The organism is Neobacillus niacini NBRC 15566 (genome assembly GCF_001591505.1).
Classification (GTDB): Bacteria; Bacillota; Bacilli; order Bacillales; family Cytobacillaceae; genus Neobacillus; species Neobacillus niacini.
In genome coordinates this window covers 57,672-115,342 of record NZ_BCVA01000005.1, presented here as the reverse complement: position 1 = coordinate 115,342, position 57,671 = coordinate 57,672, and the positions used below count along the sequence as shown (strand labels likewise).

Here is a 57,671-nt window from a genome sequence, read left to right as displayed (position 1 = left end):
AGAGAAATCAACGTTTAGTTTAACAGAGCCTAAAAAATAAAAAAACCCGTCCCTGGAAAAGGGACGAGTTTAATAAACACGTGGTTCCACCCAATTTTTCATTTTTATAAGAAACATAAAAACGACTTTAGGACAGGGTAACGGGCTGTTTCCCGTCAGACGATTACTCACTTCAAAGAAGCGTTCACCGCTGAAGTTTAAAGGTGGTAAGCATTCAATCCGTGCTAGGAGGCTTTCAGCCTGCGTCCTCCCTCTCTGGTAACCGTGAATAAATACTGTTGTCCTTATCATTACTTTTGCTTGATATATTGATGTCTAGCTTCAGCGCCTAGCCCCTCGAGTCATAAGCCAATCGCTTCGGAAGGCAAAAGACGCCTTCTGTCAGCGCTCGTCTTATGCTTGTCGGGGCTGGACAAGGCGCTTCTGCATTTCGGACTATGTAGGTTATTATAATGATTCTATTTTGAAAAATCAATACACCAAGCATACAATTTCCCAATATATTTCAAGCACCATTTCCATTTGCGGAGTTTTTCTGACGAAGCCATTCCTTTGTATGCCGCAAACCTTTGTATGACTTTATTAATACTCTTTCTTCAAAGATGTTCTTAATGGTTCTCACAAGGGGTTCATCCGTATTCTTTGTATAGAGGAAAATGTTCTTTGGCGCAATTGATAGTAATGGTGCAATGGAAGCCGAATCTACATAAACCGGATGATTAAACAAAAGCTTCCGGTCAATCATTTTCATCAATTCTGCCCTTTTTATCTCTTCAAATTGCTCATCAAAAAAAGTAATTTCCTCATCAAATAAAAGGTGCAGTGTGACCATTTTTGGCTCACGGCTCGCTAAAAAATCCCTTAATGTTTGAATAAACATTTGATATTCTTGCTCCATTTTATATTCATCAATGGATATCTCGACGTAACTCTCTAACATTTTCAAATAAGGACGCAATCGAAATTTTAAAAAGGAGTCAAACGAGAACGAGATATGATCCTGAAAGATTTCCTCCACAACTTCTCTAATTTGAGATTCTTCACCATTTTCCTTAATGAAAACAGCTAAATCCTCCCGCTGACCCTCAAGGACAGAATAAATGATGTCCATAATATGCTCCTGCTCTTCTTGGTCCTCAAAATAATATTGCTCTTGTAAAATAGCCCTAAACCAGTCATCACGTTTTATTTTTATGATAAATTCATAGAATGCCTCTTTGACCTCTCCAAACCTAACAATACTTTCCGAAATTTTCACTATATGTCGATCTTCTATAAGAAGAATATCTTCATTATTTGGATGATACCGTAAGCACTTCAGCAAGTGATCATAACATCTCTTCGCATCCATCTTGCTTCGGAAGATGATTTCTGCCAACCAAATCCCCCCTTTATCCCATACTCTGTTTTACATTTATATGGGGGACTTGGCCAAAATAGAAGTTTATACGTTATGAATACACCAATATTGTGAAAAAAAAATAAAGATTACCGAAAATGCTTCGGTAATCCACTTACATTTATATGTTAATCACGGCGATTTGGTCCATCAACAAGAACAGGATCACTTAAACTACGAATTCTTTCCATAATTCTCCGTGCTTTCATCTTTTCCTCTTCACCACGCTGGCTGTAGGTTAAATGGTGCTCAAGCCCCTGGAAGTCAAAATTTGAGGTAAAGAAGGTTGGAAGCTTTTCAAGCATCCTGAACTGCAAGATTGGTCCGAGTACTTCATCTCTTGTCCAGCTGGATACTGCTTCGGCGCCGATATCATCAAGCATTAAAATCGGTTCTTTTTTCAATGCTTCGATTTTTTCGTTTAAAGTAGAATCGCCAATCGCACTTTTCATTTCTCGCAGCAGTTCTGGAACATAAACAATCATGGTTGGGATTTGCTTTTTAGCAAGTTCGTTGGCTATAGCCCCTAACAAAAAGGATTTTCCTACTCCAAATTTTCCATATAGATACAATCCCTTAGGCTTTAATCCCGCCTCATAATTCATTAAAAAAGTCGCTGCCCGGTCCCCTGCGTCCAAGCGGCCCAAGTCACCCTCAAAATCCTCAAAAGTAGCTTCCAATATATCTCTAGGTACATATAAACTCTTAATAAGCTTTTGATTTTTCTTTTTCTCATCCGCCATCACTTTTCTAGGACAGCGTTTATAAACAACATCAATTGAGTTTCGTACCAGTACTAAATCAGGGTGGTATCCCTTCATGAAATTTATACAGCCATCAAGACTTTCACAGCGATTACATTCTTTACTCTGCTGAGTGTATTCATAAAGTTTACTCATGCTTTTTTCAATCGTAAGCTGATTCAGCTCATTTTCATGTTCTGTTAGAAATGCATGAATATCAGGATGATTTAATACTTGCTTTCGCTGCTCTTCATAACGCTTTTGAAAATTTTCATTCGAGGCTAATCGCTTAATAGTTCGATTTATCCTTTCCAATTACATTCACCACCTATTTACGAAATGCTTTGAGCTTTTCTTCAATCGCACGCTTTTTCGCTTCAAGCTCTGTGTTTTGGTCTTTTGTATCTGCTTTATCACTTGCTTTTGTATTTGATTTATCACTTACTTTTCCACTATCATCAAACCAATCAGGTAAAACTTCCGTCCGAATTGGTTTTTTTGTAGATTTACCGGTCTTTTTGCTTTCTTGAAAGCTCCGCTCTTCTTTCCTCGCTGCTTCCATTGCTTCTTTAACACTCTTTATTTTAAGCCGAGCCCAATGGCTTGCAATTGATTCAACAAAACCCTTAGTAAATTTCATATCCGTTTTTCTAAGAACAACCTCAATTAACACGTTTACTACACCAGGAGGAAGTTTATATTTTATCATGATTTCCTCTAATATTTTCAAATTGGCAGCAGAAGGCTCCACTCCGCCTGAGAGTTCTTTAAAAATAACGATGGGAGGTGTGGTTTCATAATAACGAATTAACTTTTCTTCCTGTGTTTTTGGTTCCGTTAACTGGACCTGATGAACAGCAGGCTGTGTTCTATTGATAAGACTTGGAAGCTGGTCATAATTTTCAAATTGATACCAATCACGCGCACCTTTTCTAAGGTCCTCGATATCAATTTCATCCTTTTCATTGATGGCCCCTAATACAAAGTTTTTCATTTCGATTGGACTAATACCATAAAGAAAGGCAAGGTTACTGATAACCTCTTTTACTTTTTTGGTCAGTGCTTTTTGTGGGACAAGTGATTCATTAAGACCTGCCATTAACAAATCAAAATCAAAGGTCCTGGTATCAATTTGAATTGGTTTTTGGTCTATCCGGCCAATAAATTCTTGATCGGATTCGGCTTCCAAGTCTTCTGAATGCTCTTGCATATACTGGAGACTGCCTGGAGTAGCCGATGCAAACACTTCCTGAAACTCTCTGGTTACTTCTAAATAATCTTCATCCAGCGGCTTTTTAGGGGTGCTAAAAAAACGTTTTAAACGCGAAAAGTGATTTTTGCCGATTTTACGATATAAATAAATATTTAACATTCCATCTAAAAAGAATTGCTCTGGATTCAATGGCGGAGTCAGTTCATAAATAAATGAACGTCCACTTTCATCACTTTTTACGTATGTTTTTAACAAGCCAATACCCTCTAATTTTAACCTAGCTTCGTAGATATCCTTTAAGTTCATACTTAACAAATTCATTAGCAAATGATGCGTCGAAGATTCAGACCATAGTTTATTTTCTTCAAGCTCTGCCCAAAGAGTCATATATACACTTAAACAAGTGGATCCGATTAAGGGCTGATACAAAAAAGTCAGCACTTTGCGGTCGTATTCATGCAGCAATCCATTTGACGTAACAAGATAACGGTCAATCGGAATTAATTCCTGCCAATGCTGCGCCATATCATTCACCCTTTAAAAAGTAATAAAGAGCCAAAGACTTTCTTTAGCTCCTAGGATTTCTCCTTATTTATCAGTTCTTTTAATTCTTGAATAAAAACATTTATATCCTTAAATTGACGGTAAACAGAAGCAAAGCGCACATAAGCTACTTCGTCAACATAGGCAAGCCTGTCCATTACCATTTCACCAATTAATTCACTTTTGATTTCTGATATTCCTTGACTGCGCAGTTCCTTTTCTACCCCTTGAGTAATATCCTCTAATTCTTTTAAAGCAACTGGGCGCTTTTCACAAGCCTTAATTAAGCCTCGTAAAATTTTATCGCGACTGAATTCTTCCCTCGTACCTTCCTTTTTGACGACGATCAGTGGAATTTCTTCAATCTTCTCGAATGTGGTAAAACGATATCCACACTCTTCACACTCACGCCTTCTTCGGGTTGCACGACCCTCATCAACCGGCCGGGAATCAAGCACACGTGTACCATAATTTTGACATGAAGGGCACTTCATTTGATCAACTCCCAAATCAATCCATTCATAAATATAAGTATCTATTCTTTATCTTATTAAAAAGAAAACGGTAACACAAGAAGTATTATGAGCTTTTGCCGACTCTGACAAGAGTATGTAATTTATTCATTTTATCGTAATAGGAAATTATCCTTTTTCTTAAAATTGGATACAAACCAATAGGTGAAAATTTTTCAGAAGAAATACTAAAGTCTACTGCTGTTTCCATTCCTCTCACAGAAACTATCGTAACGATTAGAAAACAAGGAATCGGTTTATTGATTTCTACAGCAATCTCACCATGGTCTTTGGAAACCGTAACAATACGGCAATCTGCATCCTGACGAAATAATTCCTCAACGGATTGAAAAAGCTGGTTGAAAGATGCTTTATAATAATGGGTAGCTAAGGAATTATCTTTCTGATGATCCGAAGTTTCGATCTGTTTTCTAAAACGAATAAATAAATTACCAAATATAGCCATAGAAGCCTCCAAATATAGTCTTTTATCTAATTTTACAATACTTTACGAAAAAAATAAAAAGAGGTGTACTATAAAATACACCCCTCGTCGCTTTTTTATTTATAATTATAGAGCTTTTGCCTGTTTTACTTGAACAGGACCCATACCGCGTGGAATTTCAATATTCTCGCGTGTTTGTGCATTTAAGCATTTAGCAATATAATCAGCTGCTACATTTGGATTTAAATCACCACAAGTATATACATCAATGCTGGCATATCCGTGTTCAGGGAAGCTGTGAATTGTTAAGTGAGATTCGGAAATAATGACCACACCGCTTACGCCTTGTGGTGCAAACTTATGAAATGCTACTTCGCGGATTTCCGCACCTGATCTGAGAGCTGCTTCGACAAAAGTTTGTTCAATGAAATTCATATCATTCAATTTTTCAAAGTCGCATCCCCATAATTCAGAGATTACGTGACGTCCCATTGTTTCCATATTCAATTCCCCCTCTAACATTTTTGCTTCATTCTTGAAATCTTTTTTGATGGTATCCAAGTAATTACCACGGGGGAAAGTTAGTCCAGAGAGGTCCTAACCCTTTAAGTAATCAATCGTCACCTAATTTCAAGAAGTTCACGATGACTAGTATACTAAGTTTATATTTGTTTTGCAACCTATGAATCTAACATTTTTAGAGTCGGCCTTGCCGAGGCTTATCCCTCAAAAGAATTTCAAACTATATTATGCACAAATGCTTTAAATAGCTACAAAAAAAATACTGCCAGTCGACAGTATTTTTTGGATTACCCAACTTTCACCTGATTTGAATTGGCCATTAGATGGGCGACATATAAGGTAAGATCGACAACCCGGGAAGAATATCCCCATTCGTTATCATACCAAGCAAGCACTTTTACTTTTCTGTTCCCCATTACCATGGTTGATAATCCATCAATGATGGCGGAGTACGGATTTGTATTGAAATCAACGGATACAAGCGGTTCCATTGTAAAGTCGATGATACCCTTTAATGGACCATTTTTTGCTTCCGAAAAAGCCTGATTGATATCATCAATCGTAACATCTTGTTTCAAATCGACTACTAAATCCACTAGTGATACATTTGGTGTAGGTACACGAAGTGACATTCCATGCAGCTTACCCTTTAACTGAGGTAATACCAGCGATAACGCTTTAGCTGCCCCCGTTGTGGTTGGGATGATAGATTGTCCACATGCTCTAGCTCTTCGCAAATCTTTATGTGGGTTGTCAATGTTTCGTTGATCATTGGTATACGAATGAATGGTTGTCATTAAACCATTTTCAATCCCAAACTTTTCATCCAACACCTTCGCCACAGGTGCTAAACAGTTTGTGGTACAAGACGCATTAGAAATAACATCATGTTGAGTGATGTCTAGTTTGTCTTCGTTTACTCCCATAACAATGGTGATATCCTCATTCTTCCCCGGTGCAGTAATAATTACCTTTTTTGCTCCTGCGTCTAAGTGCAGTCCCGCCTTGTCTCGTGAGTTAAATTTACCTGTTGCTTCAATAACCACATCTATATTTAACTCTTTCCATGGAAGCTGCTCAGGATTCCGATTATTTAATAATTTTACTCTTTTACCGTTTACAATCAGCTCTTCATCAAGCGCAATGATATCCCCTTGAAATGGTCCATGAACTGTATCATATTTTATCAAATGTGCTAATGTTTCCGCAGGATAACTAGCATTGATAGCAATAATATCAAGCGTATTTTCAAGGATCGCTTTTCTAAAAACCATCCTTCCAATTCTCCCAAAACCGTTTATTGCAATTCTTGCCTTCATTTCACGGCCCCTTCCGTAATATGTTATACTTATTAACTTGTTTTGATGTAATTAGTATAACATATTTGGATAAAAATGCGATATATAATGTGCGGATTTTTTAAAAATGTTTTTAATATGGATAACTTGGTTAATAAATGAGCTACAATAAAGATTATTAATGATATTCGCAATGAAGAATTAACAAAACATTCATTTTTTGTTTTAGGATGTTCGGCTAGAATAATAGATAAGAAAGGATGTGGGTTATGTTTAAAAAGGAAAGGTCTGTTCCTGCAGAATTGGTTATCTTAAGAATTTTGGCTCATAGAATGAAATTATCGGAAAAAGAAAAGCAGCAACTCTTTAACAAGGAGAAGGGGTATGAAGGGGAATTAAAGTTTGATAACCTAATACGTGAACTAGGAAGTCTAGTTCTAAATGATTTGTTACTAGAAGTAGGAGATACACTATTTCAAATTGACACTTTAATTATCTTTCATGGACGGATTTACCTTATTGATGTGAAGACTTACGAAGGAGAATATTGTTATGAAGATGGTATTTTTAAAACAGTAACTGGCAGTGAAAAAAAGGATCCTATGCTTCAATTAAAACGATGTCATTCCGAGCTCCGGCAATTACTCCAAAAATATAATTATAAATTCCCCATCGAAGCTTACCTAGTTTTTATAAACCCCAATTTCACCTTATTTCTGCCATCTCAAAATCCACAGATTATCTTACCTACACAAGTTAAATCCTTTGTAAAAAAACTATATAGCTTACCTGCTAAGCTAAGTGATTGGCATCATAAACTTGCAGACTTGTTAATTTCTTTACATAAGACAGAAAATCCTTATGTTCGATTACCAAAATATGAGTATGACACATTGAAAAAAGGGATGACCTGTGCAGCTTGCCACTCGTTTAATTTTTCTGTATCTAGAACCAAATTAACTTGTAAGAATTGTGGTTTTGAGGAACGGGTGGAAGTGGCGGTAATGCGACATGTAGAGGAATTGAAGATACTATTTCCAGATATAAAGATTACCACTAATCTCATCTTTAATTGGTGCAAGATTATTAGGAGTAAAAAGAGGATTAGAAAGATATTATTGAAAAAATTCATACTAAAAGGGCACGGTAAATATTCTTATTTTGTAGATAATGCATTAGGTGGCACTAATCATCAGGAGTAGGTTAGTTTATATACTTTAGACCTCATGGACACTTTCATGAGGTCCTTTTTGTTACTATTTTTTGTTTTTGGCTCTCATAGGGTTTTTATGAGGTCCTTTTTTAACTTTCCTTCTCATTATGTGCTTCATAAACCATTCATGAGGACCTGTCCGCTATTCCTTTTTGACTTTAGACCTCATGAATCCTCCATGTAGTCTTTGTATCTTTTGTTTTGGGATCCATGAATCATGAGTACTTCTACGCTGCCCTTTTTTCTCATGATATATTCATAAAGACCTTTTCTGTTCTTCTATCGGTATTATCGGCTTCATAAACAATTCATGAAGCCTTTTCTGTTCTACTTTTCGATATTTTCGGCTTCATGACCCATTCATGAAGACCTTTTTTGTCTTCCAACTTGATTTTGGGCTTCATAAACCATTCACGAAGACCTTTTCTGTTCTTCTGTCGATATTTTGGGCTCCATGAATTCATTGCTTTAACAACAAAAAAAAAGAAGGGTCCCCCCTTCTCAATTTCGTCTAATCCCGCGTAGTTATCCCCCAGCTTTTCAAAACCTCAATTACCTGTTCTTTTGTTTCAGCGATGGATCCATTATTATTAATCACTGCATCGGCTAATGCTACTTTTTCTGAAAGAGGCATTTGTGATTTTATTCTTGCCTCTGCGTCTTCCATGGATAAGTTATTACGTTCCATCAGTCTTTTTAGCTGGATATCCCGATCAACATAAACGAGAACGGTTTTTTCAACCATATGCGTTAGTTTACTTTCAAACAGCAATGGAATGTCGAGGACAATGACTTGTTCCCCGCGTCCCCTGGCTGCTTCAACTTGATTATTCATCCTTTTTCTCACCTCGGGATGAACAATGCTGTTTAAGAGCTGTCGTTTTTCAACGTTATGAAAAATGATCGAACCGAGTTTCACCCTATCAATTTCTCCGTTAGACTGCAGGACATCGTCACCAAATTCAGCAACGATTTTTTGATAGGCGGGTTCTCCTTTTTCAACTGCGAGGCGGGCTTCTACGTCTGCGTCAATAACAGTGAGGTTCATTTCTTTTAACATGTTGGAAACTGTACTTTTTCCACTGGCTATTCCGCCTGTTAGTCCTATTACAAGTGACATACTCTATTCCTTTCCACTTGAACGTTTATAATTTGAATATTCCAATGATAATTAATAAAATCCCCGGTAAAAAGGTAAACTTTTGGACCCAGTTAAATTTATGAAAAAAGGCACCGCTTTTTATTCCTAAAACAAGAAACAAAGAACTCATAACAGCAACACTGGCGGCTAGGTAAAAAGGAGAGAATCCAAGCATAGCCGCACCAATTCCAGCACCAAACGCATCGATGGATAAGGCAAAACCCAGCATGAACGCTTCGATTCCGGTGATTGTACCCGAACGGTCAAAGTCAGCTGACATGGGTTTCCTTAAGATATTGATCGCAATCCCTAAGGAGCGGATTTCAAAATTAATGATCAGCTTTTCATGTTCAAGCAGGTCTGAGTCCTTTTCTTTTTCTGGCCTGAAAAATTGATATAATACCCAGGCGCCGAGAGCAATTAGAATAATTCCCCCAAGGCTAGCCGTGATATCCGGAGACAAGATTTTTTCTAGGCCATGGCCGATTGACACCGCAATCATTAAAGAAATCGCTGAACAGGTTGCAATGATGAGCACTGATTTAAGCGGCAGTACCATTTTTCTAAGTCCATACGTAAACCCTACGCTAAAGCTATCAAGACTGAGAGCAAAAGCCAGCAGGAGAAGTGAGAACATTTGAAACATGATGTCTAGGGCTCCTTCCGTCAATCACTACGATAGTATATGGGAGGAGCCTATCCTTTGTTATTAAATTGTCATCTCACTTCTAACACTTAAATTTTTTGACATGTGGGACAAAAATGCGTACCACGTCCCCCTACCGTTGTTTTTTCTAATGGGGTTCCACATCTTTTGCATTCTTCCCCTTTACGGCCGTAGGCATATAATTCAAGCTGAAACATTCCAATCTCCCCTTGTGAGTTTACGTAGGAGCGAATGGTACTTCCTCCTTTTTTAACCGCTTCATCCAGGGTCTTAACAATTTCTTTGTGCAGCAAGGTTAATTCCTCATCACTCAGGGAGTTTGCAATTCGTTCAGGATGAATTCCAGAACGAAAAAGGGCTTCATCCACATAAATATTTCCCAGTCCAACAAACACTTTTTGATCAAGCAGTGCAGGCTTTATCTTTCTGTTTGTCTTTTTCAGCTTGTCCGATAGGTATTCCTTCGTGAAGTCTTCTGAAAAAGGTTCTGGTCCAAGGTCAATTAATGGAGGTTTTTGAAATTCCTCGCCCTTTATATATAGGTGCATGGTTCCAAATTTACGAACATCTCGATACCTCAAATCACTTCCATCGGTAAAATGAAAGATAACATGAGTATGTTTATCATACGGTTCTTCTTTTGGATAAAGCCCATATTTGCCTTCCATCCTTAAATGGGAAACAAGGGCAAACGTAGTCGTATAGAGGATTAAAAACTTACCTCTTCTTCCAACATCCTCAATGGTTTCCCCTCTAAGAGCGTCAATAAATTGTTCCACCTCAACTGGATTTTTAATGATTTTCGGCCAGTGGACGGTGATATCTTGAATTTGTTTATGCAGTACTAGATTCTTTAATGTTTTTCTAACTGTTTCTACTTCTGGAAGCTCCGGCATTCAATAAGCTCCTCTCTATGCTGTCCAGCTGCAGCGCCTAGGGGCGCTTCCGCTTTTCTATTTCGCGTCAAACCATGTTGGGCCATAGGAAAAATCAACTTTTAATGGCACTTTTAATTCGAGAGCATTTTCCATAACACTTGGAACGAGTTTCTTGAGTGTCTCAATTTCTTCTTCTGGGGCTTCAAAAATCAGTTCATCGTGCACTTGAAGCAGCAGTCTCGTTTTTAACCCATAATCCTTTAAAGCTTCTGCCATATCAATCATGGCCTTTTTAATGATATCAGCAGCACTTCCCTGAATTGGGGTGTTCATTGCTGTTCTTTCAGCAAAGCTTCGGATGTTAAAATTACGATGTGTAATCTCTGGAATATATCTTCTTCTTTGCAAAAGGGTCGCTACATACCCTTTTTGTTTAGCGGAATGGATGATTTCGTCCATATAATCCTTTACCCCAGGATAGCTGGCAAGATAACGGTCAATAAACAGACCAGCTTCTTTCCGGGTAATTCCTAAACTTTGCGATAGCCCATAGTCACTTATCCCATAGACAATACCAAAGTTTACCGCCTTCGCCTGCCGTCTCATATTGGAGGTTACCTCGTCAGCGTTCACATGGAATACATCCATCGCTGTTTTTGTGTGAATATCGAGATCATCCTTAAAGGCTTGTATTAGTTTTTCATCACCAGCAATGTCAGCCAGAACTCTAAGCTCGATTTGAGAATAATCGGCGGCAAAAATGAGCCAGCCTGGTTCTGATGGTACAAAAGCTTGGCGAATCTTCCGCCCCTCTTCTAAACGAATTGGAATGTTCTGCAGATTCGGGTCAATGGAGCTTAATCGTCCTGTTGCTGTTAATGTCTGTTGATATCGTGTATGAACTTTACCTGTTTTAGGATTAATCACCTTGAGCAATCCTTCAATATAAGTTGACTGGAGTTTGCCTAACTGTCTGTAATTAAGAATATGCTCAATGATTTCATGATCATTTGCTAATTTCTCTAAAATATCTGCTGACGTGGAATAGCCCGTTTTCGTTTTCTTTAAGGTTGGCAGGTTTAGTTTTTCAAATAAAATTACACCTAATTGCTTAGTAGAATTAATATTAAACTTTTCACCGGCTAACTCATAAATGATTCCTTCAATTTCGACCAGTCTATCATGAATTTCACTGCCCATTCTTTGAAGACGATCGCTATCCACCTTAATACCACAAGATTCCATATCTGCTAAAATGAGCGATAGCGGCATTTCAAGGTCTGTAAACAATTCATATTGTTCATTTGTTTTTAACTCGTCTTCTAATGTTTGTCTCAGATCAACCATTGCAAGACTTTTTCGAACAAGGTGCTCAGCTGTAAGTGCTGCTTCAGGTATTTTCCGTTTAGCTCCTTTTCCATAAAACGACTCATCTGATTGGATATTTAACCCGTATTTTTTGGCAATCGTTGAAATATCATCAATCGTTTCAGAAGGATTAATAATATAAGAGGCCATTAACGTATCGAAATTTACCCCTTTTAAATGTATATCATACCTTCTTAGCGATACCTCTGAACGCTTTGCGTCGTAGACTGTTTTCTTTTTTGTATCATCTTCAGCCCACTTCTTAAAATGGTCGGATTTAATCACTAATTCAGTTGGTAAATAATAATTTCCTGTTTCATTTACAAGAGAAAAACCAATGATATCAGCGTAATGATAATTATCATCAAGCATTTCAACATACAAATAATTATCATCTGTAAATAATTCATCTGTTATTTCATCTGGAGTTTGAAACTCGATGTCTTCAAGTTCAAGCTGCTCAGTACCTGATGTGTCTCCACCTAATTTTTCTAATAAAGAATGAAATCCAAGCTCTTTATAAAGTGCCACAAGTTTTTCTCTTTCAAATCCTTCATAAGCGACATTTTCTATGGATACTTCGACTGGTGCATGTCTTTCAATGGTGGCAAGCTGCTTACTCATCACTGCTTGATCCTTAAATTCTTCCAGCTTTTCTTTTAACTTATTTCCAGTGACCTGATCAACGGACTCTAGTAAATTTTCTAATGTTGAAAATTCCTTCAGCAATTTAATCGCTGTTTTTTCACCGACTCCGGGTACACCTGGAATGTTATCTGAAGGGTCGCCCATTAGTCCCTTCATATCAATAATTTGCTCAGGCGTTAAACCATACTTCTCCATTACATGTGCTGGGGTATATTCCTCGATATCGGTAATCCCTTTACGAGTAATCGATACCGTTGTATGTTCAGAGGAAAGTTGAGTTAAATCTTTATCTCCCGATATTACCTTTATTTCATAACCTTCTTTTTCAGCTGTTAAGGCAAGCGTTCCAATAATGTCATCGGCCTCATAGTTCTCAAGCTCATATCGCTCAATCCCATATGCATCAAGAAGATCACGAATAAAAGGGAATTGTTCCGATAATTCAGGAGGTGTTTTCTGCCTGCCGCCCTTATATTCACCAAAAGTAGCATGACGAAAGGTTGTCTTTCCCGCGTCAAATGCCACTAGAATATGCGTTGGCTTTTCATCTTCCATAATTTTATTTAACATCATGGTAAAACCGTAAACTGCATTTGTGTGTGCGCCTTTATCGTTATTAAGCAGGGGCAGTGCAAAGAACGCACGGTAAGCAATACTATTTCCGTCAATTAATACTAACTTCTTCTTTTCCATCTATTTACCCCTTTCGGTTATTTCATATATTTATAAAGTTCGATGATAAACTCACTGCCCTCACCCAAGGTACTTTTCACCGAAATGTTTCCGTGATGTGCTTCAACTAAATGTTTTACGATTGCTAATCCAAGACCAGTCCCGCCAGAATCCCGGCTTCTTGCACGATCAACACGATAAAATCGTTCGAAAATACGTGGAATTTCTTCCTGTTTAATTCCAACACCCGAGTCTTTCACATGGATTTTCACTGTTCTCTCATGATCAAACAAGGAAACTTTTATATATCCGCCTGGCGGTGTATACAAAATTGCATTACTAATTAGATTTATGAATACTTGCTTTAGGCGGTCATGGTCTCCTTGTATATATAAATCTTCCTTCTGACACTCGAGTTCAAGATGAATTTCTTTTGATTCTGCTTTTTTTGTAAGCATTGTGATTACTTCGTTAATTAATTCACAGAGGTCAACGTCCTGGATGTTCAACTTAAACTCCTGCTGCTCAATTCTAGAAAAATCGAGTAAATCTTGAATAAGTGATTGCATGCGCTCACTTTCTTTATTAATAATCGATAAAAATGCCTCAAGTGTATCTTGGTTGTTCATAGCACCATCTAACAGCGTTTCAGAAAAACCTTTGATAGAGGTAACGGGCGTCTTCAATTCATGTGACACATTGGCCACAAAATCTTTTCTCATTACTTCTAATTTTTTAATCTCAGTAATATCATGGAAAACGAGCAAAACCCCTTTCCATACATTATTTATACCAATAATCGGTATACCATAAACATCAAAGTATCTTCTCTCGATTCCCAATGGAAGAAGGAGATGTTTTCTGATTTTTTGCTCAGTCCTAAAAACATCCGCTATGATATTGCATATTTCCTCTTGCTCAATCACTTCATAATATAGTTTGTTTAAATAATTAGTAGAGTTCACATGAAAGATATCGATGAAACCTCTATTAATTAAATTAACGAACCCACGGCTGTCCATTAGAAGTAGTCCTGCACCCATATTTTCAATTAGAGCACTTAAGCGATCTTGCTGTATTTCTTGTGCTTTACTCATTTCTTGGAGGTTTTGGGCTAGTACATTGATGGAGGTGCTTAACATACTCGTTTCAGTTAATTGATCATTTTCTATTCTAGCTCTGTAATTACCCTTCGCGAGCTCAATGGCCACATTTGTTGCCGCTTCTATTGGTTTCGTATATCTTGCCGTAATTCTGTATCCTAGATAAATAAAAATAATAAACACCATCAGAAGACAAGTGGACAGAATCCACCAAATTTGCCCGTATGCTTGTTTCAACTCACTAGTTTTAGTAAAGATGAACAAATAACCTTCATTTTCATTTCCTTGTAGTATTGGTTTCCAGGCATAGTGTAAGTCGTATTCCTCACGTTCAACAAGCTTCGTCTTATTTTGTTGTTTTTCCTTCAAGACCTCGTTAATAATTTCTCTTATCCCGTTAATATTAGAAGGACTCGTTTCACCGCTGTCAAAAAGTATCTTCCCCTTAGTATCTGTGATGGCAAGTCTTACATTTAGGATATTGCTTAGGTCGATTATATTTTGTTGATTAAATGAATTGACGCCGCCGTTATTTTCAATGTGCAAGCTAAGAAGATTACTCTCTTTATCTAGACGTTCATTATATGTATCAAGATAGTAGCCTTTAAAAAGTTGTCCGAGTAGGATTTCCAGCCCGATCAAACCGATAATAAGTAAGGAAATTAATGCAAAAAGAAGCTTTGTGCGATATTTGGTCATTCACCTTTCGGCTCCTCAAGCTTATACCCTAGACCACGGACGGTTTTGATATAAGCAGGTTTCTTCGTATCCTCTTCTATCTTTTCCCTTAAATGTGAAATGTGAACATCTACTATACGAGTATCGCCAGCAAATTCATAATTCCAAACTGCACTTAATAATTGGTCGCGAGTTAAAACTCGATTTTTATTCTGAGCCAAGTAATGAAGTAATTCGTATTCCTTTAGGGTCAATTCCAATTGTTGATTTTTAAAATAGGCTTCATATTTTTCAGGGATGATTTGGAGGTTTCCAATAATAATATCAGTACCAACCTGTTGGTCATCCTCATTACTAGTGGATTGTATCTGAATTCTTCTTAAAATGGCTTTTACTCGTGCAACCACTTCTCTTGGACTAAATGGTTTAATCATATAATCATCCGCACCTAGCTCTAGCCCCAATATTTTATCAAACTCATCATCTTTTGCTGTTAACATTAAAATGGGTATCATAATTTTCTGCTGCCGAAGCTGCTTACATACTTCGATTCCATCCATTTTCGGAAGCATAAGATCTAAAACAATAATATCAGGTGCAATACTTTCCGCTAATTGTTTACCAGCTAGACCATCCATTGCTGTTACTACGTCAAAGCCGGCTTGTTCCAAATTATATTGAAGCAACGTTACAATTGATTGTTCATCGTCAACAACGAGTACCTTGTTTTTCATAAAAACCTCCGAATGTGTTATCTATTTCACTACCCTTCTACATTATAATATAGAAATAAAAAGAATACCCACTATCGAACTTAAGACAAAAAAAGGAATGTGAAATACATTCCTTTAAGTGATTAAAAATTATCTAATACATTGGCATCCATTCTTCCTAGCCGATGAGGAGGACAGACTTTCATTTTCCCATTTATCACTACTTCGTCTTTTTCGTTAGTTCCAACAACTGTCATCATCACTGAGTGATTATCATGATCTACTTCCACAACCTCTAACAACAGCTGGACCGTTGCATAATGGTATACAGGTTTCGGAAATTCGATATCTTGACTTAATATATGGCTGCCTGGCCCAGGTAAATACTTTGAGATAGCCGAGGTAATCATGCCTGTCAGCATGATACTTGGAACAATCGGTTTTTTATAAGGAGTTTGGGATGCGTAATCATGCTGAATAAAGAGTGGATTCGCATCATCAGTTAACCCTAGATACAGAAGAATGTCCTTATCCTCCACTTTCTCGGTTAATGACAGTTTTTCTCCGACTGACATTTCTTTTATTTCTCTGCCTAACTTTCTCTTTTTTCCTAAAAGCATTTCGTCACCCCTTTTGCAAACGGTTACATTTTAGTAGGAAAAATTCGGGGAACTTTTTCCCCGAATTTTTAATCATTTACACTAAAACTTTCATTACATTTTGAACGGATTCAGCTGATTTGTCTAAAGCCGTTTTTTCTTCAGGAGTTAGGTCAAGCTCAATAACCTTCTCAATTCCGTTTGCACCGAGGATTGTTGGGACTCCAAGATATATACCCTCGTATCCAAATTCTCCCTCAAGGTAAGCAATGGAAGGGAGAACACGGCGCTGATCTTTTAAAATTGCTTCACACATTTCTACAAGTGATGCTGCTGGAGCATAATAAGCACTGCCGTTACCTAGAAGGTTAACAATTTCTCCGCCGCCTTTTCTAGTACGCTCAACAATCGCTTCTAAACGCTCTTTAGGAATCAATGTTTCTAATGGAATACCACCGGCATATGAATAACGAACAAGTGGAACCATATCATCACCATGCCCGCCTAAAACAAAGCCGGTAATATCTTTAACAGAAAGATTTAATTCCTGAGCAACGAATGTCCGGAAACGAGCCGTATCAAGTACACCTGATTGGCCAATAACACGGTTTTTAGGGAATCCTGATTCTTTAAACACTGTATATGTCATGGCATCAACTGGATTAGTTAATACAAGGATTGTACAGTTTGGAGAATACTTTACGATTTCCTGTGTAACACTTTTCATTACCTTTTGATTTGTCTGAACTAAATCATCACGGCTCATTCCAGGCTTACGCGCAATACCAGCAGTAATTACAACGATGTCAGAATCACGAGTATCTTCGTAATTGGATGTACCAGTTATGTTTGAATCAAATCCTTGAACTGGACTTGCTTCAAGCATATCTAATGCCTTTCCTTTTGTAGGGTTTTCCATTTGAGGGATATCAACGAGAACGACATCACCTAATTCCTTTTGTGCAAGTAAGAATGCAGTTGTTGCCCCAGTGAATCCTCCGCCGATTACAGAAACCTTTTTACGTTTCAATGACATATGAACTCTCCCCTTTGAAAGTATTAAATTCCTTATTCGAAGCAGCTGTTCGAAAACAGCCCTACTCGCGCTTATACAGCTTCAGCGCAAAGCACTGAAGCTGTATAAATTATTCCATGTTCTTAATTAATTCATCACCAAATTCAGATGTTTTAACTTCTGTTGCTCCATCCATTAAACGAGCGAAGTCATAAGTTACAACTTTAGAAGCAATTGTTTTTTCTACTGATTTAATGACCATATTAGCTGCTTCATTCCAGCCTAAATGTTCAAGAAGTAATACACCTGATAGGATAACAGATGATGGATTTACCTTATCTAGGCCTGCGTATTTAGGTGCAGTACCATGTGTAGCTTCGAAAATCGCATGTCCTGTTTCATAGTTGATGTTTGCTCCAGGAGCAATTCCAATTCCACCAACTTGCGCTGCAAGAGCATCAGAAATAAAGTCTCCGTTTAAGTTCATTGTAGCTACCACATCAAACTCACGTGGACGTGTAAGAATTTGCTGTAAGAAGATATCAGCAATCGCATCTTTCACGATGATCTTACCTGCTGCCTCTGCTTCAGCCTGAGCTTTGTTTGCAGCGTCAGTGCCTTGATCAGCTTTAATGGCGTCATATTGAGCCCATGTAAAGACTTTATCACCAAATTCTTTCTCAGCAAGTTCATAACCCCAGTTTTTGAACGCGCCTTCTGTGAACTTCATGATATTACCTTTGTGTACAAGTGTTACTGATTTACGACCTTCTTTAATCGCATAATTAATAGCTGCACGCACTAGACGATTTGTTCCTTCCTCAGAAACTGGCTTAATACCGATACCAGAAGTTTCAGGGAATCTAATTTTGTTAACTCCCATTTCATTTTGAAGGAAGTCGATTACTTTCTTAACTGCTTCTGAACCTTTTTCATATTCAATACCTGCATAGATATCTTCAGTATTTTCACGGAAGATTACCATATCAGTATCTTGTGGACGCTTAACTGGTGAAGGCACACCCTCAAACCATCTTACTGGTCGTAAGCATACAAACAAATCTAATTCTTGACGAAGTGCTACGTTCAATGAACGAATTCCACCGCCAACAGGAGTAGTAAGCGGGCCTTTGATCGCAATCAAATATTCATTGATTACATCAAGAGTTTCTTTTGGAAGCCATTCACCTGTTTGGTTAAACGCCTTTTCTCCAGCAAGAACTTCTTTCCATACTACTTTGCGTTCGCCTTTATATGCTTTTTCTACCGCTGCATTTAATACTCTCTCTGAAGCTGCCCAGATATCTGGTCCGATACCGTCACCTTCAATAAATGGGATAATTGGATTGTTTGGTACATTTAATACTCCGTTTGTTACTGTGATTTTTTCGCCTTGCATAGTTGTGTCTCCCTCCTAGGTATGTATCAGTGGTCATACTCATTTGTCCCTTGTGTATTAAAGAGATTGCGTCCAAGGTTAAAGATTTGACTCTTTAACCTTTTCCTACAATCCTATTAGACCAATTTTTTTGAAAAAAGTAAATATTTATTAACCTCTTTGATTAATTGGTACATATGTCTGCATGCCTGGACCTGTATATTCCGCACGCGGACGAATTAATCGATTGTTATCATATTGTTCTAGAATGTGTGCAAGCCAGCCTGAAACCCTGCTTACTGCAAAGATTGGTGTAAATAAATCATGGTCAATACCTAAGCTGTGGTACATGGATGCTGAATAAAAGTCAACGTTTGGCGGTAAATTCTTTTCGCCAGTAACAATGCTTTCAATTTTTTCAGACATTTCATACCAGTGCGGCTCGCCTGTAAGTTCGGTTAATTTTTTGGACATCGCTCTCAAATGCTTAGCTCGAGGATCGCCAGCGCGATAAACGCGGTGTCCAAATCCCATGATTTTTTCTTTCTTTTCAAGTTTTCCACGAACATATGGCTCAACATTTTCAATTGTACCAATTTCTTTAAGCATTTTCATAACGGCTTCATTTGCACCGCCATGCAATGGTCCTTTAAGCGCGCCGATTGCTGCAGTTACACCAGAATAAACATCTGATAAAGTTGCTACACAAACTCTTGCTGTAAAAGTTGAAGCATTAAGTTCATGGTCAGCATGTAATACAAGAGCTTTATCCATAGCGTTAACTGCGATTTCATCAGGCTCATTGCCAGTCAACATGTAAAGGAAGTTAGCTGCAAAGCTTAAATCTGTTCTAGGTGCAATTGGTTCAAGACCTTTTCTGACGCGAGCAAAAGTTGTCACAATCGCAGGCATTTTTGCTTGAAGACGAATCGCCTTTTGATAGTTTGACTCTGGATCCATGGAGTCAGCTTCTTCATCATAAAGACCTAGTAAGGAAACAGCGGAACGAAGTGCAGCCATAGGATGAACCTTTTCAATCGGATACATCTTAAAATGCTCAATTACTTCTTTTGGAAGTGCTGCATTTTCAGAAAGTTGTTTCTTTAGTTCTGCTAATTCAGGCTCAGTTGGTAATCTGCGGTGCCACAATAAATAAATTACTTCTTCAAAGCTTGCATTCTCAGCTAAGTCATCGATATCATACCCAACATACGTTAAAGTATCATCAATAATTGAGCTGATAGAAGAAGTTGTTGCCACTACCCCTTCAAGACCTCGAGTTACTGTCATAGAAAATCTCTCCTTCTCATTCTAATTTCCCCATTACCCGCCATTTGTTAAAAGAAGTATTTTTATCAGCTGCAAACTGTTATTGGTCACAGCTATGTTGAAAGAAAATCTTCATTTCAAATATGAATGACTAGCGCCCTTTTTAACAAATATCTAGAATGAGCGCTTGCTCGGGAAAAAACCGACAAGCGGAATAACTTTTTTTAAATAAAAAAGTTATTTTACAAGTAATCTAGCATATTTATGTGAATTATGTAAAAAAGGATGCGCTTTCAAGTCCTATTATAAACAATTATCAGATTTTTGTGAATGAAAAGGGGCTGAAAAGTTCAAAAAAAATATTATTTTACAAAATAGCTAACTAAAAAAATCAATCATTTTCATGGCTGCATATGCTATTCCCGCTCCAATGAGAGGACCAACAGCAACCCCTTTGAAAATGGATACGGAAAGAATAGTGCCTAAAACAAGTGCGGTAGTAATATGCGGATCATCTTGTAATAGAGATACTCCACCCTTTGCTAGTAATGCAACAGCCATACCTGAAATAAGAGCTACCCAAGCAAGCGGTGATTTAAAAGCACTAGTCAAATCTTTGAAACCAATTTCACCCGATGCAATTGGAGCTAATACAGCTATGGTGATTACCGTAACTCCCCAATTAATCCCTTTACTCTGTATAAAGGTAAAAGATTTTGTTTCAAGTCCGCTTAATTTTAAAATTAATAAAACGACAATGGCAATCAATAATGAGTTATTTTTTGCGATAATTCCTATGATTAAAAGCAGCAATAGGAACAATAATGGCTGATTAAACATTGATTTCATCCTTCCGTTTCTTGCAATTGGAAAATCATGCAGTTTTGTACAAGAAATGTTAAACTAGAATTACTTAAATGACGCTAAGGAGGCAAGTTATTGGAAAAAAAGTACTTATATCGAACCTTAAGGTTCTTTCTAGTCATTGGCATTGTAGTTCTTGCACTTCTATCATTTTATTATTTGTCAAAAGTGACCTATCCATTTCTAATCGCCTTAGTAATTGCCTTTTTTATCAACCCAATTGTTAACATTTTTGAAAAAAAACTTCGAATGCCCCGCGGCTTAGCCGTTTTTGTAGCTATAATCATTATTTTTGCCTTTGTTGCAGGCTTAGTTACACTTTTAGTAGCTGAATTGGTTTCCGGTGCGAATTACCTTGCCCGTGTTGTTCCAGAGCATTTGGATACTTTAATAGGCTATATTGAAGAGTATATAACTGGTCAAATTATCCCGTTTTATAATCAATTAACAAGTATGTTTAATCAATTAGAAGATGGGCAGCAAAACACCATCATATCAAACATAAAAAATGTTGGCACTACTATTGGAACAAATGTTGGTAACTTCATCCAAAATTTATTCGGTAACATTCCGGTTATCTTATCTTGGTTCCCAAATGCGGCAACCGTATTAATTTTTTCCTTCTTAGCAACCTTTTTCATTAGTAAGGATTGGTACAGACTTTCACGGATTAGCAGCAGCATTTTACCTGAGAAGGCTAAATCAAGTGGAAAAACGGTATTCGTTGATTTACAGAAAGCTTTATTTGGATTTCTAAAGGCCCAATTAACCCTTATTTCCATTACAACTGTTATTATTTTAATTGGACTTCTTGTACTTCGCGTTGATTACGCGATTACCATCGCTTTGATAACAGGGATTGTGGATATTATTCCATACCTTGGTACCGGAGCCGTTTTTGTACCATGGATTATTTATGAGGTCATTGCAGGGGATATCAGTCTTGCAGTAGGTTTAGGAGTCCTGTATTTACTTGTGATTGTGCAAAGACAAGTTATGGAACCAAAAATACTCTCATCTAATATTGGTCTGGATCCATTAGCTACGCTGGTCGCCTTGTTTGTCGGATTTAAATTAGTTGGGTTTCTTGGATTAATATTAGGGCCAGTTACTCTCGTCATTATTAACACACTCTACCGCGCAAATGTTTTTCACGATATTTGGACTTTTATAAAAGGAAAAGAAGTCTAAAAGAAAACGTCAGCCTCCCTTTAGAGGTTGACGTTATTTTATAATTTTTATATTTCCATTTTGGATCTTTCTTCGTAAAGCGTTAATCATCAGAAATTTAAAAGGCTTTCTAGACGGGGGGAATAACAATAAAAATCCAAATAAATCGGTAACAAATCCAGGTGTTAACAGCAGAATAGCTCCAGCGAGAATACATATGCCATCCAAGACAGATTCACCAGGAATTTGACCAAAAGCAAGCTGTTCCTGAGCCTTTTTTATGGTCTGTAAACCTTCTCTCTTAGCCAAATAGGCACCCAACACTCCTGTTAGGATTATAAAAGCAATGGTAGGCAGCACGCCTATTGTTTTTCCTGATAACAGCAAGAATCCGATATCGATTGCGGGTATTACAATAATTAATAGAGCTAAATAGCGCATTGTTGTATCTCCTTCAAACAGGCTTAAATCTATTATATACTGAATAACAAAAAAAAGAAGGGATAATCCCTTCTTCATGATTTAAAGCACACTAGCATGACCGTTATAAATGACACCTCTTGTCGCGTCAACGGTAATTTCTTGGCCATCTCTAAATAACTCTAATGCATTTTCTACACCAACAATGACTGGAATGCTGAGGTTAAGGCCAACTACCGCTGCATGGCTGGTTAACCCGCCTTCTTGCGTAATGAGAGCAGCACATTTTTCAATCGCTGGTACCATATCACGGTCTGAACCAAGCGTTACTAAAATGGAACCAGGCTTAACCTTCTCGATTGCTTCCGCTGCATTTTGGGCAATAACTACTTTACCGAAAGCAGACTTTCGGCCAATCCCTTGAGCTCTAGCAATAACATCGCCGACAACATGAATTTTCATTAAGTTTGTTGTACCTGTTTCTCCAACTGGAACGCCAGCAGTGATGACAACTAAATCACCATGTTTTACAATACCGCTGTTTACACTTTCTTCCACAGCACTGTCTAGCATTTCGTCAGTTGAACTGCATATTCTTCCAAGTTGAGGATATACTCCCCATACAAGCGCTAATCGGCGGCAAATTTGCTCATTTGCTGTAACTGCCACAATTGGTGCCTTCGTACGGTATTTAGAGATCATCCTAGCAGTATGACCACTTTCGGTTGGTGTTACAATTGCATTTACATCAAGATTTAAAGCCGTATGTGCAACAGACTGACCAATAGCGTCAGTAAGATTATGTTCTGAATCTTTACTGCGTGCTGATAAAATTTCTTTGTGATCTAATGCTTGTTCCGCTCTAGAAGCAATATTATGCATAGTTTGTACCGCTTCTACAGGATAAATTCCGGCTGCTGTTTCACCAGATAACATGATTGCATCTGTACCATCAAAAATGGCATTAGCAACGTCACTAGCCTCAGCACGTGTTGGACGCGGATTACGCTGCATTGAATCAAGCATTTGTGTAGCAGTAATAACAGGTTTACCATGCGCATTACACTTCTTGATTAACATCTTTTGGACAAGTGGTACTTCTTCAGCCGGTATTTCTACACCTAAGTCACCGCGTGCCACCATTAGACCGTCAGAGATTTCAAGAATTTCATCAATGTTATCGACACCTTCTTGGTTTTCAATCTTAGGAATAATGTGAATGTGTGTAGCCTGCTTTTCCTCTAATAGCTGACGAATTTCCATTACATCGCTTGCACGGCGAACGAAAGAAGCTGCAATAAAGTCAACACCTTGCTCAATTCCAAAAATGATATCATTTGTGTCTTTTTCTGTGATTCCCGGAAGTTTTACCGATACGCCAGGAACGTTGACACCTTTTTTGTTCTTCAATGTTCCACTGTTAAGGATTTTTGTCTGAATTTCATTTTGTTCCTTATCGATGTTAAGGACCTCTAATCCAATTAGTCCATCATCTAATAAAATTTTAGAGCCCACATGAACATCATCAATTAATCCTGGGTATGTAATTGAAAACTTTTCTGTGGTACCTTCCACTTCAGTCATGGAAACAGTAATGTTATCACCTGATTTTAGTTCAATTGCTCCATTAACCATATTGTTTGTACGGATTTCCGGACCTTTTGTATCAAGAAGAATAGCAACAGTCTTACCTGTTAGTTTTGAGGCTTCACGAATATTTTGGATTCGCTGACCATGTTCTTCATAATCACCGTGCGAAAAATTTAATCGGCAAACATTCATTCCTGATTCCATTAATTGAGTTAATTTTTCTACACTTTCACTTGCAGGGCCAATCGTACAAACGATTTTTGTTTTACGCAACATCTTTTGTTTCCTCCTAAATTTCAACTAGTACTGGTTAGATAGATAATTCTTTTGAAAGTTTAACAAGGTCTAGGTCTAGCTTATGCTTTCTTTCTAATGCTTCAACGATATCATAATCTACAACACGATTACTTTCCATCCCTACAGCACGTCCGCCTTTACCTTCAATTAATAATTCTACTGCTCTCGCACCTAAACGGCTTGCTAGGACCCTGTCGGCTGCAGTTGGCGAACCACCGCGTTGAATATGGCCAAGTACGGATACTCTAGTGTCAAAGTTAGTAGCTTCACTTAACTGTTTCGCAAATTCATTTCCGCCGCAAACTCCTTCAGCAACGATAATGATACTATGCTTCTTACCGCGTTCCTGACCTTTTCTCAGCCTCTCAGCAATTTCAGCCATATCGAAGTTTTCTTCAGGAATAAGTATGGTTTCTGCACCACCTGCAAGACCTGCATACAAAGCAATATCCCCAGCATCCCTGCCCATTACTTCAATCACAAAGGTTCTTTCATGTGAAGTAGCCGTATCACGAATTTTGTCCAGGGCATCTATAACTGTATTTAATGCTGTATCAAATCCAATTGTTAGTTCCGTTCCCGGAATATCATTATCGATTGTACCAGGTACACCAACACATGGATAACCTTGCTGAGTCAAGGCTCTTGCTCCACGATAAGAACCGTCGCCTCCTATGACCACAAGCCCTTCAATACCATGTGCCTTTAACTGCTCAATTCCTTTTTGCTGTCCCTCAGGTGTTTTAAATTCTGGGCATCGTGCCGTATGAAGCATAGTGCCTCCTCGATGGATAATATCACCCACAGATCCAAGCTCGAGTTTTTTTATATTTCCAGAAATTAAGCCAGTATACCCGCCATAAATCCCATAAACCTCTACATCGTGATAAATCGCTTTTCGAACTACAGCCCGAATAGCCGGATTCATACCTGGTGAATCTCCACCACTTGTTAGAACGCCAATTTTTTTCATTACTACCACCTCATGTGATTTACTAAGTTATTTATGTATATCTAGATAGGAGTTTTCATTTTATAAGTACTTCATTTATTATCTACAGAAAATCCGGTAATATTTATAAAATACCATTAAATAGACCCCTATAACAACTCAATCATATTAGTAAATTTAATAGACGGAATTGTCGGTTAACTGTAAACGCTTAACGTATATTTGGAAGCGAAATCATTTACATAAAATGGACAATTGTTGACATAATTGTGAAATGAAAAATATTTACCAAAAAATAAAACGTGCCTGAGAGCACGTTTTAAATACTTATATAATCCTTTAAAAATGAGTATTCACCTATCGTTCTAAATCGGTTATAGCGATCCGCAACCAGTTCATCTTCGGAGAGTTCCAAAAGTTCCTTTAAGGATTTCTTTAAGAAATTGTCAATCGCTTCTGATTGACCCTTAACGTCTTTATGTGCACCACCCTTAATTTCCGGAATAATATCGTCGATAATCCCAAGCTCCTTTAAGTCTGGCGCTGTTATTTTCATCGACTCTGCTGCTTTCTTTGCAAGGGCAGAATCCTTCCACAATATTGCCGCTGCACCTTCTGGTGATATTACAGAGTAAGTGGAATTCTCGAGCATGTACATGCGGTTACCTACGCCTAGAGCAAGGGCACCTCCACTTCCTCCCTCACCAATAACGATGCAAATAACTGGCACCTTAAGTCCAGCCATTTCAAATAGGTTTCGAGCAATGGCTTCGCTTTGTCCCCGTTCTTCTGCAGCTTTTCCCGGATAGGCTCCTTTTGTATCAATAAAACAAATAATAGGACGTTGAAATTTATCTGCCTGTTTCATAAGACGAAGTGCTTTTCTATAGCCTTCCGGGTGCGGCATACCAAAGTTCCTGCGAATATTTTCTTTGGTATCCTTACCTCTTTGATGGCCGATGACGGTAACAGGCAGCCCGCGAAACTTTGCAATACCTCCGACAATAGCTTCATCGTCACCAAATGCTCTGTCTCCATGACATTCAAAGAAACCATCAAATAGATTAGAGATATAATCTAATGTAGTTGGTCTATTTGGATGTCTGGCAATTTGAACGCGGTCCCATGGCTTAATGTTGTTATAAATGTCTTTTTCTAGTTTTTCAAGTCGTAATTCTAATTTTTCAATTTCGGATGATAAATCCACATCTGCAGTTTTTGTGAACTCTTTGAGTTCGGCAATTTTATTTCTTAATTGCACAATCGGGCGTTCGAATTCTAATTCCCCTACCATTCGAGCTCACCTCCTGGTTGATGAATTTCAAGTAAGTTCGTGATTTTATCAATTAGCTCAGGACGAGAAATGATCGCGTCCAGCTGGCCATGCTTTAATAGAAACTCCGCTGTTTGAAAATCTTCAGGCAGTTCCTCACGAATGGATTGTTCGATAACTCTACGCCCTGCAAAACCGATTAATGCCCCTGGTTCTGCAAAGTTATAGTCACCCAATGATGCGAAGCTTGCAGAAACACCGCCAGTTGTTGGATGGGTCATTATTGAAAGAATAAGTCCGCCATTATCACTAAATCTCTTTAATGCCACGCTCGTTTTCGCCATTTGCATTAAGCTAAGGACTCCTTCTTGCATCCTAGCACCACCGGAGGCGGTAAAAATAATAAATGGCACTGACATTTCATCTGCTTTTTCAATCGCACGGGTTATTTTTTCCCCTACGACAGAACCCATACTTCCCATTCTAAAGGTAGAATCCATAATGGCCAGGACGATCTTATTGCCATTTACGGTTCCACTGCCCGTAACTACCGCTTCATTAATCTTCGTTTTTTGACGGTCTTTTTCTACTTTTTCCAAGTAATCTGGGAAATTTAACGGGTTCTCAGAAACCATATTTTCATCGATTTCATTGAAACTGTCTTCATCTAAAAAGCTTACGATACGCTCTTTGGCGTTCATTGAAAAGTGATACCCACAATGCACGCAAACCTTCAAATTTTTATTTAGTTCTTTCGTATACATAATCGTTTTACAGGAAGGACATTTAGTCATAATTCCTTCAGGTACATCACTTTTCGCAGCCTCGGTAGGAATCGTTGCATATTTTTTCTTTTTATTTGTATTTTTTGTAAAAAGCTCTTTAAGCAATTTGTCCAAACCTCCTTTGTTCGAAAAAATCTGCCAATCGGCAAAGTTTTTATCATCTTATAATGAAGTCTATCCTTAAATAATGACAATTCAAACCTAACCCTTAAAATTGGTCAGACCACCCAAACATTAAAAATGCCCCACATTCAATCGGGCTGATTGCTTGTCTATCACTATAAAGGAAAATTTCTTCAAAATCTGTTAGTATTTGTCGGTTAAAATAGACAAATTTCTTAATTGGCGATAAGCAGATAATGTTTTTTCCTCATCTTTTTCAACCAATGCTTCGATTAACATTAAATAGCTATCACGTTTATACTCCACTTTCTTAAAACTCAATGAATGGTGATAGTCCTTTAATATTAACCATATTCTCGAAAACAAATAATTGTCTGTCAGTTCAATAAGCTGATAAAAAAATTGATCATCCGTTAATTGATCGGATTCAACCAAGCTTTTAAGCTTCAATAACTGCTTTGCATCAGCTCGTTTTAGAACTAACCAAAGAATATCCATCTCTATTAGGTTCTTTGTTTCAATTACATCTAACTTTGCTTTCTCATCTTGAAGAATAAAGGTTCCAAGCAGCTGTACAAGTTGATTTCCTCGAAAATCTCGGATAAAGGTGCCTTCTCCACGTCTCGTTTCAATTAAACCTAACAGTTCTAATGCTCTTAAAGCTTCCCGAACGGAAGAGCGCCCGACATTCAGGCGCTCTGATAATTCCCGTTCAGATGGGATTTTATCCCCAGATTTCAAATTATCTGCAGATATCATCTCTCTTAGCTGTTTGACAATCTCAAGATATACTTTAGTATTCGTCACTAACTAATCACTCACTTTTACCAATAATAGCGAGCCTCTTTGTTTTTTCTTTAACATCTTCAGGGTCAACCTTTAAACGTGCAACACCTGTTTCCATTGCTGCTTTTGCTACTGCGGCAGCAACGGCCGGGGCAACACGCGGATCAAATGGTGCAGGGATGACATAATCCTCGTTTAGCTCAGATTCATTTATTAAGCTGGCTATTGCTTCAACAGCTGCCACTTTCATTTCCTCGTTTATGTGTGTAGCCCTTACATCGAGTGCACCACGGAAAATACCAGGAAAGGCTAGTACGTTATTTACCTGGTTTGGAAAATCTGACCTGCCCGTTCCTACCACTCGTGCTCCCGCTTCTTTTGCATCATGCGGCATAATTTCTGGAGAAGGGTTTGCCATAGCAAATATGATTGCGTCTTTATTCATGGAAGCAACCATTTCTTTTGTAAGAGCACCTTCAACCGATACGCCAATAAATACATCAGCACCTTTTATGACATCTTCAAGGCTTCCAGTAAGATTATCACGATTTGTGAATTTTGCTACTTCTGCCTTAACGTCATTCATTCCTTGCGGGCGTCCTTCGTAAATAGCACCCTTTGTATCACACATAATAATATCTCTTACTCCATAACTGTGTAATAATTTTATAATAGCAATTCCAGCTGCTCCAGCTCCATTCGCAACCACTTTGATCTCAGTAATTTTCTTGTTAATCAGCTTTAGTGCATTCACAAGACCGGCTGCCGTGACAATAGCCGTACCATGTTGATCATCATGGAAAACAGGAATATTCGCTTCTTTTTTCAATCGTTCCTCAATGACAAAGCAATTTGGTGCTGCGATATCTTCGAGATTCACACCGCCAAATGTTGGCTCGAGCAACTTAACGGTTTCAATTATTTTTTCGACATCGGTTGTGTTTAAGCAAATTGGGAAGGCATCGACGCCGGCAAAGCTTTTGAATAAAACTGCTTTACCTTCCATTACTGGAAGTGCAGCTTCCGGTCCAATATTTCCAAGACCTAAGACTGCTGTACCATCTGTCACTACAGCAACCATATTGCCTTTCATCGTGTAATCGTAAACCGTTTCTGGCTTTTCATAAATATCTTTACACGGTTCGGCAACGCCCGGAGAATACGCTAAACTTAAATCCTTGGCATTTCTTACTGGTACTTTTGATTTTGACTCAAGCTTTCCCTTGTTAATTCGATGCATGTGTAGTGCTTCTTCCCGTAATGTCAAGATTTGTCACCCCTTAAATTAGTACAAAAAGATATCATTAAATACAATAATCCTAGTCCGTTTTTTAGTGGTCAGACCACACCCATCTTCATTTACCACTATAACACATCTGAAAGAGTTGTAAAGAATTAATCTTTTAAAACGACATTGTCTTCTCCAAGAAAATCACGTAATACTTTCATAAAATAACTGCTGGGGTCAACCATAAATTCACTGCCCAGTCTGATAGTTTTCTTGCTGCTTTCATAATGTAAAACAACGTTAGTTGTTCCTATATTATCCTTAAATAATCGTTTTAATTGAAATAATGATTGCTCGTCTTGATTTCCATTGCCTATTTTTAGATATAAAATTGATTCCTGCTTAGATTTTGAACTGAGCCATGTTTCCATTTCAACTACCTGTTGGATAATAAATTGAAGCTTACCATCCCGTTCTTCCACTTTTCCTTCTATCACAGCAAATTTCCCATGTTCCAGCAAGTGAGAATACTTTCTGTACACGTCTGGAAAAGCGACAGCTTCCATTTCACCACTTGCATCACTAAGATTCAAGAAGGCCATCGAATCCCCTTTTTTTGTTCTGATTTTCCGTAAAGAGGTAATATAAACACCAACAGCCACACGTTTTTTATCTGCCGATAATTCTAGCAAACCATTTGCTCCAGCATGTTTAAGTCTTTTTTCAAAAATAGAGACTGGGTGATCGGAAAGATAAAAGCCAAGAGCCTCTTTTTCGAAAGAAAGCTTATCCTCTAACCTAATAGGATCAACTTGGACATATTTCGGTTTAAGCTGAAATTCCTCAAGAAATAATTCTACTTGGCTTGTTTCATCCACTTTAAATAATTGCGCATGTTCAAGCGCCACATCCAAACTTGCAAGCAGGACAGCACGGTCTTCTTTAAATTCATCAAAACTTCCTGAATGGACGAGAACCTCCAAAGTCTTCCGATTGATGGCTTTTGAAGAAACCCTTGTACAAAAATCGAATAAATCCTCAAACTTTTTACTTTTTCTTGCTTGGAATATTTCTCTTAATGCTGCTGCACCTACACTTTTTATTGCTGCAAGGCTGTATCTAATACCATTCTTCTCTACTTGAAAGGAAAACCCGCTGTAATTAATGGAGGGAGGAAGGATTTCAATATCCTTTTGTTTTGTTTCCAATATATATTGGGCGATTTTGGTTTCGTTCCCAATTGAGGATGTTAACAGCCCCGCCATAAAGTAAAGGGGGTAATTAGCCTTTAAATAGGCAAGCTGGTACGTAATCATACTGTATGCCACTGCATGGCTGCGATTAAAGCCATAATTGGCAAATCGTACAATTAAATCATAAATATCATTTGCCAGTGCAATATTATACCCTTTCTTTAGAGCACCTTGGACAAAATGATTTCGTTCCCTATCCAATACATCCTTTTGTTTCTTACCTACCGCCCTGCGCAGCAAATCCGCTTCTCCGAGGGAAAAACCGGCCATTGTAGATGCTATTTGCATGATTTGCTCCTGGTATACGATAACTCCATAAGTATTTTCCAGTATAGGCTGCAAATCCTCATGTGGATAATCAACTACTTGCGTTCCATGTTTTCGGTCAATAAATAGAGGAATATTCTCCATTGGTCCTGGACGATATAAGGCATTAACTGCAACAATATCTTCAAAGCGTGAAGGCTTCAAACGCAATAATACCTTCCTCATTCCTTCAGATTCTAACTGGAATATACCGGTTGTCTCTCCTCTTGCTAACAGTTCAAATGTTTTTTCATCATTTAACGGTATGGTCTTAATGTCTACTTTTTTTCCGGTTTTCTTTTGCATGGAAGATAATATTGATTCAATTAATGATAAGTTTCTTAACCCCAGAAAATCCATTTTTAGTAAGCCTATTTCCTCAAGATGTTCCATTGAATACTGGGTTAAATAAACATGATTATGTCCCTGTTGAATGGGAATTAACTCAACGAGCTGCTTCTCACTAATAACAACACCTGCAGCATGTGTGGAGGTATGACGAGGCAATCCCTCTAGTTTTAATGCTGTTTCATAGAGCTTTCGATTCATAGGGCTTTCATCAATAAAAGCTCTAAGAGACTGTGATTCTTTATATGCATCTTTAAGGTTTATTCCCAACCGTGATGGAATACGTCTCGACAGCTGTTCTAATTCTTTTGTATTCAAGCCAAAAGCTCTGCCAACATCTCTAATTGCTGCCTTAGCGGCCATGGTTCCAAACGTTACGATTTGTGCAACATGTAATTCTCCATACTTTTTTGCAACATATTCTATTACTTCGTCGCGGCGATGATCCGGGAAATCGATATCTATATCCGGCATCGATATCCGCTCTGGATTTAAGAAACGTTCGAATAATAACTGATGTGCTAGCGGGTCGACATCGGTAATGTACAAAACATAGGCCACTAATGACCCTGCTGCTGAACCCCTTCCCGGACCAGTCAAAATACCACGTTCACGGGCATATCTCATAAAATCCCAAACAATTAAAAAGTAATTACTAAATTTCATGGAGTTTATGACCGATAATTCATAAGACAACCGTTCATAGTGTTCTTGTGTAGGTGACCCGTAGCGCTCCATTAACCCTTTTTCACACAATATTTCCAAGTAATCTTCTGCAGACTGCTTTTTCTCTGTCGGATATTCAGGTAAATAGGTTTTGTTCAATTCGATATTTACCATGCACCTTTTAGCGATTGTAATACTGCTCTCTAACGCTTCGGGTAATTCAGGAAATGCTTCTATCATTTCTTTTGCCGTTTTTAAATAATATTGATCACTTTCTAGCGTTTCTCGGTGCTCATCCTGAAGTTTATCTCCATTTTTTATGGCTAACAGGCATTCATGGGCAAACATATCCTCTTGTTCTATGTAATGAACTCTATTTGTTGCCACCAATGGAATACTTAGTTCTTTAGCAATACGCTGGATTCTCTGTGTCAAAATTTTTTCTTCTTCTACTTGATGGTTTTGCACAGCTAGAAAAAATGACTCTACGCCAAAGATAAGCTGAAACTTTTCTATGATTGCTATCGCTTCTTCTTGTTGATTGCTTAATAGATTTTGTTCAATCTCTCCTTCTATTCCTGGAGAAATAGCAATAAGTCCTTCTGCATAATGTTTTAACCATTTAAAAGGAATACCTTTTGACGCTTTAGTTTGAACTGCACTAGAAATTTTTAAAAGGTTTTTAAATCCTTTTTCATTTTCAGCTAATAAGACTAATGGAAATGATTCTTCCTTCCTGTGTTCACTTTCTACATCTACGGTTAACCCCATAATTGGTTGTATATTGTTTTTTAGACATAATTTATAAAATTCAATCGTTCCATACATAACATTTCGATCGGTTAATGCAATCGCCTTAAATCCTTTTTCCTTTGCATTTTGAACTAATTCATGAACCGAAACTGTGCTTGTTAACAAGCTGTATGCACTATAAACATGAAGGTGAATAAAAGACATTTTTGTCACCCCTTCCATTAAAAACTCTTACCTACATTATAGAGCTAAACTCTAAAAAAGGAAAATATGTTCTTATTTTCTAGCTATGTAATTTGTCTGTTGATTTGCGCTCCTGGCACTTCGCTTTCCGCGGGCGGTCCGGGGAGCCTCCTCAGCGCTTAAGCGCCTGCGGGGTCTCCCCTGCCCCGTCCTCCCGCAGGAGTCTCCGTGCCTTCCGCACAAATCAACAGAGTGCCACTATCAATTCAACGTTTCACATTTAATTATAAAAATCATAATCAGGGCGGTTTGTCCATATAAATGTATAAAGGTATTGATATTCCGTGAGGGCGGTTGAGGTTATGAAAGAAATTGGTTTTTTTCCTACATTTATTGAGAGCTATTTTATTGCATTGGGCGTTATCCTAGGCGGTGCCTTAATTGGCGGAATCGCAGCCTTTCTAACTGGACAACCACCGCTTACAGCTGTGTACAGGCTGTCCACAGACTTAAGAATCTGGGCAATTGTTGCTGCTATTGGCGGGACATTTGATGCCGTTTACACCTTTGAGAGAGGGATATTTAATGCGGAAACGAGGGACATTTTTAAACAGCTTCTTATTATTCTATCTGCCTTAGGCGGTGCCCAGACAGGTGCCCTGATTATTAATTGGTTAACACAGGAGTATATATCGTGAGAATTCCTCCTTATTATCGCAGACCTGCATGGCAGCGTTTTTTTGCAGGAATGGTCATTGGCGGCGCTATTAGTTGGTGTATTTTCATTTATATTTATGGAGTATGGCAGGAGGAGCACACTTCACTCATTGAAAAGCAAAGTGAAAAAATTGTTGACCTAGAAAACGAAAAAAAAATCTGGCAGGAAGAATATAAGGAAATAAATAAACGGACCATTGAGCAGTTGACGATTCAAAAAATCAACATCAAAATAATCAATGGGGAAAAATACAAACTGGATATGTTAAGTGTTTCAGAAATCGAAGACTCCGTAAAAGATGACATTAGTATGATGATTGCAAAGGACATTGACACTGTCTATAAAAGCAAAGAATTAATAAAAAAAATCATTCAAAATAAACCTGTTAAACTAAACGACAAAAGATATAAATTGCAGGTGAAGGAAATGGTTATCTTCACCACCCTTTCCATTCAACTGGAAATTAGTTTTGAAGAATAGAAAAATCGGTCCAGAAATTGGACCGATTTTTTTAGTAGTTGTCACACACTTCGCTAAGTTCTTTTAGGACATGATCCACTTCATCCCATGAATAAATGGAAGCACCTGAGGCAAGTGGATGTCCGCCGCCTTTAAACTTCCTTGCAACCCCATTAATGACTGGACCCTTTGAACGCAGACGCACCCTAATTTGATCTTCCTCTTCAATAAAAAACACCCACGCTTTAATCCCTTTTACATCTCCTAATGTTCCTACAAGTAACGAAGCCTCTGACGGCACTGCATTATATTCTTCTAATAGCTGCTTTGTAAGACGGACTGAAGCTACACCGTTACTTTGCATTTCAAAATTTTGCAAAATATAGCCGTTTAATTTAATGATATTGAGATCACGCTCGTACATTTTGTCAAAGAGTTCTGTACGAGAAAAATTGTAATGAATCAGTTCCCCTGCATAGGCAAATGTTTTGTCCGTCGTACTTGGAAATAGAAATCTTCCAGTGTCTCCGACAATACCACCAAATAAAAGCCTTGCAGCTGCATCATTTAGTTTTAACCCTCTGTCCCTACCGAATAAGTAAAATTCATAAATCATCTCACTGCATGAACTTGCCGTTGTATCCACCCACAATAAATCGCCATAAGGATCTTCATTTGGATGATGATCTATTTTAATTAGTTTATCACCTAGAGTATACCTTCTGTCACAAATCCGTTCCTGATTTGCGGTATCACAAACAATAACCAAAGCTCCTTTATAAACTTCATCCTCAATGGAATCCAAACGGCGCATAAAATGAAGCGATCTTTCTTCTTTTCCAACTGCAAACACATTTTTGTTTGGATATGAGGCCTTTAGTATTTCCACCAATCCGCATTGTGAACCGTATGCATCCGGATCTGGACGAACATGGCGATGTACGATTATCGTCTCATATTGTTCAATCATTTCTAAAATTTTTTCATTCAATGTAATCACCTCTCTATTGTTTTGAAGCAAGGGTAGTATTTTGTTAAAATAATATGTACAATTAACAAGAGAATTTTCGGCTTGGAGGAAATATAATGTCAATTCTAGTTTTTTTCATCGTCATACTTTTTGCCTTTTATTTATTTTATAAAACAAAATACTTCCGAAGCAGCCGGCCAGTGGAAAAGAAATGGCTAGGTGCCAAATCAAATATAGCCCTTGGTTTATTTGTCTTCTTATTTGGTATTAATCATTTATTCTTTATTTCACAAACGACGGTTACACTGATTGTATCAGTCATCTTTATTGCATATGGCGGTGTGTTTACTTGGGTTGGATACAAAAAGTATAAACACTATCTTCCATTTGCCGCAGAAGAAGCAGAGAATTACAGTATTAAATAAATGATAGCCGCTTATTTTCAAGCGGCTTTTTTCATTTGCTTAATTTCGATCGATAAGCTGACACATCATCATTGCCTTACCAACTAAAATTCCATCATTAAAGACCTCTACATCGACCTTTCCAAACTTTCGGCCCACTTCAAGGACTCTTGGATAAATTTCTAAAATACTCTCCATCTGAACAGGCTTTAAAAAGTAAATAGTCATATTCTCAACAACCAAATCCCCTTTTTTATAGCTCCGTAAAATCCTGTTCGCAGCATCCGATACAACCGTAGTAAATACACCGTAGGATATAGTACCAAGATGGTTTGTCATTTGCGGGGTAACTTCACAGGTATACACTTCTTCCCCTTTAGCTCTTCCCCTCATTAGCACCATTTGGTTGGTGACGATATCATCAAGTGTCTCTCCTACCTGTGGCTGACGCTGATTCATTTGCAATGCTTTTAAAACATCCTGCCTGCTAATAATCCCTTCAAGACGATTCGTATCATCGACAACCGGAAGAACTTCAATTCCTTCCCAAACCATCATATGCGCTGTCGAGGCTACACTTGTTTTACCTGAAACAGTCATCGGTTGTTTTGTCATAATCTTTTCGATGGTTGTATCTGACTCCTGTCCCATGATATCTTTAGCTGTTACCATTCCCTGAATCTTCATGTTCTGATCCACAACCGGATAACGGCTATGGGTGGTTTCTAGATTGAGAGTATGCCACCTTGAAACCTTTTCAGAAGTTTTAAGATAATACGTCTCGGTAAGAGGTGTTAGGATATCCTCAACCAGAATAATTTCTTTTTTTATCAACTGGTCATAGATGGCCCGGTTTATCATGGTTGCTACTGTAAACGTATCATAACTTGTTGATATGATTGGCATTTCTAAACTATCAGCAAGCTTTTTGATATGGTCCTCTGTATCAAAACCACCGGTTATTAAGACAGCTGCACCTGCTTTCAGTGCTAGTTCCTGCGCCTGAGTTCGGTTTCCGACGATTAACAAGTTGTCAGGACCGGTATAGCGCATCATTGCCTCAAGTTTCATTGCACCGATAACAAATTTATTTAGCGTTTTATGCAAGCCAGTCTTTCCGCCTAAAACCTGACCCTCCACAATATTAACGACTTCTGCAAAGGTAAGCTTTTCAATATTCTCTTTTTTCTTCCGTTCAATCCTAATCGTGCCTACACGTTCGATTGTACTTACGTAGCCTTTATTTTCAGCTTCCTTGATTGCTCGATAAGCTGTACCTTCGCTAACAGTCATCGCCTTGGCGATTTGCCGTACTGATATTTTTTCCCCAACAGGAAGTTCATCAATATATTGCAGAATCTGTTCATGTTTTGTAGCCAAGACCTTCACCCATTTCTATAACCCATTAATTAATAATAATAATTGATATATTATTTATACCATTAATTTGAATAATAAACCAACACAAAGGGAGCCTTTTTACAGGCCCCCCTTACAGTATCGCTATTAATAATAAGAACGTGATTTTTTGTTCAATCTGAGCTGCTGTCGTTTTTTCACTGCTCTTTTTGGGCTATACAATATCGCAGTGAGATTTCCTGCAATGACAATTAATGCTAATGCCAGCCAGGTTAGAGCAAATGTCCCTTCTAGTCCTTCTGCAAAAACCGATAATCTTGGTACAGCGAAATAAAGCATGAAACCACATAGCAACAGGCATAGTAAATATCTGTTTTTTTTCAATTGACTTATCTCCCTTCAAACAACTGCTTGTTTCACTTTATGCACAGAAGGGGTAAAAAAGTATTATAATTCGATAAAATCTCCAGGTTCTAGGACTTTTCCATTTTTATTTTCAAGCAATTTAATAAATTGGGTTGGATCCTGCTTAATTGGCGGGAATGTATTGTAATGAATCGGAACAATGGTTTTTGCTGCCAGTAATTTAGCTGCATATGCTGCGTCTTCAGGACCCATTGTGAAATTATCGCCGATTGGCAAGAAAGCTAAATCAATAGGATGTCTTTCACCAATAAGCTTCATATCTGAGAACAAACCTGTATCTCCTGCATGATAAATCGTTTTTCCTTCTGCCATAAAGAGAATTCCTGCTGGCATGCCGCAATATACAAGTTCTTTATTTTCTGTCTCATAGCTAGAACCATGAAAGGCTTGTGTCAATTTAACTTTGCCAAAATCAAATTGATAGGCTCCGCCGATATGCATTGCATGGGTGTTTACCCCCTGCCAGCCTAAGAATGTAGAAAGCTCGGCATTCGCTATTACAAGTGCATTGTTTCTTTTGGCTAACTCGACCGTATCTCCAACATGGTCTCCATGACCATGAGTTAAAATAATTACATCTGGATTTACATCCCGCAATTTTAAGTCCGTTAATTGGTTTCCAGTAATAAAAGGATCAATGATAATATTTTTGCCATTGACCTGAATTTGAACAACTGAATGCCCATGATAAGATACTTTCATTTTCCCATCTCCTCCTTTTGTGTAATACTATGTACTTCCATAAAAATTTCTAAATTCCTTCCTCATTTATATCCATAAATAGATTGATTTAGCACAACCTATATGCAGATTGTTTACACACAGGAGTAAAATTGATACGCTCAAATAGAAATGTTTAGTTTAGGAGGAAAAGAAATGAACCAACGTTTACAAAAACTTCAAGCTTGGATGAAGGAAAATGGTATTGAAGTCAGCTTCATCACCTCTTCTGAAAATGTATTTTATTTAAGTGGATTTTTCTCAAATCCACATGAACGTTTACTTGCATTAGCAGTATTCCAAGAGGAAGAGCCTTTCCTTGTTTGTCCGGGAATGGAGGTTCATGATGTCAAGGCATCTGGCTGGAACCAAGAAATCATCGGCTATAGTGATATCGAAAATCCATGGAAATTAGTACATACCTCAATCAATAAAAGAATCAGCCATGTACGAAATGTCGCCATCGAAAAAGAACATATGAATGTAGAACGCTATGAGCAGTTGACAGCATTATTTCCGGGTGCTGCTTTTGTTTCCGCTGAGGAAAAAATGAGAAAACTGCGGATGATAAAGGACGCCAAGGAATTAAAAATTATTGAAGAAGCGTGTGCATTAGCTGATTATGCAATCGAAGTTGGCTGCAGTGAAATTAAAGAGGGGCGAACTGAATTAGAAGTTTTAAATGCAGTTGAATATGCGCTTAAGCAAAAGGGCGTAACCGAAATGTCATTTTCTACAATGGTCTTAACAGGTGCAAATGCTGCGTCCCCACACGGCAACCCAGGAAGCACAAAAATCAAAAAGGGCGATTTAGTCCTATTCGATTTAGGCGTAGTGGTAGACCGCTATTGTTCTGATATTACAAGAACCGTTGCATATGGTGATATTAATGATAAACAAAAAGAAATATATGATACCGTCTTAAAAGGACAATTAGCTGCTGTAGAGGCAAGTAAGCCAGGTGTAACAGCAGCTGAGGTAGACTTAACGGCCCGAAGAATCATTGCAGATGCAGGCTTTGGTGAATACTTCCCGCACCGTCTAGGCCATGGTTTAGGAATCAGTGTCCATGAGTATCCTTCGATGACAGAAACAAACCCATTGGTGATAGAGGAAGGAATGGTTTATACAATCGAACCAGGCATTTATGTACCTGGTGTAGCAGGTGTACGTATTGAAGATGATGTATTCATTACTGCGGATGGAGCTAAAGTATTAACCAAATTCCCTAAGGAATTACAAATCATAAGGTAGTTAATTTGTTTTTTTTACCATTGCACAATTGAATAAATTGCAGTATTATACTAATACAAGCTGCGTTGCTCGTAGTGATAATAAAGTTTTAACCTTTAAGCTGTAAAAGGGAGTTTTACTATCGGAGCTAAAATGACAAGCCTCTGTCTAAACGACATGGAGGACATGCAGGAAGGCTTCTGCGAACACCCACTTTGAGGAGTGGTGGTTTAAAACTTTCTTATATGAGGTACGGCAAATGCGGCTATATAATTTTGAATTTAAACTGCCAGCTTCGACTTGAAGCTGGCTTTCTTTTTTCTGCTTAAGAGAAAAGGAAGAGAATCAATCTCTTCCAATTGTTTTTTACATCTGCCCAAGTAATGTTTTAGTATCAGAGTAATGCAGACCATGTGCCTCTGCGACTGCTTCATAGGTTACAAACCCACCTAATGTATTAATCCCCTTCAGTAATGCATCATTCTCAAGACATGCCTGCCTAAACCCTTTATTGGCAATTTGGATCGCATAAGGTACTGTCACGTTTGTTAAAGCGATGGTTGATGTTCTTGGTACCGCTCCAGGCATATTCGCCACAGCATAATGAACAACACCATGTTTAATATAAGTTGGATTGTCGTGAGTAGTAATCCGGTCAGTAGTTTCAAAAATGCCGCCTTGGTCGATGGCAATATCAACGACGACACTTCCAGGATTCATTGATTGAATCATCTCATCTGTAACTAATTTTGGCGCTTTAGCTCCTGGTATTAGCACTGCTCCGATAACAACATCAGAACCTTTCACAGCTTCAGCTATATTATAAGGGTTGGAAATGAGAGTAGTAACATCTGACCCAAAAATATCATCTAATTGACGGAGACGTTCTGGATTTAAGTCTATAATTGTAACTTTAGCACCAAGTCCAATTGCCATTTTCGCAGCATTTGTCCCTGCTACACCACCCCCAATAATCGTAACGCTCCCTCTTTGCACACCAGGTACCCCAGAAAGTAATATACCCTTTCCACCATGGACCTTTTCAAGAAATTGCGCCCCTATTTGTGCAGCCATTCTTCCAGCCACTTCACTCATTGGCGTTAATAAAGGTAAGGATTTGTTTGGCAATTGTACCGTTTCATAGGCAATACCAACTACCTTATTATCAATTAACGACTTTGTTAATTCAGGCTCAGGAGCTAAATGTAAGTATGTAAATAGAATTAATCCTTCACGAAAATATTGGTACTCACTTGGCAGAGGTTCTTTAACCTTCATTACCATTTCCATTGACCATGCTTCTAATGCAGTTTCTACTATTTTTGCACCGGCAGATGCATAATCTTCATCTGTGAAACCAGAACCTTGTCCGGCTCCTTTTTCAATATAAACTTCGTGTCCAAATTTGAGTAGGTTAAAAACTCCTGCTGGTGTCATCGCAACACGGTTTTCATTATTTTTAATTTCTCTAGGCACACCGATTTGCATCTAATTACCTCCAATAAATACTTAGTAATAAAGCGTTTCTCCTAGAAAGGATAGAGAGGCGAGCTTTTAATTTGAAAGCACTTCCATTTTACCAAAAAAGTGTAGAAATCCAAATTCTTTTATTCACTTCATTATCATATGAAATAAATAGTAGATTAATAAAAGAAATAAAGAGCTTTGCAAATTTGCAAAGCTCGTATAATTCTTTTCTATTAATACCATGGGTAGTACGGATATCCATAATACGGGTAAGGATATGGGTAAGGGTAAGGGTATCCGTATCCGTATCCGTATCCTGGGGCTAATGCTGCCCCTAGTGCTAATCCCCCTAAGAATGGTAATCCAAATCCAAACCCAAATGGTCTTCCAAAACCAAATCCGAATGGTCTTCCAAATCCAAATCCGAATGGTCTTCCAAATCCGAACCCTGGTCTTCCAAATCCAAACCCTGGTCTTCCAAATCCAAACCCATGACCAAATCCACCAAATCCATGGTGACCAAACCTTTGATCGTTAGGGTCAATTGCGCCCATATAATTAGTCATTTCCTGAATTTCTTGCATTTTTCTTCCTCCTCATGTTTATATTTAACACATTAAAAGAATATGCATTATGAACATGAGATTCTTGGGTAATTGCCCTAACAGAGGAAAATTTATAGTCATACACATAGGAAAACTCGCCACTGGCGAGCTGATTGAAATCTATTCTTCTGTGTACTGTGCTTCATCCTCGTTCCTAACTGCAAAATCCTGGCCAATAAATCCGCTATTATAGGAATTCATGATTTGATTACTTACCTCAGTAGTACCTTGCTCATCATACTCAAATGAAAAAGCTTTGTTCGGATCTTGTTTAGACATAGGTCAAATCTCCTTTCCATGGATATTTACCTCTTTATTTTTCGAAAAATTGAAACATTTATCCCTAGAAAATAATGTATAATCTAGGTAAGGAGGGATCACTATGGGAGAAAGATATGGCCATATTTTAGTTGCAATGGATGGTTCAAAAGAATCAGAGTGGGCACTAGAAAAATCGATTGAAATTGCTAAAAGAAACAACGCAAAACTATTACTAGCACATGTAATCGACACAAGGTCATTCCTTTTAATTGATTCATATGATCCAGATATTGCCGAACGCGCAAACAAACTTGCCATCGATATGCTGGAAAAATATCAAAACCAAGCCATACACGAAGGAGTTATACACGTTCACTATGAAATCGAGTATGGCTCTCCAAAAGTGAAAATCCCCAAGGAAATCGCTAAAAAACATGATATTGATTTAATTATATGCGGTGCTACTGGTATGAATGCAGTTGAAAGGTTTTTGATTGGCAGTGTTTCTGAACACATTACTCGTTACGCACCATGTGATGTCCTCATTGTCCGTACACATAAATAAATACGTGAATGCTTTCTAGATGTAGTGTAAAATAAAAGCAATAACTCGTCTTGGAGGCTATCACATGAACGAACATTTTTCCTTTGATCAACGTCTTGGTATTTCTATTCCCAATCTAGCATTGGAATGGGCTCAATATAGTGATGAAACCCAGCAGGCTATCTTGTTCAAATGGGAACAAATAAGAGGCAGCATTCCGGATCGAATTGCTGACCTTGAAAAAATGATAAATCAAAAACAAACACAACTTTCCAATGAAAGTAACTTTAAAACCTCATGTGAATTAAACAGCGAAATTGCCGAACTTGCGTCTATCATCAATGATTTGTGGCTTTGGTATAGAGCAAACCAAACTGTATCTGATAAAATGCATCAATAAAGAGAGCTCCCTATCTAACGGGAGCTCTCCTTTATTTTTAAAGATCCTTTTTAATTTCCCTAACTACATGGCCTATTTCAGGCAGGATTAGCTTATTCATTGCTAATTTTACTGCCCCAGTAGAGCCTGGGGTGGAAAAGACCCCTTTATTCTTTACAACGCCTGCAATTGCTCGAGAAAGTAAAGCTGCAGAGCCAATATCTTCTTGATAGCTCAACATCCTGAATAATTCACCAAATCCAACTATTTCTTTATCTAGGATGCTTTGAACACTTTCAATGGTGACATCGCGCTTTGCTATTCCTGTCCCTCCGTTTGTTAGAATAACATCAATATCTTCGCGCTCACATCCTTGTAAGATAGCCTCTTTTATAGGAGTTGCTTCATCTTTGACAATACAATAGTCCACGATGGCATGCCCGGCTTGTTCTAGTAATTCTATCATCAACCTGCCGCTTTTATCCGTATCCTTATTTCTCGTATCACTCACGGTAATTACTTTACAATTTACAGTCTTTGGAGCTCCCTGCTTATGTTCTGTTGTACTCATTAGATTTCCTCTTTCTGATTAAGATATCGCAATTGGTAATAGTTATGGGCAAATTCCGTAACTTTTCTTGTTAATTGATAATTCGTCCCTGCACCAATGGCCATACTAACAAGAGGGATACCTTGAATGAGTCTTTTGCGGAACACCGTAATGACCATAGCTTTCAATAATTGTTGGATAGGCTGTTCCAGCCAAGTTACATCTGTAATTTCTTCATTTCCTTCATAAAAATAATGATCAGTGCTGGTTTTCATTTCGTTCATTAACACCGACCATCCCTCTTTTTGTAGACGTGGAGGCAGTGAAGCGGTATGAAACACCTTTAAAGAACTCATCATCTCGTAAGGCGTATTTACCTCAAAACCATATGTCATGGCAATTAATTGTACTGCTCTTAAATTAATAACCGCCATCGCTGGTATGTCTGTACCCAAAAGGAGCGGCCCGCCTGTCCCCGCCAGGCCCCCCTGTGCAAAGGAGTATAATCGATGCCTTGCAATTTGCTGCATGGCTATGTATTGTAATTGATCAATATCTAATTTTTTTAAATCCTCAATTTGATGCAAATCCTTATTAAAAACACGACCTGAAGATAGGATCCTTTCCTTTGCGTCCATCTGTAATTGAGAGCCCTGAATCATCCCGTGCAAATGGAACAACCAGCTATCAATAACTGAAAAAAATTGACTTTGAACTTTTTCAGGCAACAAAGAGAAAGAACGCTCTAAATATTTTTCATACGTAAGCTGCAGGTCATTTGCCTCGTAGTTTAATAATTGCTTTTCCCACTCCCTAATTGCATTCAATACCTCTGTTTCCCTGTCAGTTAATGGCATAGGCAATCCTCCTACCTTCCTTTTCTCCCTCCAGTATATCACAAAGAAATATACATAAAAAATGTGAAAAGGCAAACTGTCTCTAGGACAGCCTGCCTTTTATTAAGGATTATTGTGCTAAACGAACAACGTCGCGGGCAATCATTACTTCTTCATTTGTAGGAATAACGATTACTTTAACAGGTGAATGAGGATAGTTAATAAATCTTTCCTCACCTCTAATTTTATTTAAAGCTGGGTCCCAATAGACGCCCATAAATTCAAGACCTTTTAGTACCTTTTCACGGACAACATCACTGTTTTCACCGATACCAGCAGTAAAAATGATAGCATCTACACCATACATGCGTGAAGCATATGAACCAATATATTTATGGATACGATTAGCAAAAACATCCAATGCAAGCTGTGCTCGTTCATTCCCTTTACGTGATTCAATTTCAATATCTCTTAAATCACTTGAGAATCCAGAAACACCCAGCATTCCACTCTTTTTATTTAAGACATCGAGAACTTCTTCTGCGGTTTTATTGGTTTTCTCCATAATGAATGGGATAAGCGCAGGGTCAATGTTACCGGAACGTGTTCCCATTGTTACCCCAGCTAATGGCGTAAAGCCCATTGACGTATCTATTGATTTTCCGCCTTCAATGGCTGCAATACTTGCACCATTACCTAAATGACAAGAAAGCAGTCTAAGTTGTTCAACAGGACGCCCTAGTAGTTCAGCAGCACGCTGGGAAACATATTTGTGACTTGTACCATGGAAACCATATTTACGAATACCGTATTTCTCATAGTATTCATATGGAAGGCTGTATAGATAAGAACTTTCTGGCATAGTTTGATGGAAAGCTGTATCGAAAACAGCTACAGCTGGAACATTAGGAAGAACAGCTTGGAATGCTTTAATTCCTGTAATGTTTGCAGGATTATGCAATGGAGCTAACTCCGATAAAGCCTCAATCTTATTTAGAACTTCTTCTGTAATAAGAGCGGAATCACTAAACTCTTCTCCACCATGAACTACACGGTGACCAATTCCTTCAATTTCATTTAAAGATTGAATAATCCCAAGAGTAGTTAGCTTATCAAGCAGCATTTTAACCCCGACTTCATGATCAGGTATATCAGTAGTTTCAGTAACTTTTTCACCATTAACAGAAATTGTAAAAATCGAATCATTTAAACCGATTCTTTCAATGATTCCTTTCGTAATAACATCTTCACTTGGCATTTCAAATAATTGAAATTTCAATGAAGAACTACCTGCATTAATCGCAATAATTTTAGACATTTCGTTTACCGCTCCTTTTATAAAAACAACATCGGTTCGGGAAAGCTCAATACTCCGTACAAGGTTATTTTGCGCGAAACCGACATCGTTTATTGCTTTCATCACCTCATTTAATCACTGTATATATTACATTTCAAGGAGGAAATTGGATGGAAACGGTTACCTCCAAAATGAAAATTTATTCACATTATTCAAACTGTTCTTAACCAATAAAAAAGCGATAAAACCGATTCTAGCTCCGGTTTTACCGCTTATTATCTTGAAACCATTTATCAATTTTTCTCAAGATATTGTCCATCTCAACTACACTGGATAAATTCGGAAGATTGGCAAGTAATGCTTGTTTTGGTGCTTCTATCCCTTCACCCTTCTTTTGCAGGACCAAGATACTTTTTGCAGCATTTTTATTCTTAAACATACTTATAGGAAGTTGAATTACCCCTTGAACAATGATTTCTTTCTTAAAGAATTCACGAAGTTGTGGTGCCTGGTCACTTTCAAAAAGACCATTTGGAATGATAAAAAAGAGATATCCTCCCGGTTTGGTGTGGCGGACACTTTGCTCCATAAATAAATGGTGAGCATAGGAGTGACCTTTTTCCGCTCTTAATTGGTAATCTAATGCGCGTACATCATTAGGATAATATCCTACCGGCAAATCAGCGATTACTGCATCAACTGGATCGATAAATAAAGGCTCCAGACTGTCCTGATTAAACAACTCAATGGGATGTTCCTGTAAATTTGCGTTCACATAGGCGAGTTTAATTAACAAGTCATCAATATCAATACCAATTGAATGGATATTTTTGTGCAATTGATTTAGTACTGTTGTTACTAAATTTCCTGTTCCAATTGCAGGATCTAATAAGCGGAAGGAAGGCTGTGTCATAAATTTATCCACTAGATAACTAAGTAACATTCCTACACTATCAGGAGTCATCTGATGGTTAGGCTGTACATTTTCTTTCATCCCTTTTAAGATTACCAGCTGATAGGCTTTACGAATTTCTTCCTTTGTAAAATTGTCTAAATTGAATTCTTTATATTGTTTATTAAGTCTTTTTTCAGTTATTTCACTTACTTCTTCCTGAAGAATTGAGCCGTGAAATAGATTCTCTCCTGTTTCGGCTAATGCCTCTAAATATGTACATGATAATTCTTCCTGCAAAACAAGAGCCGTTTCATTGAATAGCGTGAAAAGCTGTTCGACTGGAGCGATTTTCATGTATACACCTCCTGAATATTAGAAAAAGGCCTCATCAAATTGACGAGGCCTTCTATCGTCATTTAAAATTACTTTGCGTTTCTAGCTGCTTCAAGTGCTGCTTCATAGTTTGGATGATTTGTTGCCTCACTTACATATTCCACGTAAGTAACAGTATCAGTTGAGTCTACAACAAAAACTGCACGAGTTAATAATCTTAATTCTTGAATCGCAACACCGTATGCTTCTCCAAAAGAAAGATCGCGGTGGTCAGATAATGTTTGTACATTTTCAATGCCGTTTGCTCCACACCAGCGTTTTTGCGCAAATGGCAGGTCTACACTTATTGTTAGGATTTTAACATCTCCTAAACTATTTGCTTCTTCATTAAAACGACGAGTTTCTGCATCACACACGCCAGTATCTAATGAAGGAACAGCACTGATTAGTCTTACCTGACCTTTTGTATTTTCTAAGGTTACAGGTGATAAATCATTTGCTAACACGCTGAAATTAGGAGCTTTGTCTCCCACCTTCACTTCGTTGCCTAACAATGTTACTGGGTTCCCCTTAAAAGTTACGTTTGCCATTTAAACATCCTCCTTTTTCGTACGAACAAAAGCAAGTCCATTTCGCCTTCATTACAATTATGTACAGTGTAAATATATCTTTTCAGAATTCTTTTTGCAATGATTTAAGCTTTCACTTTCATGAAAAAAGTTAACTTCCCTTTATATGTGGAAGTTAACTTCTTATCCTATATATCAAATTCTTGCTTAGGAGCTTCGTTTTGCTTTGATTGCTGCGCTACCTGCTGTGATCCTTGCTGCTCATTTCTTTTCGAGAACATTTGCTGAATCTTATCCACTGCTTGAGGCGCCAATTCTAAGATTTTCTCATACAGATGAGTACTTTCGTCAAGATGAAGCATTTTTACACCTTTTGAGTTTACAATTAGGAATGCAATTGGAGTGATGGAGACTCCGCCACCACTACCTCCGCCAAATGGAAGCTTAGGCTGACCTTTACCTTCATCTTGTCCTTTTGATTGTGACCCGTCTAGTTTAAACTCACTTCCCCCTGCCGCAAATCCAAAGCCTACTTTTGAGACAGTCAGAATTACACTTCCGTCAGGAGTTTCAACAGGATCACCTATAATGGTATTAACGTCAATCATTTCTTTTAAACTTTCCATAGCAGTCGTCATTAAACCTTGAATTGGATGTTCAGACATGGCTGTTTCCTCCTCTTTTACACGGTTTTAGTTTTTTCCTTCGCATAGGCAGTATCCATTTTGAGATTTGGGAGTCCGCCCTTCCAGAATTTAATTAGTTTTAATCCTGCTAAAATAGCATACCCGATACGAAACTGAAAAATACATGTGATATGGGTTTGGATAATCGCTAATTGAAAATGGGGTGTAATGGATAGTACTGGCATTTCTTTCAGCCTCAAGAAATGACTAAGCATACCTATAACGCTTCCCTTCAATATCCAAAGTGCACCAGTTATAATCCCTGTATGTGCCGCATCACCTACACCCACTAATGAATGCCATTCGAAATGTTTAATTACTATTCTTTTGATAAATTTGCTGATGATGACATTCATATTAAAGACATGCTGAACGATTTCTTTTGCGTTCGTAAATTTGGACATGATGCCTTCTTTTGTAATTTGCTCTTCCTTTGTTGGTGACTCTTTCTCACTTGACTCGCCCATTTGTGTATTCTCCTTCACAACAATGCTTGGGGAGTTATCATCGATTTTGACAAGCGGTACATTTATTGTGTATCTAATTAAGCCAAACCAGATTCTAAACTGTATTTTCAATTCATCGTTGTCATTATGATGAAAATAATTTAGGCGGATAGTTAGTTTCGAAAAAATGATTAGTAAAATGAATAGAATGATAATAATAAATGCTATCACCAGCCAAACCATTTTTTTCACACCCTTTCAGCCTATTAGTATCACCTCAAGATAAAAAAATAAACCCGCTAACATTCGTTAGCGAGTCAAAATTATCTTTCCACATGGATAACAGAGGTGTCTGTAAAGAGGTCGTGAATACCTTGTTTCTTTGGTAAAAAAGCAACTACGATATAACCTATAATAATTGTTGCGGAAATAAATCGACCGATCCATTCTCGAAATAGAATCGTTCCCCAGGATAATTTGTCACTCTTTAAATCAATGACTCTTAATCCAAATACCATTTTTCCAAGAGTCTGATGAAAGTACTTTGTCATTAACACAAAATATAAATAAAATATGACTGCTGAAGCGACTGAGATAGGGGCAAACATATTGAATTCCACTAATGGAATCTCAAAAATACGAAATAAAGGATTGATGATTAATCTCTCTATACTTCCTATAACAATCAAATCTAGCAGGTATGCCCAGAACCGCATCCAAAAGCCTGCAAATCGAACGGAGACAGGATTTATTTCCTGAATTGCTGCTGGTTTATCCATTTCCTCTTGGTTTTCAAATTCCATTTGTTTCCCCCCTACTCTGCATACAAGTACATTAGACGCGGAGAATTAGGCCTTGATAAAATTTCCATCAGCCCGGTCATCTCATTTTCAGTACCAATTAATTTTTGAACTTTTAAATTTAATAGTGAACCAAAACCTAATGCGTCAGTATATCGGACAACCTTAGCGTCTTTAAGTTTTTCATCTTTCATCATTTGTTGTATGACATCATCTAGATATCCAAAGCCATCGATTAAATTTAGCTCTTTTGCTTGTCTTCCATCGTAAATTCTTCCATCGGCAATCTCTTTAACTTGGTCAGTTGTCATGTTCCTCCCCTCTGAAATTACCTTCACAAATCCCTCATAGGAATTGTCAATCATACTTTGGAGAATTTTCCGTTCGTCTTCTGTCATTTGGCGTGTTGGGCTCATAATGTCTTTATATTGGCCACTTTTGATCGTTACAAAGTCTACCCCATACTTATCAGCCAATCCTTCATAATTAATTCCTTGCATGATGACTCCAAGAGAACCTGTAAGAGTTTCCTCACTCGCATAGATTTTTTTTGCACCAGCTGAAATATAATAGCCTCCTGAAGCGGCCATTGAGCCCATTGAAACATAGACTGGTTTCTTTGTTTCCTTTTGTATTTCATCTAATTTATCATGAATTTCTGCACTTTCCACTACACCGCCACCGGGAGAGTTAATCTTAAGAACAATCCCCTTTACGGTATCATCTTCTTTTATGTACTCTAATTTTTTCATAAATCCCTGGTGATTGTATCCAACAGATTGAAAAAAAGATTCCGCACTATTTGTATCTTGTATAACACCATCAACGTCGAGTACCGCAATTTTTTTCATTTCATTACCTTCCTGCACAATTTCCTCTGTAAAAGGCAGCTCTGATGCGGCTAAGAGCTCACTTAAATCCGTTTCAACCCCTTTAAATGCAAATGCAGATAAAAAGTTAATCATCACTGATACAAAAAATAATGCCGCAGCAATCCCAAGGGCTGCCCATCGTTTCCCATTCATTTTAAAAATCCCCCTTTAATTCATATAATTTCCCTTACATAATTTAATATTGTTTCAAAATAATGCTAAAATTAAAGCAGACTATCTAAGTTTATCAAAATAAAAAGTTTCATGGGAATTTTTCTCAAAATTTACAATCAAAATTTGGAGGGCAATATGGGAAATAGACGTAATATCTACTTTTATCATCATTTGGATAAAGAAATGCTGGACAAGGTCGGCAATTTAGACGATTCTGCAAAACAATACGGTTTAACCATTGTAAATGACCACCGCGATGCGAATATTATTGCAAGCATCGGGGATGATGGTACTTTCCTACAAGCTGTACGGAAGACAGGATTTCGTGATGATGTACTCTATTGTGGTATAACGACAAAGGATAGCTTGAGCATGTATTGTGATTTCAAAATTAACGATTCTTCTAAAATGGTTGAAGCTGTTTCAAAGGTTGAGACTGTTTCGAATGAAGATCTAAAGGTTCGCCGTTATCCTATTATCGAAGTCATGGTTGATGGACAAGGGATATTTCCATGCCTCAATGAGTTTAGTATCCGCTCTTCGATCATTAGAACGCTTGAATTAGATGTTTTTATTGATGAATTACACTTTGAAACCTTCCGCGGCGATGGTTTAATTGTTGCGACGCCAACTGGAAGTACAGCATATAATAAATCCGTTAACGGTGCTGTTGTTGACCCGTTAATTCCCTGCATGCAGGTGAGTGAGGTCGCCTCTATTAATAACAACAAATATCGTACATTAGGTGCTCCTTTTGTTCTTGGCGGCAATCGCTCTCTAACACTCAAAATCGTTTCGGAAGGTAATGAGCACCCTACAATGGGATTAGACAATGAGGCTTTGAGCATTCGTCATGTTGATAAAATCCAGATTAGACTCAGTGAAAAGAAAATTAAAACCCTTAAGCTAAAAGATAATTCTTTCTGGGAAAAGGTGAAGAGAACATTTTTGTAATAAGCGCAAAAAAGGCTGTCGAAAAGTTGACAGCCTTTTTCAATACTATTGTTTGGTCGATTGCAATTCTTGTTGGCGCAGTTCTATTCTTCGAATTTTCCCTGACGTTGTTTTTGGCAGTTCAGAGATATATTCGATTTTTCTTGGGTATTTATATGGTGCAGTAAGTGTTTTAACATGTTCTTGAAGATTCTTTGTTAATTCAGGGTCATTTACATCGACATCCTCTTTTAAAACAACAAAAGCCTTTACAATAAAGCCGCGGATTTCATCAGGGCTTGCCACTACCGCACATTCTTTAACAAATGGATGTTTTACAAGTGCATCCTCGACTTCAAAAGGTCCAATTGTATAGCCTGAACTGATTATGATGTCATCACCGCGGCCTTCAAACCAAAAGTATCCATCCTCATCCATTTTTGCCTTATCCCCTGTTATATAGTAATCACCACGGAATTGCATGGCCGTTCTTTCCGGGTCCTTATAATAGTTCTTAAACAGTGCTGGTGTTTCAACATGTACAGCGATATCTCCAACTTCACCCACCGGACAAACTTCGCCTTCCTCATTAATAATTTCCACTCGATTACCGGGAGTTGGTTTACCCATAGAACCAGATTTTAACTCCATCCCTTTGGTCACACCAACTAACAAAGTGTTTTCCGTTTGTCCATAGCCGTCACGAACATCAACATTAAACTGTCTTTTAAAAGTATCAATAACCTCACGATTAAGCGGTTCTCCAGCGGAAACAGCACTATGCAAACTTGGTAAATGATAATCATCTAGGTTTTCTACCTTCGCCATTAGCCGATATTCTGTTGGTGTACAACAAAGGACATTTACAGAATATTTTTCTAAAAGGCTTAAATACTTTTTGGGTTCAAACTTGCCATTATATACTAACCCCGTTCCTCCTGAACCAAGTACGGATAAGAAAGGACTCCAAATCCACTTTTGCCAGCCAGGAGCCGCAGTTGCCCACACGGTATCACCATCTTCAATACAGAGCCACTTTGGTGCTGCAGTTTTTAAGTGAGCAAACGCCCATCCATGTGTATGTACTACTCCTTTCGGATTACCGGTCGTTCCTGATGTATAGGATAAAAACGCCATATCTTCACGGTGTGTATCTGCAATTTCAAATTCTTGTAATGCTGCTTGCATTTCCTCTTCTAAAAATATCCAGCCTTCTTGTTTCTCGCCAACTGAAACCTTTAAAAGTGGCTGCTGACTCGTAATAGTTTTAAATTGATCCACGTACGGGTAATAACTGACTACTGCTTTAACATCCCCATGTGTAATGCGATATTGAAGATCCTTTTCTCTCAGCATTTCTGAGCTTGGAATAACAACCAGACCAGCCTTTAAAGCAGCCAAGTATACAACATAGGCTTCTATAAGTCTTGGTATTATCACTAAAACGACGTCGCCTTTTTTCAGACCATTCTGTGTGAAGACATTTCCCGCTTGATTAACTTTTTTAATTAATTCTTCATATGTAACCTCTTTTGTTTCCCCTGATTCACTTTCCCACTTTAATGCTAATCTTTTCGGGTCTTGTGCAAATCGTTCTACTTCTGATACAAGATTATACTTTTCTGGCGCAATTAACTCTTCGCGGTTCATGATTCTCCCCCTCATTCCAGATATATACATCATCACAAACCTATTATACAAAATTATTTAAAAATTTAAAATTATTATCCTAAAAAAACACGCAATAAAAGAGAGTGGGAAAAATCCCACTCTCTGTAGCCATCTTATTCATTTGTTATCGTGAAAATCCGCCGCCTAATTGAGACTCAGCCATTGCAACTAAACGCTTAGTGATTTCACCACCAACAGAACCGTTAGCGCGTGAAGTAGTATCCCCACCAAGTTGTACACCAAATTCAGAAGCAATTTCGTATTTCATTTGAGAAAGAGCTTGCTCTACACCAGGTACAAGTAATTGATTTGAGTTGTTGTTATTAGCCATGTGATATCACCTCCTTGTGAGTATAGAATGTGTAGAATCACATGGCTGTATTCTTTTTTTGAATTGGTAATTGTTCACAAATATTTCACAAATTTCTTATTTACAGCTACTGTTCATAAGAATGTTGATTGGAACTCCAGGCACTTCGCTTTCCGCGGGCGACCGCCGAGCCTCCTCGACACTGCGTGTCTGCGGGGTCTCGCCTGTCTCGCTTCTCCCGCAGGAGTCTTCGTGCCTTCCGTTCCAATCAACATTGTGACAATATCTAACTCAACTTATCACAGTTGAGTTAGAATAAATCCTCAAATTCTGACGGTTGTTCTTTTCTGTCTGGCTTAATTGTGAGCATTTCTGTTCCTTCAACTGCTTCTTGGATTAGTGGTTCGTAGTCGAAGAAGCTTTCGTAGTGCTGGACTTTTTCTTTTTTCGGTTTAGTTTTTGGTGATGATGGTACAAATATCGTACAGCAGTCTTCAAAAGGTCTAATCGAAATGTCGTAGGTATCAATGTCTTTGGCGATTTTTATAATATCATTTTTATCCATGGTGAGCAAAGGTCTCAGTATTGGGGTATTTGTCACATCATTTATCGCATACATACTTTCTAAAGTTTGACTGGCAACCTGACCAAGATTATCTCCAGTAATAATCGCAAGACCTTCCTGTTTTTTTCTAATTTCATCGGTAATCCTCAGCATGAATCTTCTTGTGGTTGTCATTGAGTAATTTTCTGGAATTTGTTCTTTTATCGATTGTTGAATAGCCGTAAATGGAACGATATGAAGTTTCATCGAACCAAATATTTCAGCAAGTTTTTTTGCTAAGTCGATTACTTTTTCCTTTGATCTATCACTTGTATACGGCGGACTGAAAAAATGTACAGCTTCTATTTCTACTCCGCGCTTCATCGTTAAATATCCAGCGACTGGACTATCAATACCTCCAGACAGCATTAACATCGCCTTGCCACTTGAGCCAACTGGCAATCCCCCAGCCCCTAAGATGTTCTCACAAGACATGTAGATAGCCTCACTCAGAACTTCTATTTTCAAATTAATATCAGGATTTTTCACATCCACCTTGATGCCTGGGAGGTTTTGGAGAATATAGCCTCCGAAGGTATGATTAATACCAGCTGTATCTAATTCAAAAGATTTATCAGAACGTTTAGGGGTAATTTTAAAAGTTTGTCCCTCTTTATATAGGCTCGTCACCAAAGACAGAGCTGCTTCTTTCATTTGTTCAATATCTCTTTCCACTCTTATTGCTGGACTAAGAGATTGGATACCAAATATATTTTTCAATGAGTTGATGATATCGTCAACATTTTCCCCATTAACAAGCACATACATCCTGTCACGTTCTGCCCGTATTTTTATATTTGGATAGGGTGCCAACGCAGCACTAACACTCTTTCTTAACTTGTCTACAAATTTCTTTCGATTTCTGCCTTTGGTAGAGATTTCACCATAGCGAATTAGTATTCGATCATAAATCATATGTTTTCATAACCTTTCTTAGTTGTTTAGCCGCCTCTTCGATTGCCACAATTACTTTTTCAGCCTCTTCTTCCGTATTATCATATGATAGGCTTATTCTAAATGCACTGTCAGCCAAATCATCTGGAACACCCATGGCTAATAGCGTCTGACTTGGTAACTGTTTCTTAGAAGAACAGGCACTTGTTGTCGAAAGATAGATACCTTTATGCTCTAGCGTGTGGATCAAAACTTCTGCTTTAACACCTTTTATAGAAAAATTGAGAATATGAGGAGCAGAATTTTCCAATGGGGTATTAATGGTAAGGTCATCTATTTTGCTTAACCCCGCTCTTAAAAGGGTTTTAACCTTTTTCATTCTTTCTATTCCCAGCTCACTATTTACTAACGTCATTCTTAGAGCCTTTGCCATGGCGACAGCTCCTGCAACATTTTCAGTCCCACTTCTAACTTTCCATTCTTGGTTTCCACCCGAAAGCAAAGCGTCTAATCGAACACCTTCTCTTATAAAGAGTGCTCCAGTCCCTTTTAATCCATGAAACTTATGTGCCGAAAAAGAACATAAATGGATACCATTTTCCATTATATTTAGTGGTACCTTTCCAACTGCCTGTACCGCATCAACATGGAAGAGGATGGTTGGATATTGCTTCAAAAGCTTGCCAATTTCTGCTATTGGCTGTATGGTTCCCACCTCATTATTTACCTGCATAACTGAAACCAGTATTGTATCTTTTTTTATAGAAGCTTTGACATCATCTGCCATGATTCTTCCATTTCGATCAGCCGGCAAATAGGTAATGTCAAATCCTAACTTTTTTAACTGTTCCATTGCTTCGCGGACAGAAGGATGCTCGACACTAGATAAAATTAAGTGTTTTCCTTTGTTCTTATGAGTCAGCGCTGCCCCTTTAATGGCCAGGTTATTACTCTCAGTCCCACCAGAAGTAAAATAAATCTCTGTTGGTTTTACAGTTAAGAGGCTGGCTATTTGCGTACGAGCCTGTGTGAGAAGTTTTTCAGCTTGCAGCCCTAGCCCATGAAGGGATGAGGGATTGCCAAAATATTCACTTGAGACCTTTACAAATGAGTTTAAAACCTCGTTATATGGTCTTGTCGTTGCACTATTATCAAAATAAATCATCTTACTAACACACCTACCTTTGCAGGACTAAATCTTACCACAAACTTAATCAATTGAAAAAACTTTGTGAGCGAGAAAAAGAAAAACCGATTTGCCACTTTTTAGCAAAATCGGTTTAACGCGATAACTTATTGCTTTACGACTGTTGCCTTGATTTTCTTCAAAGCTCCTGGGTCAATGGATTCAAGTGAAGCAGCAGCCTGTTCTAAAGCTTCTTGGTACTCATAATGTCTAAATGCATTTTCTGCATCACTAAGTCCCTTGGCAACTGAAGGGAACTGACTTCTGTATCTGTTTCCATATTGAATCGCCTTTTCAGCAAGCAAAACATTTTCAATGAGTTCGACTGTTGTATTTGATAGTTTTTCCACTGTCAATACTGCAATCTCCAAATATTGAGTTAGCGCTGATACGTTAAGGGGCTTTTCCTGAAGCTGAAGCTTTACGTTTTGTATGCTCTCATTTGTATCTTCTACTAAATATTTATAGTCTTCTGGTAAACCCGGAATATTACTTTTTGATACTAAACGAATCGTTTCGCCAACTTTTTTTGTTAATTCCCTTAATGTTTCACGCGCTTCAAACTCATCTTTTCTTAGAGCTTGCAACTTGAGACCGAAATTTTCTTGCTCTTCCTGAATCATTTCTATATGCGTTTTTATTTCTTTAAGCTCTTCACAAAGAATGGTTAATGCTGTTTCATTGATATTAATTTTTTCCATCAAGATGTCATAGTGTTTGGTAACGGTCGCCAGCTGTTTTTCCAGATGTCTCTGGATTTCAAAGTCACTTTCTGTTAAATGGTAGCTTTCTTGAACATGCTTTACTTCATTGGAAAGATGATCATGTTCCTCAAGAACTGAAGATAAGAGTCCACTCATCCCTTTTTCATTTTGAAGGATAAAGTGCTTAGCATTCACTTCTTTTTCCAATAAGTCAAACAGAATATCAATTCGCTCTTTAACTTCACCAATACCTTCAAGTGCTTCCTCTATTTTCGTCTCTTCGATCAGTCCTAAATACTCAACCAATTTTTCTTGCAAACCTTCAATTTCATTTTCTACTTGAATATGGCTGAGGTAATAACCCTTTTCAGTCATTTCTCGATATCCATCGAGAATATCAGACAATTGAGCTGGGATTAGAGATTGACATTCGATTAACAGCTGTGGAATATCAGCCATATTATTCTTAACCTTAATTAATTGATCATGAATTCCTAACACAAGCTCGCGCGCTTCAAGATAATTCCCCTGTTCAGTCTTCTCGTCAAATTCATGAAACTTTTTCGTAACGTCCTCAAGTTGAGCTTCTAAGTATTTTTCTGACTTTCCGAAGCTATGTCGATGAGCAAGCAGTGTCTTTTTCGTTTCCCGATACAATTCCTTTAACTGCTCGATTTCAGTCCTGTTCTTTTCTTCACTTCCAACAAGTTCATGAAGCTCTTCAACAATTTTATTAATCTCAGCTTCAGTTGACTGCAGCTTATCTTCGATCTCCTGTTGAGTGGTTTTCGCTTTTTTAAAGCGATATTTATCAATAAATTCTTCAGCGTCAAATAACATTTCTTCAAGATCTGGCAATTTAACCGTTACGATATCGTCCCATTGGTTACGCCAGCCCTCAAATAACTCCTCGGTTTGTCCAGTCATATTTAATTGTTTTACCTTTGACATTTCATCCAAAATCGGCCGGTTAAACAAATCGATCTTCCATGCTTCTAACCGATCCATTTCTTTAAAATACTTTTTCTTTATAAAATACCCCAATACAAATAAGGCTAGTAGCAGGATAATAAATCCAATAAAATATGTCACGTTCAAGCCCCCTGTTTCAAACACTTCATTTAAATCTTCTAACTAATCTATTAAAAACCAACAAATTCGGTAAAGTTCAATGCCTCTATGATACCATGTAAACGACATTTTTTGACTAGTATTTTCAATTTTTTTGAAAAAGAAATTTTTAATTTACTATTTTTTGACAAAATCCTTGTAAAAAGATGATTTAGGGTTAAACTCCAAATTAAAAAGCACTCGCTTAAGGAAATTTGGTTTCCGAGCTAGTGCCTGCCAAA

The 57,671-nt window shown here is 37.8% G+C and carries 57 protein-coding genes and 1 other RNA gene; 10 read left to right on the top strand and 48 right to left on the bottom strand.

Going from position 1 to position 57,671, the window contains the following annotated elements; translation table 11 throughout:
- Nucleotides 1-505 precede the first annotated feature (505 nt).
- The 7 genes from ytxC to BANA01_RS06640 form a co-directional block, all read right to left on the bottom strand.
- A complete protein-coding gene (gene ytxC / locus BANA01_RS06670) occupies nucleotides 506-1,378 on the bottom strand; it encodes a putative sporulation protein YtxC (protein WP_052106433.1) in 873 nt (290 codons plus the stop codon).
- A 149-nt stretch (nucleotides 1,379-1,527) separates the two neighbouring features.
- Nucleotides 1,528-2,457 carry a primosomal protein DnaI gene (gene dnaI, locus BANA01_RS06665; protein WP_034676874.1) on the bottom strand — a complete coding sequence of 310 codons (930 nt, stop codon included), beginning with the start codon at nucleotides 2,455-2,457 and terminating at the stop codon, nucleotides 1,528-1,530.
- 13 nt (nucleotides 2,458-2,470) lie between these two features.
- The gene (locus tag BANA01_RS06660; protein WP_034676872.1) at nucleotides 2,471-3,880 is read right to left on the bottom strand and encodes a replication initiation and membrane attachment family protein; all 1,410 of its coding nucleotides are present in this window, start codon (nucleotides 3,878-3,880) and stop codon (nucleotides 2,471-2,473) included.
- A 50-nt stretch (nucleotides 3,881-3,930) separates the two neighbouring features.
- Nucleotides 3,931-4,392, bottom strand: a complete 462-nt coding sequence (nrdR, locus tag BANA01_RS06655) for a transcriptional regulator NrdR (RefSeq protein WP_034676870.1) — start codon at nucleotides 4,390-4,392, stop codon at nucleotides 3,931-3,933.
- Between the two features lie 85 nt (nucleotides 4,393-4,477).
- Nucleotides 4,478-4,876, bottom strand: coding sequence for a hypothetical protein (locus BANA01_RS06650; RefSeq protein ID WP_034676868.1), 399 nt, complete (start codon nucleotides 4,874-4,876; stop codon nucleotides 4,478-4,480).
- Nucleotides 4,877-4,981: 105 nt separating this feature from the next.
- A complete protein-coding gene (gene speD, locus BANA01_RS06645; RefSeq protein ID WP_034676866.1) occupies nucleotides 4,982-5,356 on the bottom strand; it encodes an adenosylmethionine decarboxylase in 375 nt (124 codons plus the stop codon).
- A 308-nt stretch (nucleotides 5,357-5,664) separates the two neighbouring features.
- The gene (locus tag BANA01_RS06640; RefSeq protein ID WP_034676864.1) at nucleotides 5,665-6,696 is read right to left on the bottom strand and encodes a glyceraldehyde-3-phosphate dehydrogenase; all 1,032 of its coding nucleotides are present in this window, start codon (nucleotides 6,694-6,696) and stop codon (nucleotides 5,665-5,667) included.
- A 248-nt stretch (nucleotides 6,697-6,944) separates the two neighbouring features.
- On the opposite strand from BANA01_RS06640, the gene BANA01_RS06635 reads away from it, so the two are divergent.
- Nucleotides 6,945-7,877 (top strand): nuclease-related domain-containing protein, encoded by a 933-nt coding sequence (locus tag BANA01_RS06635; RefSeq protein ID WP_034676862.1) that lies wholly within the window; start codon nucleotides 6,945-6,947, stop codon nucleotides 7,875-7,877.
- A gap of 319 nt (nucleotides 7,878-8,196) precedes the next feature.
- Here the strand turns inward: BANA01_RS06635 and BANA01_RS29830 are convergent, their stop codons facing one another.
- The 12 genes from BANA01_RS29830 to BANA01_RS06580 form a co-directional block, all read right to left on the bottom strand.
- A complete protein-coding gene (locus tag BANA01_RS29830; protein ID WP_169803654.1) occupies nucleotides 8,197-8,352 on the bottom strand; it encodes a hypothetical protein in 156 nt (51 codons plus the stop codon).
- 47 nt (nucleotides 8,353-8,399) lie between these two features.
- A complete protein-coding gene (gene coaE, locus BANA01_RS06630) occupies nucleotides 8,400-9,008 on the bottom strand; it encodes a dephospho-CoA kinase (RefSeq protein WP_034676861.1) in 609 nt (202 codons plus the stop codon).
- 25 nt (nucleotides 9,009-9,033) lie between these two features.
- A complete protein-coding gene (ytaF, locus tag BANA01_RS06625) occupies nucleotides 9,034-9,675 on the bottom strand; it encodes a sporulation membrane protein YtaF (RefSeq protein ID WP_034676859.1) in 642 nt (213 codons plus the stop codon).
- An 89-nt stretch (nucleotides 9,676-9,764) separates the two neighbouring features.
- Entirely contained in the window at nucleotides 9,765-10,592 is an 828-nt protein-coding gene (mutM, locus tag BANA01_RS06620; RefSeq protein WP_034676857.1) for a DNA-formamidopyrimidine glycosylase, read from the bottom strand.
- A 57-nt stretch (nucleotides 10,593-10,649) separates the two neighbouring features.
- Nucleotides 10,650-13,283 (bottom strand): DNA polymerase I, encoded by a 2,634-nt coding sequence (gene polA, locus BANA01_RS06615; RefSeq protein WP_034676855.1) that lies wholly within the window; start codon nucleotides 13,281-13,283, stop codon nucleotides 10,650-10,652.
- Between the two features lie 17 nt (nucleotides 13,284-13,300).
- Nucleotides 13,301-15,064 carry a two-component system histidine kinase PnpS gene (gene pnpS, locus BANA01_RS06610; protein ID WP_034676853.1) on the bottom strand — a complete coding sequence of 588 codons (1,764 nt, stop codon included), beginning with the start codon at nucleotides 15,062-15,064 and terminating at the stop codon, nucleotides 13,301-13,303.
- Nucleotides 15,061-15,777 carry a response regulator transcription factor gene (locus tag BANA01_RS06605; RefSeq protein WP_034676851.1) on the bottom strand — a complete coding sequence of 239 codons (717 nt, stop codon included), beginning with the start codon at nucleotides 15,775-15,777 and terminating at the stop codon, nucleotides 15,061-15,063. Before BANA01_RS06605 ends, pnpS begins: the two co-directional genes overlap by 4 nt.
- Nucleotides 15,778-15,899: 122 nt before the next feature.
- Nucleotides 15,900-16,376 (bottom strand): MaoC/PaaZ C-terminal domain-containing protein, encoded by a 477-nt coding sequence (locus BANA01_RS06600; protein ID WP_034676849.1) that lies wholly within the window; start codon nucleotides 16,374-16,376, stop codon nucleotides 15,900-15,902.
- 76 nt (nucleotides 16,377-16,452) lie between these two features.
- Complete coding sequence (gene mdh, locus BANA01_RS06595; protein ID WP_034676847.1) at nucleotides 16,453-17,391, bottom strand: malate dehydrogenase; 939 nt, start codon at nucleotides 17,389-17,391, stop codon at nucleotides 16,453-16,455.
- A 109-nt stretch (nucleotides 17,392-17,500) separates the two neighbouring features.
- Nucleotides 17,501-18,769 carry an NADP-dependent isocitrate dehydrogenase gene (gene icd, locus BANA01_RS06590; protein ID WP_034676845.1) on the bottom strand — a complete coding sequence of 423 codons (1,269 nt, stop codon included), beginning with the start codon at nucleotides 18,767-18,769 and terminating at the stop codon, nucleotides 17,501-17,503.
- A gap of 150 nt (nucleotides 18,770-18,919) precedes the next feature.
- Entirely contained in the window at nucleotides 18,920-20,038 is a 1,119-nt protein-coding gene (gene citZ, locus BANA01_RS06585; RefSeq protein WP_034676843.1) for a citrate synthase, read from the bottom strand.
- Between the two features lie 357 nt (nucleotides 20,039-20,395).
- A complete protein-coding gene (locus BANA01_RS06580; RefSeq protein ID WP_034676841.1) occupies nucleotides 20,396-20,857 on the bottom strand; it encodes a DUF441 domain-containing protein in 462 nt (153 codons plus the stop codon).
- A gap of 99 nt (nucleotides 20,858-20,956) precedes the next feature.
- Between BANA01_RS06580 and ytvI the strand changes: the two genes are divergently transcribed.
- Nucleotides 20,957-22,072 carry a sporulation integral membrane protein YtvI gene (gene ytvI, locus BANA01_RS06575; protein ID WP_034676839.1) on the top strand — a complete coding sequence of 372 codons (1,116 nt, stop codon included), beginning with the start codon at nucleotides 20,957-20,959 and terminating at the stop codon, nucleotides 22,070-22,072.
- A 33-nt stretch (nucleotides 22,073-22,105) separates the two neighbouring features.
- Here ytvI and BANA01_RS06570 read toward each other — a convergent pair whose 3' ends face one another.
- From BANA01_RS06570 to dnaE, 8 genes are all read right to left on the bottom strand, one after another.
- Nucleotides 22,106-22,492: an FxsA family protein gene (locus BANA01_RS06570; RefSeq protein WP_034676837.1), complete on the bottom strand. Its 387-nt coding sequence runs from the start codon at nucleotides 22,490-22,492 to the stop codon at nucleotides 22,106-22,108.
- A gap of 81 nt (nucleotides 22,493-22,573) precedes the next feature.
- Nucleotides 22,574-24,334: a pyruvate kinase gene (pyk, locus tag BANA01_RS06565; RefSeq protein ID WP_034676933.1), complete on the bottom strand. Its 1,761-nt coding sequence runs from the start codon at nucleotides 24,332-24,334 to the stop codon at nucleotides 22,574-22,576.
- A 37-nt stretch (nucleotides 24,335-24,371) separates the two neighbouring features.
- Nucleotides 24,372-25,331 carry a 6-phosphofructokinase gene (gene pfkA / locus BANA01_RS06560; protein WP_034676835.1) on the bottom strand — a complete coding sequence of 320 codons (960 nt, stop codon included), beginning with the start codon at nucleotides 25,329-25,331 and terminating at the stop codon, nucleotides 24,372-24,374.
- A 298-nt stretch (nucleotides 25,332-25,629) separates the two neighbouring features.
- Nucleotides 25,630-26,604 (bottom strand): acetyl-CoA carboxylase carboxyl transferase subunit alpha, encoded by a 975-nt coding sequence (accA, locus tag BANA01_RS06555; protein ID WP_034676833.1) that lies wholly within the window; start codon nucleotides 26,602-26,604, stop codon nucleotides 25,630-25,632.
- Nucleotides 26,598-27,473 carry an acetyl-CoA carboxylase, carboxyltransferase subunit beta gene (gene accD, locus BANA01_RS06550; RefSeq protein WP_034676831.1) on the bottom strand — a complete coding sequence of 292 codons (876 nt, stop codon included), beginning with the start codon at nucleotides 27,471-27,473 and terminating at the stop codon, nucleotides 26,598-26,600. Before accD ends, accA begins: the two co-directional genes overlap by 7 nt.
- Nucleotides 27,474-27,674: 201 nt before the next feature.
- A complete protein-coding gene (locus tag BANA01_RS06545) occupies nucleotides 27,675-28,298 on the bottom strand; it encodes a FadR/GntR family transcriptional regulator (RefSeq protein WP_268875055.1) in 624 nt (207 codons plus the stop codon).
- A 7-nt stretch (nucleotides 28,299-28,305) separates the two neighbouring features.
- The gene (ystJ, locus tag BANA01_RS06540; RefSeq protein WP_034676829.1) at nucleotides 28,306-29,544 is read right to left on the bottom strand and encodes an NADP-dependent malic enzyme; all 1,239 of its coding nucleotides are present in this window, start codon (nucleotides 29,542-29,544) and stop codon (nucleotides 28,306-28,308) included.
- A 128-nt stretch (nucleotides 29,545-29,672) separates the two neighbouring features.
- Entirely contained in the window at nucleotides 29,673-33,035 is a 3,363-nt protein-coding gene (dnaE, locus tag BANA01_RS06535; protein WP_034676828.1) for a DNA polymerase III subunit alpha, read from the bottom strand.
- Nucleotides 33,036-33,376: 341 nt separating this feature from the next.
- Between dnaE and ytrH the strand changes: the two genes are divergently transcribed.
- Nucleotides 33,377-33,712 carry a sporulation membrane protein YtrH gene (gene ytrH, locus BANA01_RS06530; protein WP_034676826.1) on the top strand — a complete coding sequence of 112 codons (336 nt, stop codon included), beginning with the start codon at nucleotides 33,377-33,379 and terminating at the stop codon, nucleotides 33,710-33,712.
- On the top strand, nucleotides 33,709-34,212 hold the full coding sequence (ytrI, locus tag BANA01_RS06525; RefSeq protein WP_034676824.1) for a sporulation membrane protein YtrI: 504 nt from the start codon (nucleotides 33,709-33,711) through the stop codon (nucleotides 34,210-34,212). Before ytrH ends, ytrI begins: the two co-directional genes overlap by 4 nt.
- A 31-nt stretch (nucleotides 34,213-34,243) precedes the next feature.
- Here ytrI and BANA01_RS06520 read toward each other — a convergent pair whose 3' ends face one another.
- The gene (locus BANA01_RS06520; RefSeq protein WP_034676822.1) at nucleotides 34,244-35,182 is read right to left on the bottom strand and encodes a DHH family phosphoesterase; all 939 of its coding nucleotides are present in this window, start codon (nucleotides 35,180-35,182) and stop codon (nucleotides 34,244-34,246) included.
- A 95-nt stretch (nucleotides 35,183-35,277) separates the two neighbouring features.
- Between BANA01_RS06520 and BANA01_RS06515 the strand changes: the two genes are divergently transcribed.
- Nucleotides 35,278-35,586 carry a YtpI family protein gene (locus BANA01_RS06515; RefSeq protein WP_034676820.1) on the top strand — a complete coding sequence of 103 codons (309 nt, stop codon included), beginning with the start codon at nucleotides 35,278-35,280 and terminating at the stop codon, nucleotides 35,584-35,586.
- A 39-nt stretch (nucleotides 35,587-35,625) separates the two neighbouring features.
- Here BANA01_RS06515 and BANA01_RS06510 read toward each other — a convergent pair whose 3' ends face one another.
- From BANA01_RS06510 to BANA01_RS06500, 3 genes are all read right to left on the bottom strand, one after another.
- Nucleotides 35,626-36,945, bottom strand: a complete 1,320-nt coding sequence (locus BANA01_RS06510; protein WP_034676818.1) for a CBS domain-containing protein — start codon at nucleotides 36,943-36,945, stop codon at nucleotides 35,626-35,628.
- Nucleotides 36,946-37,071: 126 nt separating this feature from the next.
- Nucleotides 37,072-37,308 (bottom strand): hypothetical protein, encoded by a 237-nt coding sequence (locus BANA01_RS06505; RefSeq protein WP_034676816.1) that lies wholly within the window; start codon nucleotides 37,306-37,308, stop codon nucleotides 37,072-37,074.
- Between the two features lie 63 nt (nucleotides 37,309-37,371).
- Complete coding sequence (locus BANA01_RS06500) at nucleotides 37,372-38,052, bottom strand: metal-dependent hydrolase (protein WP_034676814.1); 681 nt, start codon at nucleotides 38,050-38,052, stop codon at nucleotides 37,372-37,374.
- Nucleotides 38,053-38,226: 174 nt separating this feature from the next.
- On the opposite strand from BANA01_RS06500, the gene BANA01_RS06495 reads away from it, so the two are divergent.
- Together BANA01_RS06495 and ssrS are read left to right on the top strand one after the other, a co-directional pair.
- The gene (locus tag BANA01_RS06495; protein ID WP_034676812.1) at nucleotides 38,227-39,324 is read left to right on the top strand and encodes a M24 family metallopeptidase; all 1,098 of its coding nucleotides are present in this window, start codon (nucleotides 38,227-38,229) and stop codon (nucleotides 39,322-39,324) included.
- Nucleotides 39,325-39,378: 54 nt separating this feature from the next.
- A non-coding RNA gene (ssrS, locus tag BANA01_RS06490) (6S RNA) lies at nucleotides 39,379-39,575 on the top strand.
- Between the two features lie 94 nt (nucleotides 39,576-39,669).
- Here ssrS and ald read toward each other — a convergent pair.
- The 3 genes from ald to BANA01_RS29825 all read right to left on the bottom strand — a co-directional run bounded on the left by ald (nucleotide 39,670) and on the right by BANA01_RS29825 (nucleotide 41,654).
- Complete coding sequence (gene ald / locus BANA01_RS06485; protein WP_034676810.1) at nucleotides 39,670-40,791, bottom strand: alanine dehydrogenase; 1,122 nt, start codon at nucleotides 40,789-40,791, stop codon at nucleotides 39,670-39,672.
- 212 nt (nucleotides 40,792-41,003) lie between these two features.
- Nucleotides 41,004-41,354, bottom strand: coding sequence for a hypothetical protein (locus BANA01_RS06480; protein ID WP_176573614.1), 351 nt, complete (start codon nucleotides 41,352-41,354; stop codon nucleotides 41,004-41,006).
- A gap of 141 nt (nucleotides 41,355-41,495) precedes the next feature.
- Nucleotides 41,496-41,654, bottom strand: a complete 159-nt coding sequence (locus BANA01_RS29825) for a hypothetical protein (RefSeq protein ID WP_169803653.1) — start codon at nucleotides 41,652-41,654, stop codon at nucleotides 41,496-41,498.
- A gap of 103 nt (nucleotides 41,655-41,757) precedes the next feature.
- Between BANA01_RS29825 and BANA01_RS06475 the strand changes: the two genes are divergently transcribed.
- Together BANA01_RS06475 and BANA01_RS06470 are read left to right on the top strand one after the other, a co-directional pair.
- On the top strand, nucleotides 41,758-42,201 hold the full coding sequence (locus BANA01_RS06475; RefSeq protein WP_034676809.1) for a universal stress protein: 444 nt from the start codon (nucleotides 41,758-41,760) through the stop codon (nucleotides 42,199-42,201).
- A gap of 64 nt (nucleotides 42,202-42,265) precedes the next feature.
- Entirely contained in the window at nucleotides 42,266-42,580 is a 315-nt protein-coding gene (locus BANA01_RS06470; protein ID WP_034676807.1) for a hypothetical protein, read from the top strand.
- Nucleotides 42,581-42,617: 37 nt separating this feature from the next.
- On the opposite strand, the gene BANA01_RS06465 is transcribed toward BANA01_RS06470, so the two are convergent.
- From BANA01_RS06465 to sppA, 9 genes are all read right to left on the bottom strand, one after another.
- Nucleotides 42,618-43,130 (bottom strand): MogA/MoaB family molybdenum cofactor biosynthesis protein, encoded by a 513-nt coding sequence (locus tag BANA01_RS06465; RefSeq protein WP_034676805.1) that lies wholly within the window; start codon nucleotides 43,128-43,130, stop codon nucleotides 42,618-42,620.
- Entirely contained in the window at nucleotides 43,130-43,966 is an 837-nt protein-coding gene (locus BANA01_RS06460) for an EcsC family protein (protein ID WP_034676803.1), read from the bottom strand. The genes BANA01_RS06465 and BANA01_RS06460 overlap by 1 nt, the downstream gene beginning before the upstream one ends.
- 109 nt (nucleotides 43,967-44,075) lie before the next feature.
- Nucleotides 44,076-45,263 carry an acetate kinase gene (locus BANA01_RS06455; RefSeq protein WP_034676928.1) on the bottom strand — a complete coding sequence of 396 codons (1,188 nt, stop codon included), beginning with the start codon at nucleotides 45,261-45,263 and terminating at the stop codon, nucleotides 44,076-44,078.
- A 244-nt stretch (nucleotides 45,264-45,507) separates the two neighbouring features.
- Nucleotides 45,508-46,491, bottom strand: coding sequence for a class I SAM-dependent methyltransferase (locus tag BANA01_RS06450; RefSeq protein WP_034676801.1), 984 nt, complete (start codon nucleotides 46,489-46,491; stop codon nucleotides 45,508-45,510).
- A 68-nt stretch (nucleotides 46,492-46,559) separates the two neighbouring features.
- The gene (gene tpx, locus BANA01_RS06445) at nucleotides 46,560-47,060 is read right to left on the bottom strand and encodes a thiol peroxidase (RefSeq protein ID WP_034676799.1); all 501 of its coding nucleotides are present in this window, start codon (nucleotides 47,058-47,060) and stop codon (nucleotides 46,560-46,562) included.
- A gap of 167 nt (nucleotides 47,061-47,227) precedes the next feature.
- The gene (gene ytfJ / locus BANA01_RS06440; protein ID WP_034676797.1) at nucleotides 47,228-47,704 is read right to left on the bottom strand and encodes a GerW family sporulation protein; all 477 of its coding nucleotides are present in this window, start codon (nucleotides 47,702-47,704) and stop codon (nucleotides 47,228-47,230) included.
- A gap of 17 nt (nucleotides 47,705-47,721) precedes the next feature.
- Nucleotides 47,722-48,414: a DUF2953 domain-containing protein gene (locus tag BANA01_RS06435; RefSeq protein ID WP_034676795.1), complete on the bottom strand. Its 693-nt coding sequence runs from the start codon at nucleotides 48,412-48,414 to the stop codon at nucleotides 47,722-47,724.
- A gap of 80 nt (nucleotides 48,415-48,494) precedes the next feature.
- The gene (locus BANA01_RS06430; protein ID WP_052106434.1) at nucleotides 48,495-48,950 is read right to left on the bottom strand and encodes an RDD family protein; all 456 of its coding nucleotides are present in this window, start codon (nucleotides 48,948-48,950) and stop codon (nucleotides 48,495-48,497) included.
- Between the two features lie 35 nt (nucleotides 48,951-48,985).
- Entirely contained in the window at nucleotides 48,986-49,996 is a 1,011-nt protein-coding gene (gene sppA, locus BANA01_RS06425; protein ID WP_034676792.1) for a signal peptide peptidase SppA, read from the bottom strand.
- Nucleotides 49,997-50,152: 156 nt separating this feature from the next.
- Here sppA and BANA01_RS06420 point away from each other — a divergent pair, with 156 nt between their 5' ends.
- The gene (locus tag BANA01_RS06420) at nucleotides 50,153-50,971 is read left to right on the top strand and encodes an NAD kinase (protein WP_063252236.1); all 819 of its coding nucleotides are present in this window, start codon (nucleotides 50,153-50,155) and stop codon (nucleotides 50,969-50,971) included.
- Nucleotides 50,972-51,016: 45 nt separating this feature from the next.
- Here BANA01_RS06420 and mbcS read toward each other — a convergent pair whose 3' ends face one another.
- From mbcS to ezrA, 5 genes are all read right to left on the bottom strand, one after another.
- The gene (gene mbcS, locus BANA01_RS06415; protein WP_063252235.1) at nucleotides 51,017-52,600 is read right to left on the bottom strand and encodes an acyl-CoA synthetase MbcS; all 1,584 of its coding nucleotides are present in this window, start codon (nucleotides 52,598-52,600) and stop codon (nucleotides 51,017-51,019) included.
- Between the two features lie 145 nt (nucleotides 52,601-52,745).
- The gene (locus tag BANA01_RS06410) at nucleotides 52,746-52,952 is read right to left on the bottom strand and encodes an alpha/beta-type small acid-soluble spore protein (RefSeq protein WP_063252233.1); all 207 of its coding nucleotides are present in this window, start codon (nucleotides 52,950-52,952) and stop codon (nucleotides 52,746-52,748) included.
- A gap of 289 nt (nucleotides 52,953-53,241) precedes the next feature.
- Nucleotides 53,242-54,450 (bottom strand): tRNA uracil 4-sulfurtransferase ThiI, encoded by a 1,209-nt coding sequence (thiI, locus tag BANA01_RS06405; protein ID WP_063252231.1) that lies wholly within the window; start codon nucleotides 54,448-54,450, stop codon nucleotides 53,242-53,244.
- Entirely contained in the window at nucleotides 54,440-55,594 is a 1,155-nt protein-coding gene (locus BANA01_RS06400) for a cysteine desulfurase family protein (RefSeq protein WP_063252229.1), read from the bottom strand. The genes thiI and BANA01_RS06400 overlap by 11 nt, the downstream gene beginning before the upstream one ends.
- A gap of 128 nt (nucleotides 55,595-55,722) precedes the next feature.
- Nucleotides 55,723-57,411, bottom strand: coding sequence for a septation ring formation regulator EzrA (gene ezrA / locus BANA01_RS06395; RefSeq protein WP_063252227.1), 1,689 nt, complete (start codon nucleotides 57,409-57,411; stop codon nucleotides 55,723-55,725).
- Between the last annotated feature and the right edge of the window lie 260 nt (nucleotides 57,412-57,671).

What these genes read in the sequence shown, in the direction of transcription:
- BANA01_RS06660 (WP_034676872.1), bottom strand. Translation starts at nt 3,880, where the DNA reads ATGGCGCAGCATTGGCAGGAATTAATTCCGATTGACCGTTATCTTGTT.
- nrdR (WP_034676870.1), bottom strand. Translation starts at nt 4,392, where the DNA reads ATGAAGTGCCCTTCATGTCAAAATTATGGTACACGTGTGCTTGATTCC.
- BANA01_RS06650 (WP_034676868.1), bottom strand. Translation starts at nt 4,876, where the DNA reads ATGGCTATATTTGGTAATTTATTTATTCGTTTTAGAAAACAGATCGAA.
- speD (WP_034676866.1), bottom strand. Translation starts at nt 5,356, where the DNA reads ATGGAAACAATGGGACGTCACGTAATCTCTGAATTATGGGGATGCGAC.
- BANA01_RS06640 (WP_034676864.1), bottom strand. Translation starts at nt 6,696, where the DNA reads ATGAAGGCAAGAATTGCAATAAACGGTTTTGGGAGAATTGGAAGGATG.
- BANA01_RS06635 (WP_034676862.1), top strand. Translation starts at nt 6,945, where the DNA reads ATGTTTAAAAAGGAAAGGTCTGTTCCTGCAGAATTGGTTATCTTAAGA.
- BANA01_RS29830 (WP_169803654.1), bottom strand. Translation starts at nt 8,352, where the DNA reads ATGAATTCATGGAGCCCAAAATATCGACAGAAGAACAGAAAAGGTCTT.
- coaE (WP_034676861.1), bottom strand. Translation starts at nt 9,008, where the DNA reads ATGTCACTTGTAATAGGACTAACAGGCGGAATAGCCAGTGGAAAAAGT.
- ytaF (WP_034676859.1), bottom strand. Translation starts at nt 9,675, where the DNA reads ATGTTTCAAATGTTCTCACTTCTCCTGCTGGCTTTTGCTCTCAGTCTT.
- mutM (WP_034676857.1), bottom strand. Translation starts at nt 10,592, where the DNA reads ATGCCGGAGCTTCCAGAAGTAGAAACAGTTAGAAAAACATTAAAGAAT.
- polA (WP_034676855.1), bottom strand. Translation starts at nt 13,283, where the DNA reads ATGGAAAAGAAGAAGTTAGTATTAATTGACGGAAATAGTATTGCTTAC.
- pnpS (WP_034676853.1), bottom strand. Translation starts at nt 15,064, where the DNA reads ATGACCAAATATCGCACAAAGCTTCTTTTTGCATTAATTTCCTTACTT.
- BANA01_RS06605 (WP_034676851.1), bottom strand. Translation starts at nt 15,777, where the DNA reads ATGAAAAACAAGGTACTCGTTGTTGACGATGAACAATCAATTGTAACG.
- BANA01_RS06600 (WP_034676849.1), bottom strand. Translation starts at nt 16,376, where the DNA reads ATGCTTTTAGGAAAAAAGAGAAAGTTAGGCAGAGAAATAAAAGAAATG.
- mdh (WP_034676847.1), bottom strand. Translation starts at nt 17,391, where the DNA reads ATGTCATTGAAACGTAAAAAGGTTTCTGTAATCGGCGGAGGATTCACT.
- icd (WP_034676845.1), bottom strand. Translation starts at nt 18,769, where the DNA reads ATGCAAGGCGAAAAAATCACAGTAACAAACGGAGTATTAAATGTACCA.
- citZ (WP_034676843.1), bottom strand. Translation starts at nt 20,038, where the DNA reads ATGACAGTAACTCGAGGTCTTGAAGGGGTAGTGGCAACAACTTCTTCT.
- BANA01_RS06580 (WP_034676841.1), bottom strand. Translation starts at nt 20,857, where the DNA reads ATGTTTAATCAGCCATTATTGTTCCTATTGCTGCTTTTAATCATAGGA.
- BANA01_RS06570 (WP_034676837.1), bottom strand. Translation starts at nt 22,492, where the DNA reads ATGCGCTATTTAGCTCTATTAATTATTGTAATACCCGCAATCGATATC.
- pfkA (WP_034676835.1), bottom strand. Translation starts at nt 25,331, where the DNA reads ATGAAAAAAATTGGCGTTCTAACAAGTGGTGGAGATTCACCAGGTATG.
- accA (WP_034676833.1), bottom strand. Translation starts at nt 26,604, where the DNA reads ATGGTAGGGGAATTAGAATTCGAACGCCCGATTGTGCAATTAAGAAAT.
- dnaE (WP_034676828.1), bottom strand. Translation starts at nt 33,035, where the DNA reads ATGTCTTTTATTCACCTTCATGTTTATAGTGCATACAGCTTGTTAACA.
- ytrH (WP_034676826.1), top strand. Translation starts at nt 33,377, where the DNA reads ATGAAAGAAATTGGTTTTTTTCCTACATTTATTGAGAGCTATTTTATT.
- BANA01_RS06515 (WP_034676820.1), top strand. Translation starts at nt 35,278, where the DNA reads ATGTCAATTCTAGTTTTTTTCATCGTCATACTTTTTGCCTTTTATTTA.
- BANA01_RS06500 (WP_034676814.1), bottom strand. Translation starts at nt 38,052, where the DNA reads ATGAAAGTATCTTATCATGGGCATTCAGTTGTTCAAATTCAGGTCAAT.
- BANA01_RS06495 (WP_034676812.1), top strand. Translation starts at nt 38,227, where the DNA reads ATGAACCAACGTTTACAAAAACTTCAAGCTTGGATGAAGGAAAATGGT.
- ald (WP_034676810.1), bottom strand. Translation starts at nt 40,791, where the DNA reads ATGCAAATCGGTGTGCCTAGAGAAATTAAAAATAATGAAAACCGTGTT.
- BANA01_RS06480 (WP_176573614.1), bottom strand. Translation starts at nt 41,354, where the DNA reads ATGCAAGAAATTCAGGAAATGACTAATTATATGGGCGCAATTGACCCT.
- BANA01_RS29825 (WP_169803653.1), bottom strand. Translation starts at nt 41,654, where the DNA reads ATGTCTAAACAAGATCCGAACAAAGCTTTTTCATTTGAGTATGATGAG.
- BANA01_RS06475 (WP_034676809.1), top strand. Translation starts at nt 41,758, where the DNA reads ATGGGAGAAAGATATGGCCATATTTTAGTTGCAATGGATGGTTCAAAA.
- BANA01_RS06470 (WP_034676807.1), top strand. Translation starts at nt 42,266, where the DNA reads ATGAACGAACATTTTTCCTTTGATCAACGTCTTGGTATTTCTATTCCC.
- BANA01_RS06465 (WP_034676805.1), bottom strand. Translation starts at nt 43,130, where the DNA reads ATGAGTACAACAGAACATAAGCAGGGAGCTCCAAAGACTGTAAATTGT.
- BANA01_RS06460 (WP_034676803.1), bottom strand. Translation starts at nt 43,966, where the DNA reads ATGCCATTAACTGACAGGGAAACAGAGGTATTGAATGCAATTAGGGAG.
- BANA01_RS06455 (WP_034676928.1), bottom strand. Translation starts at nt 45,263, where the DNA reads ATGTCTAAAATTATTGCGATTAATGCAGGTAGTTCTTCATTGAAATTT.
- BANA01_RS06450 (WP_034676801.1), bottom strand. Translation starts at nt 46,491, where the DNA reads ATGAAAATCGCTCCAGTCGAACAGCTTTTCACGCTATTCAATGAAACG.
- tpx (WP_034676799.1), bottom strand. Translation starts at nt 47,060, where the DNA reads ATGGCAAACGTAACTTTTAAGGGGAACCCAGTAACATTGTTAGGCAAC.
- ytfJ (WP_034676797.1), bottom strand. Translation starts at nt 47,704, where the DNA reads ATGTCTGAACATCCAATTCAAGGTTTAATGACGACTGCTATGGAAAGT.
- BANA01_RS06435 (WP_034676795.1), bottom strand. Translation starts at nt 48,414, where the DNA reads ATGGTTTGGCTGGTGATAGCATTTATTATTATCATTCTATTCATTTTA.
- BANA01_RS06430 (WP_052106434.1), bottom strand. Translation starts at nt 48,950, where the DNA reads ATGGATAAACCAGCAGCAATTCAGGAAATAAATCCTGTCTCCGTTCGA.
- sppA (WP_034676792.1), bottom strand. Translation starts at nt 49,996, where the DNA reads ATGAATGGGAAACGATGGGCAGCCCTTGGGATTGCTGCGGCATTATTT.
- BANA01_RS06420 (WP_063252236.1), top strand. Translation starts at nt 50,153, where the DNA reads ATGGGAAATAGACGTAATATCTACTTTTATCATCATTTGGATAAAGAA.
- mbcS (WP_063252235.1), bottom strand. Translation starts at nt 52,600, where the DNA reads ATGAACCGCGAAGAGTTAATTGCGCCAGAAAAGTATAATCTTGTATCA.
- BANA01_RS06410 (WP_063252233.1), bottom strand. Translation starts at nt 52,952, where the DNA reads ATGGCTAATAACAACAACTCAAATCAATTACTTGTACCTGGTGTAGAG.
- thiI (WP_063252231.1), bottom strand. Translation starts at nt 54,450, where the DNA reads ATGATTTATGATCGAATACTAATTCGCTATGGTGAAATCTCTACCAAA.
- BANA01_RS06400 (WP_063252229.1), bottom strand. Translation starts at nt 55,594, where the DNA reads ATGATTTATTTTGATAATAGTGCAACGACAAGACCATATAACGAGGTT.